At 54.4% G+C, this 57,671-nt stretch carries 51 protein-coding genes (1 of these 51 running past the window's edge); 32 read left to right on the top strand and 19 right to left on the bottom strand.

Annotation, left to right across the window (positions count from 1 at the left end):
• Together fhuD and fhuB are read left to right on the top strand one after the other, a co-directional pair.
• Positions 1-59: the 3' end of a Fe(3+)-hydroxamate ABC transporter substrate-binding protein FhuD gene (gene fhuD / locus K2184_RS17425; RefSeq protein ID WP_016808882.1), read on the top strand. It extends 832 nt beyond the left edge of the window; the window shows 59 of its 891 coding nt (coding positions 833-891); the start codon falls outside the window, past its left edge; the stop codon is at positions 57-59.
• A complete protein-coding gene (gene fhuB / locus K2184_RS17420) occupies positions 56-2,038 on the top strand; it encodes a Fe(3+)-hydroxamate ABC transporter permease FhuB (RefSeq protein WP_163524523.1) in 1,983 nt (660 codons plus the stop codon). The genes fhuD and fhuB overlap by 4 nt, the downstream gene beginning before the upstream one ends.
• Positions 2,039-2,097: 59 nt before the next feature.
• On the opposite strand, the gene K2184_RS17415 is transcribed toward fhuB, so the two are convergent.
• Together K2184_RS17415 and hemL are read right to left on the bottom strand one after the other, a co-directional pair.
• Positions 2,098-3,027 (bottom strand): Rpn family recombination-promoting nuclease/putative transposase, encoded by a 930-nt coding sequence (locus K2184_RS17415; RefSeq protein WP_064370761.1) that lies wholly within the window; start codon positions 3,025-3,027, stop codon positions 2,098-2,100.
• A gap of 211 nt (positions 3,028-3,238) precedes the next feature.
• Positions 3,239-4,519: a glutamate-1-semialdehyde 2,1-aminomutase gene (gene hemL, locus K2184_RS17410; protein WP_004107964.1), complete on the bottom strand. Its 1,281-nt coding sequence runs from the start codon at positions 4,517-4,519 to the stop codon at positions 3,239-3,241.
• 180 nt (positions 4,520-4,699) lie between these two features.
• Between hemL and clcA the strand changes: the two genes are divergently transcribed.
• Both clcA and erpA read left to right on the top strand, forming a co-directional pair.
• Entirely contained in the window at positions 4,700-6,118 is a 1,419-nt protein-coding gene (clcA, locus tag K2184_RS17405) for a H(+)/Cl(-) exchange transporter ClcA (protein WP_032692291.1), read from the top strand.
• Between the two features lie 81 nt (positions 6,119-6,199).
• The gene (gene erpA, locus K2184_RS17400) at positions 6,200-6,544 is read left to right on the top strand and encodes an iron-sulfur cluster insertion protein ErpA (RefSeq protein ID WP_004098733.1); all 345 of its coding nucleotides are present in this window, start codon (positions 6,200-6,202) and stop codon (positions 6,542-6,544) included.
• A gap of 87 nt (positions 6,545-6,631) precedes the next feature.
• Here the strand turns inward: erpA and K2184_RS17395 are convergent, their stop codons facing one another.
• From K2184_RS17395 to mtnN, 3 genes are all read right to left on the bottom strand, one after another.
• Entirely contained in the window at positions 6,632-7,255 is a 624-nt protein-coding gene (locus K2184_RS17395) for a TRIC cation channel family protein (RefSeq protein ID WP_004107962.1), read from the bottom strand.
• Between the two features lie 180 nt (positions 7,256-7,435).
• Positions 7,436-8,236 (bottom strand): vitamin B12 ABC transporter substrate-binding protein BtuF, encoded by an 801-nt coding sequence (btuF, locus tag K2184_RS17390; protein WP_049095139.1) that lies wholly within the window; start codon positions 8,234-8,236, stop codon positions 7,436-7,438.
• Complete coding sequence (gene mtnN / locus K2184_RS17385; protein WP_004107960.1) at positions 8,229-8,927, bottom strand: 5'-methylthioadenosine/S-adenosylhomocysteine nucleosidase; 699 nt, start codon at positions 8,925-8,927, stop codon at positions 8,229-8,231. The genes btuF and mtnN overlap by 8 nt, the downstream gene beginning before the upstream one ends.
• 84 nt (positions 8,928-9,011) lie before the next feature.
• Here mtnN and dgt point away from each other — a divergent pair, with 84 nt between their 5' ends.
• The 3 genes from dgt (at position 9,012) to cdaR (ending at position 13,448) form a co-directional block, all read left to right on the top strand.
• Positions 9,012-10,526: a dGTPase gene (dgt, locus tag K2184_RS17380; protein WP_163524521.1), complete on the top strand. Its 1,515-nt coding sequence runs from the start codon at positions 9,012-9,014 to the stop codon at positions 10,524-10,526.
• Between the two features lie 134 nt (positions 10,527-10,660).
• A complete protein-coding gene (gene degP, locus K2184_RS17375; RefSeq protein ID WP_004107952.1) occupies positions 10,661-12,100 on the top strand; it encodes a serine endoprotease DegP in 1,440 nt (479 codons plus the stop codon).
• A gap of 190 nt (positions 12,101-12,290) precedes the next feature.
• Positions 12,291-13,448, top strand: a complete 1,158-nt coding sequence (cdaR, locus tag K2184_RS17370; protein ID WP_004098741.1) for a DNA-binding transcriptional regulator CdaR — start codon at positions 12,291-12,293, stop codon at positions 13,446-13,448.
• Between the two features lie 37 nt (positions 13,449-13,485).
• Here the strand turns inward: cdaR and K2184_RS17365 are convergent, their stop codons facing one another.
• From K2184_RS17365 to map, 5 genes are all read right to left on the bottom strand, one after another.
• Positions 13,486-16,464 carry a putative mucin/carbohydrate-binding domain-containing protein gene (locus K2184_RS17365; protein WP_163524509.1) on the bottom strand — a complete coding sequence of 993 codons (2,979 nt, stop codon included), beginning with the start codon at positions 16,462-16,464 and terminating at the stop codon, positions 13,486-13,488.
• Between the two features lie 185 nt (positions 16,465-16,649).
• Positions 16,650-17,039, bottom strand: coding sequence for a DUF3461 family protein (locus tag K2184_RS17360; RefSeq protein ID WP_004098742.1), 390 nt, complete (start codon positions 17,037-17,039; stop codon positions 16,650-16,652).
• A gap of 107 nt (positions 17,040-17,146) precedes the next feature.
• Positions 17,147-17,971, bottom strand: coding sequence for a 2,3,4,5-tetrahydropyridine-2,6-dicarboxylate N-succinyltransferase (gene dapD, locus K2184_RS17355; protein ID WP_004107948.1), 825 nt, complete (start codon positions 17,969-17,971; stop codon positions 17,147-17,149).
• A 33-nt stretch (positions 17,972-18,004) separates the two neighbouring features.
• Positions 18,005-20,668 carry a bifunctional uridylyltransferase/uridylyl-removing protein GlnD gene (gene glnD, locus K2184_RS17350; RefSeq protein ID WP_017144947.1) on the bottom strand — a complete coding sequence of 888 codons (2,664 nt, stop codon included), beginning with the start codon at positions 20,666-20,668 and terminating at the stop codon, positions 18,005-18,007.
• 192 nt (positions 20,669-20,860) lie between these two features.
• Positions 20,861-21,655, bottom strand: a complete 795-nt coding sequence (gene map, locus K2184_RS17345) for a type I methionyl aminopeptidase (protein WP_004107944.1) — start codon at positions 21,653-21,655, stop codon at positions 20,861-20,863.
• A 323-nt stretch (positions 21,656-21,978) separates the two neighbouring features.
• Here map and rpsB point away from each other — a divergent pair, with 323 nt between their 5' ends.
• From rpsB to tilS, 21 genes are all read left to right on the top strand, one after another.
• The gene (rpsB, locus tag K2184_RS17340) at positions 21,979-22,704 is read left to right on the top strand and encodes a 30S ribosomal protein S2 (protein ID WP_003856207.1); all 726 of its coding nucleotides are present in this window, start codon (positions 21,979-21,981) and stop codon (positions 22,702-22,704) included.
• A 119-nt stretch (positions 22,705-22,823) separates the two neighbouring features.
• Complete coding sequence (tsf, locus tag K2184_RS17335; protein WP_004098746.1) at positions 22,824-23,675, top strand: translation elongation factor Ts; 852 nt, start codon at positions 22,824-22,826, stop codon at positions 23,673-23,675.
• Positions 23,676-23,821: 146 nt separating this feature from the next.
• Positions 23,822-24,547, top strand: a complete 726-nt coding sequence (pyrH, locus tag K2184_RS17330) for a UMP kinase (RefSeq protein ID WP_004098747.1) — start codon at positions 23,822-23,824, stop codon at positions 24,545-24,547.
• 206 nt (positions 24,548-24,753) lie between these two features.
• Positions 24,754-25,311, top strand: coding sequence for a ribosome recycling factor (frr, locus tag K2184_RS17325; protein ID WP_004107940.1), 558 nt, complete (start codon positions 24,754-24,756; stop codon positions 25,309-25,311).
• 225 nt (positions 25,312-25,536) lie between these two features.
• Positions 25,537-26,736: a 1-deoxy-D-xylulose-5-phosphate reductoisomerase gene (gene ispC / locus K2184_RS17320; RefSeq protein ID WP_004107937.1), complete on the top strand. Its 1,200-nt coding sequence runs from the start codon at positions 25,537-25,539 to the stop codon at positions 26,734-26,736.
• A 242-nt stretch (positions 26,737-26,978) separates the two neighbouring features.
• Entirely contained in the window at positions 26,979-27,737 is a 759-nt protein-coding gene (ispU, locus tag K2184_RS17315; protein ID WP_004107935.1) for a (2E,6E)-farnesyl-diphosphate-specific ditrans,polycis-undecaprenyl-diphosphate synthase, read from the top strand.
• 12 nt (positions 27,738-27,749) lie between these two features.
• Complete coding sequence (gene cdsA / locus K2184_RS17310) at positions 27,750-28,607, top strand: phosphatidate cytidylyltransferase (RefSeq protein ID WP_004107933.1); 858 nt, start codon at positions 27,750-27,752, stop codon at positions 28,605-28,607.
• Positions 28,608-28,618: 11 nt separating this feature from the next.
• Positions 28,619-29,971, top strand: coding sequence for a sigma E protease regulator RseP (gene rseP / locus K2184_RS17305; protein WP_004107932.1), 1,353 nt, complete (start codon positions 28,619-28,621; stop codon positions 29,969-29,971).
• A 31-nt stretch (positions 29,972-30,002) separates the two neighbouring features.
• Positions 30,003-32,441: an outer membrane protein assembly factor BamA gene (bamA, locus tag K2184_RS17300; RefSeq protein WP_004107929.1), complete on the top strand. Its 2,439-nt coding sequence runs from the start codon at positions 30,003-30,005 to the stop codon at positions 32,439-32,441.
• A gap of 130 nt (positions 32,442-32,571) precedes the next feature.
• The gene (gene skp / locus K2184_RS17295) at positions 32,572-33,057 is read left to right on the top strand and encodes a molecular chaperone Skp (RefSeq protein ID WP_004098757.1); all 486 of its coding nucleotides are present in this window, start codon (positions 32,572-32,574) and stop codon (positions 33,055-33,057) included.
• A gap of 3 nt (positions 33,058-33,060) precedes the next feature.
• Positions 33,061-34,086, top strand: coding sequence for a UDP-3-O-(3-hydroxymyristoyl)glucosamine N-acyltransferase (gene lpxD, locus K2184_RS17290; protein ID WP_004107927.1), 1,026 nt, complete (start codon positions 33,061-33,063; stop codon positions 34,084-34,086).
• A 102-nt stretch (positions 34,087-34,188) separates the two neighbouring features.
• Positions 34,189-34,644, top strand: a complete 456-nt coding sequence (gene fabZ, locus K2184_RS17285) for a 3-hydroxyacyl-ACP dehydratase FabZ (RefSeq protein WP_004098761.1) — start codon at positions 34,189-34,191, stop codon at positions 34,642-34,644.
• Between the two features lie 3 nt (positions 34,645-34,647).
• A complete protein-coding gene (gene lpxA, locus K2184_RS17280; protein ID WP_004110721.1) occupies positions 34,648-35,436 on the top strand; it encodes an acyl-ACP--UDP-N-acetylglucosamine O-acyltransferase in 789 nt (262 codons plus the stop codon).
• Entirely contained in the window at positions 35,436-36,584 is a 1,149-nt protein-coding gene (lpxB, locus tag K2184_RS17275; protein WP_004107922.1) for a lipid-A-disaccharide synthase, read from the top strand. Before lpxA ends, lpxB begins: the two co-directional genes overlap by 1 nt.
• Positions 36,581-37,177 carry a ribonuclease HII gene (gene rnhB / locus K2184_RS17270; protein ID WP_004107914.1) on the top strand — a complete coding sequence of 199 codons (597 nt, stop codon included), beginning with the start codon at positions 36,581-36,583 and terminating at the stop codon, positions 37,175-37,177. The genes lpxB and rnhB overlap by 4 nt, the downstream gene beginning before the upstream one ends.
• A gap of 38 nt (positions 37,178-37,215) precedes the next feature.
• Positions 37,216-40,698 (top strand): DNA polymerase III subunit alpha, encoded by a 3,483-nt coding sequence (gene dnaE, locus K2184_RS17265; protein ID WP_004107913.1) that lies wholly within the window; start codon positions 37,216-37,218, stop codon positions 40,696-40,698.
• Between the two features lie 12 nt (positions 40,699-40,710).
• Positions 40,711-41,670 carry an acetyl-CoA carboxylase carboxyl transferase subunit alpha gene (gene accA, locus K2184_RS17260; RefSeq protein WP_004107912.1) on the top strand — a complete coding sequence of 320 codons (960 nt, stop codon included), beginning with the start codon at positions 40,711-40,713 and terminating at the stop codon, positions 41,668-41,670.
• A 189-nt stretch (positions 41,671-41,859) separates the two neighbouring features.
• Positions 41,860-43,650, top strand: coding sequence for a chitinase (locus K2184_RS17255; RefSeq protein WP_004107911.1), 1,791 nt, complete (start codon positions 41,860-41,862; stop codon positions 43,648-43,650).
• Between the two features lie 76 nt (positions 43,651-43,726).
• Positions 43,727-45,865: a lysine decarboxylase LdcC gene (locus K2184_RS17250; RefSeq protein WP_026055832.1), complete on the top strand. Its 2,139-nt coding sequence runs from the start codon at positions 43,727-43,729 to the stop codon at positions 45,863-45,865.
• 62 nt (positions 45,866-45,927) lie between these two features.
• The gene (locus tag K2184_RS17245; RefSeq protein WP_004107908.1) at positions 45,928-46,317 is read left to right on the top strand and encodes a VOC family protein; all 390 of its coding nucleotides are present in this window, start codon (positions 45,928-45,930) and stop codon (positions 46,315-46,317) included.
• 63 nt (positions 46,318-46,380) lie between these two features.
• Positions 46,381-47,688, top strand: a complete 1,308-nt coding sequence (tilS, locus tag K2184_RS17240; RefSeq protein ID WP_004107905.1) for a tRNA lysidine(34) synthetase TilS — start codon at positions 46,381-46,383, stop codon at positions 47,686-47,688.
• 15 nt (positions 47,689-47,703) lie between these two features.
• Here the strand turns inward: tilS and rof are convergent, their stop codons facing one another.
• Complete coding sequence (gene rof, locus K2184_RS17235) at positions 47,704-47,964, bottom strand: Rho-binding antiterminator (RefSeq protein ID WP_004107903.1); 261 nt, start codon at positions 47,962-47,964, stop codon at positions 47,704-47,706.
• Complete coding sequence (locus tag K2184_RS17230; protein WP_004107902.1) at positions 47,951-48,151, bottom strand: YaeP family protein; 201 nt, start codon at positions 48,149-48,151, stop codon at positions 47,951-47,953. The genes rof and K2184_RS17230 overlap by 14 nt, the downstream gene beginning before the upstream one ends.
• A 196-nt stretch (positions 48,152-48,347) precedes the next feature.
• Here K2184_RS17230 and K2184_RS17225 point away from each other — a divergent pair, with 196 nt between their 5' ends.
• The 3 genes from K2184_RS17225 to nlpE are packed head-to-tail and all read left to right on the top strand — an operon-like array spanning position 48,348 to position 50,046.
• Positions 48,348-48,893 (top strand): YaeQ family protein, encoded by a 546-nt coding sequence (locus K2184_RS17225; protein WP_004107900.1) that lies wholly within the window; start codon positions 48,348-48,350, stop codon positions 48,891-48,893.
• Entirely contained in the window at positions 48,890-49,303 is a 414-nt protein-coding gene (arfB, locus tag K2184_RS17220) for an alternative ribosome rescue aminoacyl-tRNA hydrolase ArfB (RefSeq protein WP_004107898.1), read from the top strand. The genes K2184_RS17225 and arfB overlap by 4 nt, the downstream gene beginning before the upstream one ends.
• Before the next feature lie 41 nt (positions 49,304-49,344).
• Complete coding sequence (nlpE, locus tag K2184_RS17215) at positions 49,345-50,046, top strand: envelope stress response activation lipoprotein NlpE (RefSeq protein WP_004107896.1); 702 nt, start codon at positions 49,345-49,347, stop codon at positions 50,044-50,046.
• On the opposite strand, the gene K2184_RS17210 is transcribed toward nlpE, so the two are convergent.
• The 7 genes from K2184_RS17210 to metN all read right to left on the bottom strand — a co-directional run bounded on the left by K2184_RS17210 (position 50,047) and on the right by metN (position 56,500).
• Positions 50,047-50,868, bottom strand: coding sequence for a YaeF family permuted papain-like enzyme (locus K2184_RS17210; protein ID WP_032705188.1), 822 nt, complete (start codon positions 50,866-50,868; stop codon positions 50,047-50,049).
• A gap of 51 nt (positions 50,869-50,919) precedes the next feature.
• Entirely contained in the window at positions 50,920-52,638 is a 1,719-nt protein-coding gene (gene proS / locus K2184_RS17205; protein WP_123830170.1) for a proline--tRNA ligase, read from the bottom strand.
• Between the two features lie 110 nt (positions 52,639-52,748).
• Positions 52,749-53,456: a tRNA (N6-threonylcarbamoyladenosine(37)-N6)-methyltransferase TrmO gene (gene tsaA / locus K2184_RS17200; RefSeq protein ID WP_004107890.1), complete on the bottom strand. Its 708-nt coding sequence runs from the start codon at positions 53,454-53,456 to the stop codon at positions 52,749-52,751.
• Positions 53,453-53,860: an Rcs stress response system protein RcsF gene (rcsF, locus tag K2184_RS17195; RefSeq protein WP_004110735.1), complete on the bottom strand. Its 408-nt coding sequence runs from the start codon at positions 53,858-53,860 to the stop codon at positions 53,453-53,455. Before rcsF ends, tsaA begins: the two co-directional genes overlap by 4 nt.
• Positions 53,861-53,967: 107 nt before the next feature.
• Positions 53,968-54,783 (bottom strand): methionine ABC transporter substrate-binding lipoprotein MetQ, encoded by an 816-nt coding sequence (gene metQ / locus K2184_RS17190; protein WP_004107886.1) that lies wholly within the window; start codon positions 54,781-54,783, stop codon positions 53,968-53,970.
• Positions 54,784-54,822: 39 nt separating this feature from the next.
• Positions 54,823-55,476, bottom strand: a complete 654-nt coding sequence (locus K2184_RS17185; protein ID WP_004098792.1) for a methionine ABC transporter permease MetI — start codon at positions 55,474-55,476, stop codon at positions 54,823-54,825.
• Positions 55,469-56,500, bottom strand: coding sequence for a methionine ABC transporter ATP-binding protein MetN (gene metN / locus K2184_RS17180; RefSeq protein ID WP_064370753.1), 1,032 nt, complete (start codon positions 56,498-56,500; stop codon positions 55,469-55,471). The genes K2184_RS17185 and metN overlap by 8 nt, the downstream gene beginning before the upstream one ends.
• A 188-nt stretch (positions 56,501-56,688) precedes the next feature.
• Between metN and gmhB the strand changes: the two genes are divergently transcribed.
• Positions 56,689-57,255 (top strand): D-glycero-beta-D-manno-heptose 1,7-bisphosphate 7-phosphatase, encoded by a 567-nt coding sequence (gene gmhB, locus K2184_RS17175; protein ID WP_004107881.1) that lies wholly within the window; start codon positions 56,689-56,691, stop codon positions 57,253-57,255.
• Positions 57,256-57,671: the final 416 nt, after the last annotated feature.

Below are 57,671 nucleotides of genomic sequence, written 5' to 3'. Positions count from 1 at the left end.
CGCTATCGGCGATGCATTTTGCCCGCGTGCTGGCCGACGCTCAGGGGGGCCCGGTGTGAGATCGCGTATTTCGCCTTTGGCGACATCTCTGCTGTTAACTCTGCTTATCGTCGCTGCTGCGCTGACGCTGTTCAACCTCAACGTGGTGCTGCCGCGAAGCGAATGGGGGCAGGCGCTGTGGCAGCCTAATATCGATAATATCGCTCAGATGCTGTTCCACTACAGCCTGCTGCCGCGGCTGGTTATATCGTTGCTCGTCGGCGCCGGGCTGGGGCTGGTGGGCGTGCTGTTCCAGCAGGTGCTACGTAACCCGCTGGCGGAACCGACGACGCTCGGCGTAGCGACCGGGGCGCAGCTGGGCATGACGGTCACCACGCTGTGGGCGATCCCTGGCGTGCTGGCGTCGCAGTTCGCCGCGCTTGCCGGGGCGTGCATTGTCGGCGCGCTGGTGTTTGGTGTGTCGTGGGGCAAACGCCTCTCGCCGGTGACGTTGATTCTGGCTGGGCTGGTAGTCAGCCTGTACTGCGGCGCGCTTAATCAACTGATGGCGATCTTCCATCACGATCAGCTGCAAAGTATGTTCCTGTGGAGCACCGGAACCCTGACCCAGACCGACTGGAGCGTGGCACAGCGACTGTGGCCGCAGCTGCTGGGCGGAGCCATTTTAACGCTGCTGCTGCTGCGTCCGCTGACCTTGATGGGGCTGGACGACGGCGTGGCGCGCAACCTCGGACTGGCGCTCTCGCTGGCACGGCTGGGGGCGTTGACTCTGGCGATTGTCATCAGCGCCCTGTTGGTGAATGCGGTGGGGATTATTGGCTTTATCGGCCTGTTCGCGCCACTGCTGGCGAAGATGCTGGGCGCTCGTCGTCTGCTATCGCGCCTGCTGTTGGCGGCGCTGATTGGCGCGCTGCTGCTGTGGCTCTCCGATCAGGTTATCCTCTGGCTGGCCCGGGTGTGGATGGAAGTCTCCACCGGTTCGGTAACCGCCCTGATTGGCGCGCCGCTGCTGCTATGGCTGCTGCCGCGCCTGCGCAGCATTAGCGCGCCGGTGATGAACGGTGGCGCCAGGGTGCAGGCTGAACGGCAACATGTGCTGTGGTTCGCGCTGGGCGGGCTGGCGCTGCTGCTGCTGGCCATCGTCGCTGCGCTGGCTTTCGGCCGCGATGCGCAGGGCTGGCACTGGGCCAGCGGTACGCTACTGGATGAGCTAATGCCCTGGCGCTGGCCGCGCATTCTGGCGGCGCTGTTCGCTGGCGTAATGCTGGCGGTAGCGGGCTGCATTATCCAGCGTTTGACCGGTAATCCGATGGCCAGTCCGGAAGTGCTCGGCATCAGCTCAGGCGCGGCGTTTGGCGTGGTGGTGATGCTGTTCTTTGTGCCGGGGAATGCCTTTGGCTGGCTGCTGCCCGCCGGTAGCCTCGGAGCGGCGGCGACGCTGCTGATCATCCTGATTGCCGCCGGGCGCGGCGGGTTCTCGCCGCATCGCATGCTGCTGGCAGGGATGGCGCTGAGCACGGCGTTTACCATGCTGCTGATGATGCTGCAGGCCAGCGGCGATCCGCGAATGGCGCAAATCCTGACGTGGATTTCCGGCTCAACCTACAGCGCCACGCCGGAACTCGGGATGCGCAGCGGCGCGGTGATGCTTGTTCTGCTTACGCTGACGCCATTTTGCCGACGCTGGCTGACGATTCTGCCGCTGGGCGGCGAGGCGGCGAGGGCGGTCGGCATGGCGCTGACGCCGTCACGTATCGGGCTACTGCTGCTGGCGGCATGTTTGACCGCGGCCGCAACGCTAACGATTGGCCCCCTCAGCTTCGTGGGGTTAATGGCACCGCATATTGCGCGTATGATGGGATTCCGGCGTACGATGCCGCATATGGCGATCTCCGGCCTGATTGGCGGGGTGCTGCTGGTGTTCGCCGACTGGTGCGGCCGGATGCTGATGTTTCCGTATCAGATCCCGGCGGGATTGCTGTCGACGTTTATCGGCGCGCCGTACTTTATCTATCTGTTGAGAAAGCAGAGTCGGTAGCTTTTCATCATCGCGATGCCGGCGGGCATCGCGATGTGATAAGTCGCTTTTGTACGTATTCAGGCCGGATTTATAGCGGCGTCCTGCAGCTGTTTGATTTCGCTTTCCGTTAATTCGGTGAGCTGGATGACCAGCGACTGTTCCATTCCGTTTTCCAGCATCCGGTTAGCAATTTTTAGTCGGGCCTTTGCTTCACCTTTTTCAATGCCCCATTCAATAAAAAGCTCTTTGCCGTTTTTTTCCAGCCATTCGTTCAGCGTTTCCATTGACTCCTCCTGCGGTATATGATTTACCAGTCCATTGAAAAAAGCCTTAGGGTTTGCGGTATAACCGCGCTGCCCCATGTAGCTAAATAACACTTTTAGCTGTTCGGCGGTAGTATATCCCGTGTTCAGCAGGGCCCCCAATTGCTCCAGCAGAAGCATGAGATCCCGTTGCCGAATATGTTTCTGCAGGAGCTCCAGTATCGCAATGCGCCGGTGCTGCATAATCGCGTCGTCAGGGATCACCGTGATATCGACCAGCGGAAAAGGGCGGTTATAGATTATTTTTGCCCACTCCGGCGAGTCGAACAGGCTGTACCAGTTCATCGTGAAGGGATAGGGCGAGGTTTTGCCCTGATAAAAAAGAATGGGAACCACCAGTGGAAGATGCGTATTTCCCGCTTCCAGATGGCGCTGCATTGCGGCGACGGCATAGCGCATCAGGCGAAACGCCATCTGTTTGTCCGGCGAGCTTTGATGCTCAATAAGTACGTGGATATAGCCGGTCTTATTATTGATTTTCAAAGAGTACAGCACGTCGGAATAGTAGGCGCGCAGGTCTTCCTCAATAAAATTACCTGATTCCAGCTGTAGCGTATTGAGATCGCACTGCGCGCGCAGATCTGCCGGAAGATGGATATCGATAAAGTCTCTGGCTGTGTCGGTATGCGCCAGTAGCTGTTTGAAGATAGCATCATGCGGGGTGGGAGAAGATTGCGTTGTCATCCTGAGCGATCCCTGCGGCTAATTTTGCGCTCAGCATCGGCTTCGGGCTTCATTTTGTCCGCTGACGATTTTGACTTCTACGAGGCGTGATGATGACAATCTTTCGAAGCGATCGCGCTTGCAGATTGTTATGCGTGAACCCACGCAAATTGAGGCTTTGCGGCGAGATGACAGAGATATTGCCGGGACTGGGCAGTCCCGGCAATCAGGGTTACAGCTTCGCGAAGGCGTTACGCGCTGCGGCGACGGTATTGTCGATATCCTCTTCGCTATGAGCGATAGACATAAAGCCCGCTTCAAACGCCGACGGCGCCAGGTAGACGCCCTCTTCCAGCATCAGGTGGAAGAAGCGTTTAAACCGTTCTACATCGCACTTCACCACGTCCTGGTAGCAGGTCACGCTTGGCGCATCGGTAAAGAAAATGCCAAACATGCCGCCGACGTTATTCACCACCAGCGGAATACCGGCATCGCGAGCGGCGTCCAGCAGGCCCTGTGCCAGCTGGTTGGTGAGTTCAGTTAGGGTCTCATGTACGCCAGGCTGCGCCACTTCGCTTAAGCAGGCGAAACCTGCCGCCATGGCGATGGGGTTGCCGGAGAGGGTACCTGCCTGGTAAACCGGGCCGGTCGGAGCCAGGGCATCCATTACCTCGCGGCGACCGCCGAATGCGCCAACCGGCATACCGCCGCCGATGATCTTGCCAAGGCAGGTCAAATCCGGCACCACGCCGTAGTAATCCTGCGCGCCCGCCAGCGCCACGCGGAAGCCAGTCATGACTTCATCAATAATCAGCAGCGCGCCGAATTCGTCGCACAGCGCGCGCAGGCCCGGCAGAAACTCCGGCAGCGGTGGAATACAGTTCATATTACCGGCCACCGGCTCAACGATGATGCAGGCAATATCCTGTGGATACTGTTCGAACGCAGCACGGACCGAGGCCAGATCGTTATAGGTGCAGGTCAGGGTGTGTTTGGCGAAATCCGCCGGCACGCCCGGCGAGTTCGGCTGGCCAAGCGTCAGCGCACCTGAACCGGCTTTCACCAGCAGACAGTCGGCGTGACCGTGGTAGCAGCCTTCGAACTTGATAATTTTGTCGCGACCGGTAAAGCCACGCGCCAGGCGGATGGCGCTCATAGTGGCTTCGGTACCGGAGTTCACCATCCGGACCATATCCATGGTCGGGACCAGTTCGGTGACCAGCGCCGCCATTTTAACTTCCATCTCCGTTGGCGCGCCAAAGCTCAGGCCGCGCTCAGCAGCTTCAATAACCGCATTGCGGATTGCCGGATGGTTATGGCCCAGCACCATTGGGCCCCAGGAGCCGACATAATCGATATACGCTTTACCATCGACGTCGTAGAGATATGCGCCGTCGGCGCGCTCAATAAACAGCGGTGTGCCGCCGACGCCGGTGAAGGCGCGTACCGGAGAGTTCACGCCGCCGGGGATAAGTTCACGCGCAGCATTATACAGATTTTCAGATTTGCTCATTACCGGAGTCCTGGTTCGTGAAAAATGTTTTGTCGACTATTCTAAGTTATTCCAGGAAGGTTATGAAAGTTTTGCCCAATTGAAACAATGGGGGCGCAGCGCATTTTTTTGACGACGGAGCCTGTCCGGTTGGCTAGAATGCCCTTCTTTCTATTTGTATTACTAATCATTGATAATGGCATGAAAGCAGAAAATCCCTCTTCTTCAGCACATCAGTTCGTACGCGTTCGCCGCAGCGATGCCGTGCGTCGGTTGATTCAGCGTGATAAAACGCCGCTGGCGGTGTTATTGATGGCGGCCGTTGTCGGAACGCTGGCGGGGCTGGTTGGCGTCGCGTTTGAGAAAAGCGTCAACTGGGTGCAAAACGTGCGCATTGGCGCGCTGGTAGAGGTGGCAGACCACTGGTTTCTGGTCTGGCCGCTGGCTTTTATCCTCTCCGCTTTGCTGGCGATGGTGGGCTATTTCCTCGTCCGTCGTTTTGCGCCGGAAGCAGGCGGCTCCGGGATCCCGGAAATTGAAGGCGCGCTGGAGGAATTGCGTCCCGTTCGCTGGTGGCGCGTGCTGCCGGTGAAGTTTATCGGCGGCATGGGCACGTTGGGCGCGGGGATGGTGCTGGGGCGCGAAGGGCCGATGGTGCAGCTTGGGGGCAATCTTGGGCGCATGGTGGTGGACGTCTTCCGCATGCGCAGTCCGGAAGCGCGTCATACGCTTCTGGCGACCGGCGCCGCCGCGGGGCTCTCCGCCGCTTTTAACGCGCCGCTGGCCGGGATTCTGTTTATTATTGAAGAGATGCGCCCGCAGTTTCGCTACAACCTGATCTCCATTAAAGCCGTGTTTACCGGCGTGATTATGGCAACCATCGTTTTCCGTATCTTCAATGGCGATAAAGCGGTTATCGAGGTCGGTAAGCTCAGCAATGCGCCGGTCAACACGCTGTGGCTGTATTTGATCCTTGGGATGATTTTTGGCTGCGTGGGTCCGTTATTTAATACGCTGGTGCTGCGTACCCAGGATATGTTCCAGCGGATTCACGGCGGCAACATCAAGAAATGGGTGCTGATTGGCGGCCTGATCGGCGGTAGCTGCGGCGTGCTGGGACTGATTCAGCCGGCAGCGTCCGGCGGCGGATTTAACCTGATCCCCATCGCCGCGGCGGGCAATTTTTCCGTTGGCCTGCTGCTATTTATTTTTATCGCGAGGGTGATTACCACGCTGCTCTGCTTCTCTTCCGGCGCGCCGGGCGGAATTTTTGCCCCGATGCTGGCGCTGGGGACGCTGCTGGGTACGGCGTTTGGTATGGCAGCGACGCCGCTGTTTCCGGCGTATCATCTGGATGCGGGAACCTTTGCCATTGCCGGTATGGGGGCGCTGCTTGCCGCCTCGGTCCGGGCGCCGTTGACCGGTATCGTGCTGGTGCTGGAGATGACCGATAATTATCAGCTCATTTTGCCAATGATTATTACCTGCCTCGGCGCAACACTATTGGCACAATTCCTCGGCGGTAAGCCTTTATACTCGACTATTCTGCAGCGTACTCTCGCAAAACAAAAAGCGGAACAGGAAGCCAGGGCGCAGCCTGTCGGCGGGGAGAATACTTGAACGATTTACTCGGGTATTAGATAATGGCTCAAAAGGTCGGGTTATTCTTTAACCGGTCAGAAGTATCAATGGGAGCATAAAATGAGTGATGACGTAGCGTTGCCGCTGGAGTTTACCGAAGCCGCAGCGATTAAAGTAAAAGACCTGATTGCGGATGAAGACAATCCGAACCTGAAACTGCGCGTGTACATCACCGGCGGTGGCTGCAGCGGTTTCCAGTACGGCTTCACCTTTGACGATCAGGTTAACGAAGGCGATATGACTATCGAGAAGCAGGGCGTCGGCCTGGTGGTTGACCCAATGAGCCTGCAGTATCTGGTCGGCGGCGCCGTCGATTATACCGAGGGACTGGAAGGTTCGCGTTTTATCGTGACCAACCCGAATGCGAAAAGCACCTGCGGCTGCGGCTCCTCATTCAGCGTCTAAAGATAGTGCGATCGTGAGCCCCTTCTTCCGCAGGGAGAGGGAGCAAACATTAAAAACGGTAACGTTAAGGTTACCGTTTTGCTTTTATTACCGTCCATTCTCATCAAGTGCAAACGTTGGCAGCTTCAGGTGCCAGCGGATTGCCGCCAGCCGAATCACCAGCGTAACCACCATCCCTGACATCGCCGCGTTTTCTAACGGAACCTGGAAGGTGTAGTGCGCCGTTGCGTGTACGATACCGCCAACGATGCAGGCGGTCGCGTAGATTTCCGTACGCAGAATCATCGGGATTTCGCGCGCCAGCACGTCGCGAATAATCCCTCCACCGACGCCGGTGACGACGCCCATGCAGATGGCCACCAGCGGTCCGCTATGAGCAAGGAAGGCTTTGTTGACGCCGATCCCGACAAATACTGCCAGGCCGACGGCGTCCAGTACCGGCAACACCCATTTCGGTAACCGACGCGGCTGGCGCACCAGCAGGATAGTCAGCATGCTGGTGACCATGGCCACTACCAGATCGGTAGGATCTTTAACCCAAAATACCGGGCCGTTAGCAAGGGCCATATCACGAATGGTTCCGCCGCCCACTGCGGTCACCACGCCTAACACCAGCACGCCGAAAGGGTCCATGCGCAGCTTTCCAGCCAGCAGGACGCCAGAGATGGCAAACACGGCGGTGCCAATAATATCCAGCCAATAGACAAGCATCGTCAGTTCCCACTTATAGTCTACCCCATCAAGCTATTTCATTTGCCAGTTTGACCCTGGTCAGCGCTGACGAACCTCACGTACTGCGTGTACGCTGCGGTTGTTCCTCGCTGTGTTCCAGACTGTCTGCAACAATAGCGCCTGGTGAGATAGGTTCTGAGCACCTGGGTTATCAGGTGATTATTTTACCTGTTCGAGCGCAGTACAGAGTTGTTTTGCGGCGAGGATAATACGTGGGCTCGCGCGTTCAAACCAGTCGCCATGTAGCGCAATAAAAGAAATTTTTAGCTGATTCTGCCAATAGCGCTCAACGGCGGGAAGTTTACTGGCATCGCCGGCGATAACAATAGCCTGCGGCTGCCTTGCCAGCACCTGTTCACGGCTAACCTGCGGCCAGGGAACCCGGCTGGCGGCAAAAATGTTTTCTCCCCCGCACAGCGTCAGAACCTGATCCTGAATCGAGCCTTTGCTGGTCGTAAAGAGAGGGTTGGCGCCGAACTGTAAAAAAACGCGTTTTTTTGGCACGTTGGCATAGCGGACTTTCAGCTTCTGGTACTCACTTTGCATATTCTGCGCCGCCTGCTGCGCCTTTTCCGGCTGCGGGCTCCACTGCGCCAGCTGGCGAAGCGTCGCGATAATGTCTTCAATGGTCGACGTTTCGACCCAGATGACTTTTATCCCGAGCGAGCTTAGCTGATTGACCTGCCGCTCAGCGTTACCGCCGCGCCAGGCCAGCACCAGGTCGGGTTTGAGGGCGACGATACGTTCCAGATTCATCCCCTGCCAGCTGGAGACCTGCTCTATCTTTGCGGCTTCAGGGGGATAATCGGAATAACTGCTGACGCCAACTGGCGTAATGCCGGCGGCAAACGCCAGTTCTGTATTGGCGGGAGAGAGCGTCACCACCCGCGGCGCGGCGAAAAGCCACGCCGGGGCGAGCAGCAGCAGGGCGGCAAGCGCCGTTATAAACGACTTAGCCACGGGCCAGGTGCTGCACCAGGTTTTCCACCATCAGGGTGGATTGTTTCGCGGCAACGGCGAGAAACTCGTCGAAGCTGAGATGCGACTGCTGATCGGCAACATCGGAGATGGCGCGAACGACTACAAAAGGTACGCCATAGTTGTGGCAGACGTGCGCGATGGCCGTGGCTTCCATTTCTACCGCGACGGCCTGCGGGAAGTTGTGACGGATTTTTGCGAGACCAATGGAACCATTGATGAAAGCATCGCCGCTGACGATGAGCCCGCGTACCGCGTTAAGGTTGAGCGCTTTGATGCAGGTCTCTGCGGCGGCAATCAGCTTCTCATCGGCTTTGAAACCGGCCGGACAGCCCGGCAGCTGACCATACTCATAGCCAAACGCGGTAACGTCCGCATCGTGATAGCGCGTTTCGTCGGAAACGACGATATCGCCGACCTTCAGGGTTGATGCCAGACCGCCCGCAGAACCGGTGTTGATAATCACATCCGGCTTACAGTGTTCCATCAACAGGGTCGCGCCCATGGCGGCGGCAACTTTGCCGATACCCGATTTCAACAGAGCGACGTCAATACCCTGAAGCTGGCCGGTGTAGATTTCGCTGCCGCCGATAGTGATAGTCTGGCGGTTGTCGATTTTGTCGCGCAGAAGGGTAACTTCCTCTTCCATTGCGCCAATAATGCCGATTTTCATAGATTTACTCGCGATGTGTGGGTTTTAGCGGCATAGTCTATCATGCGCTTAGAAGGAAACGTTATTGCTCGCTCGGGGGAGATCATGGCTAAGATCGATTTTCGCAACAAGATTAACTGGCGTCGCCGCTACCGTTCACCGCAGGGCGTTGAGACGGAGCGAGAAATCCTGCGAATTTTCGAAAGCGATCGCGGGCGCATCATTAACTCGCCGGCGATCCGCCGGCTGCAGCAAAAAACTCAGGTTTTCCCGCTGGAGCGCAACGCTGCGGTGCGTACGCGGTTGACCCACTCCCTGGAAGTGCAGCAGGTGGGCCGCTATATCGCTAAAGAGGTGCTGAGCCGGCTGAAAGAGCAGAAGCTGCTCGAACGCTACGGGCTGGATGAGCTCACCGGGCCGTTTGAGAGCATTGTTGAAATGGCCTGCCTGATGCACGATATCGGCAATCCGCCATTTGGTCATTTTGGCGAGGCGGCAATTAACGATTGGTTCAGCCAGCGGCTTTTTCCCGGCGATGCGGCCACCCAGCCGTTAACCGACGATCGCTGCGTGGTTGCGGCGTTGCGCCTGCAGGAAGGCGATAGCCAACTGAATGAGCTTCGCCGTAAAGTTCGCCAGGATTTGTGCTGGTTTGAGGGAAATGCGCAGGGCATTCGGTTAGTGCATACGCTGATGCGAATGAATCTGACCTGGGCGCAGGTGGGCTGTATTTTAAAATATACCCGTCCGGCATGGTGGCGCGGGGAACCGCCGGCCAGCCACAATTATTTAATGAAGAAACCTGGTTATTATTTAGCCGAAGAAGGCTATGTTGCGAGGTTGCGTAAAGAACTGGATCTGGCTCCTTACAATCGATTCCCATTAACGTGGATTATGGAAGCCGCGGATGATATCTCATATTGCGTTGCCGACCTTGAGGATGCGGTAGAAAAACGCATCTTCAGCGTAGAGCAGCTTTATCAGCATCTCTATGAGGCCTGGGGGGTTCACGAAAAAGGCTCCTTGTTTAATCAAGTTGTCGAAAACGCCTGGGAGAAATCGCGTGCGAATTCTCTGAGTCGCAGCACTGAAGATCAGTTTTTTATGTATTTACGGGTGAATACGCTCAATAGGCTGGTACCGTACGCGGCGCGTCGGTTTATTGATAACCTGGAGAAGATTTTCAGCGGCGATTTTAATCACGCGCTGCTTGAAGACGATAGTGATTGCAGTCAGCTGCTTGAGCTATACAAAAATGTTGCGGTAAAACATGTGTTTAGCCATCCTGACGTTGAGCAGCTGGAACTGCAAGGTTATCGAGTGATTAGTGGTTTGTTAGATATATACCAGCCGTTGCTAAAATTATCGCTCGATGAGTTTAGTCTGCTGGTGGAAAAAGAGCGGGTGCGGAGTTTACCGATTGCTTCGCGTCTGTTCCAGAAACTTTCGACTCGCCATCGGCTGGCTTACGTCGAGGCCGTAAATAAGATTTCACGCAGTAATCCGGAATTTCCGGTGATGGAATATTATTATCGCTGTCGTCTCATTCAGGACTATATCAGCGGAATGACCGACTTGTATGCATGGGATGAATATCGTCGCCTGATGGCCGTAGAATAAGGCTGAGTTTTGTAAAGACGGACAATAAATTTTTACTTTTACCAAAACTTCATTCCGGAACTTCGCGCTATAAAATGACTCTGATAGTCACCTACACAGCAACTATTCGTTATCTGAAATCGAGATTGAAACATATGAAAAAAACCACGTTAGCAATGAGTGCCCTGGCTCTGAGTTTAGGTCTGGCGTTGTCCCCTCTCTCTGCGAGCGCGGCGGAAACAGCTTCTTCGGCAACTAATGCGCAGCAGATGCCAAGCCTGGCGCCGATGCTGGAAAAAGTGATGCCGTCGGTCGTGAGCATTAACGTTGAGGGGAGCACCACCGTTAATACGCCGCGGATGCCGCGAAACTTCCAGCAGTTCTTTGGCGATAATTCACCATTCTGCCAGGATGGTTCACCGTTCCAGAGCTCTCCGTTCTGTCAGGGCGGCGGACAAGGCGGCGCGCCGGGCGGTAACGGCGGACAGCAGCAGAAATTTATGGCCCTCGGTTCCGGGGTCATCATTGATGCCGCTAAAGGCTATGTCGTCACCAACAACCACGTCGTGGATAACGCGACAACCATTAAAGTTCAGCTGAGCGATGGCCGTAAGTTCGACGCGAAAGTCGTCGGCAAAGACCCGCGTTCTGATATTGCGCTGATTCAAATTCAGGATCCGAAAAACCTGAGCGCGATTAAACTGGCGGACTCTGACGCTCTGCGCGTCGGCGATTACACCGTAGCGATCGGTAACCCGTTTGGTCTGGGCGAAACCGTGACCTCGGGGATCGTCTCCGCGTTAGGTCGTAGCGGCCTGAACGTTGAAAACTATGAGAACTTTATCCAGACCGATGCGGCTATTAACCGCGGTAACTCCGGCGGCGCGTTGGTTAACCTGAACGGCGAGCTGATCGGTATCAACACCGCGATTCTGGCGCCGGACGGCGGCAACATTGGTATCGGCTTCGCTATTCCGAGCAACATGGTAAAAAACCTGACCGATCAGATGGTTAAGTTTGGCCAAGTGAAGCGCGGTGAGCTGGGTATCATGGGTACCGAGCTGAATTCCGAGCTGGCGAAAGCGATGAAAGTTGATGCGCAGCGCGGCGCGTTCGTCAGCCAGGTCATGCCAAACTCGGCCGCCGCTAAGGCGGGCATTAAAGCCGGCGATGTGATTACCACGCTGAACGGTAAATCGATCAGCAGCTTCGCCGCTCTGCGTGCCCAGGTGGGTACCATGCCGATCGGCAGCAAAGTCGAGCTTGGCCTGCTGCGCGACGGTAAGCCGGTGACGGTGACCGTTGAGCTGCAGCAGAGCAACCAGAATCAGGTTGATTCCAGCACGATCTTCAACGGTATTGAAGGTGCGGAAATGAGCAACAAAGGCCAGGACAAAGGCGTCGTGGTGAGCAACGTGAAAGCGGGCACTCCGGCGGCGCAGATTGGCCTGAAAAAAGGCGATATCATCGTTGGCGCTAACCAGCAACCGGTGAAAAATATTGCCGACCTGCGCAAAATCTTTGATGCCAAGCCATCTGTTCTGGCGCTGAACATTCAGCGCGGCGATGCGACTATTTATCTGCTGATGCAGTAATTCGTCGCCGTCTGCAAAGCCCCTTCTCTCCTTGCGGAGGGAAGGGGCTTTTTCTTTCTGCTGAGGGTTCCATTTTTGGTTCTGTGACATCTTCCACAACTCCATACTTCTCTCCCCGGCTTTGGGCAAATGCACAATGCGGCGTTTTGCCAACTCTTCTATGCTGGTAGCCTGCTCACGGGAGGGTTACATGGCTGGCTGGCATCTTGATACCAAAATGGCGCAGGATATCGTGGCGCGCACGATGCGCATCATTGATACCAATATTAACGTGATGGATGCCCGAGGGCGCATTATCGGCAGCGGTGACCGCGAGCGAATTGGTGAATTGCACGAAGGGGCGCTGCTGGTGCTTTCTCAGGGACGGGTTGTCGACATTGATGATGCCGTTGCCCGCCACCTGCACGGCGTGCGTCAGGGGATCAATCTGCCGCTGCGTCTGGAAGGAGAGATCGTCGGCGTAATCGGTCTGACCGGGGAACCGGAGTCGCTGCGCAAATACGGGGAACTGGTTTGTATGACCGCCGAGATGATGCTGGAACAATCGCGGCTGATGCATCTCCTGGCCCAGGATAGCCGTTTGCGCGAAGAGCTGGTCATGAACCTGATTCAGGCGGAAGAGAACACGCCGGCACTGACTGAGTGGGCGCAGCGTCTGGGGATCGATCTCAATCAACCGCGCGTCGTGGCGATGATTGAAGTGGATAGCGGCCAGCTGGGCGTCGATAGCGCGATGGCGGAACTGCAGCAGCTGCAAACCGCGCTGACCACGCCGGATCGTAATAATCTGGTGGCCATTGTCTCGCTGACCGAGATGGTGGTGCTGAAGCCCGCGCTGAACGCCTTTGGGCGCTGGGATGCAGAAGATCACTGCAAACGCGTTGAGCAGCTAATTAGCCGGATGAAAGAGAACGGTCAGCTGCGTTTTCGCGTGGCGCTGGGCAATTTCTTTACCGGGCCGGGCAGCATTGCTCGCTCGTACCGCACCGCCCGAACCACGATGATGGTCGGCAAGCAGCGGATGCCGGAAAGCCGTAGCTATTTCTACCAGGATTTGATGCTGCCGGTCCTGCTGGATAGCCTGCGCGGTGGCTGGCAGGCCAATGAGCTGGCGCGCCCGCTGGTTCGCCTGAAGGCGATGGATAACAACGGCCTGCTGCGCCGTACTTTACAGGCCTGGTTTCGTCATAACGTGCAGCCGTTGGCGACCTCCAAAGCGCTATTTATCCATCGTAATACGCTGGAATATCGCTTGAACCGTATTTCTGAACTGACGGGGCTGGATTTGGGAAATTTTGACGATCGTCTGCTGCTGTATATTGCGCTCCAGCTGGATGAGCAGCGTTAAAAACACTCCCGCCGCAGGCGGGAGTGGGAATGGCGGATTACAGGCGCTGCAGTCCGCGGGCCGTGACTTGCCAGGAGACGGTATTAGGCTGTGGCCAGGAATGACCATTTAACGGATTGATGATGACGGAGCGATCTCCGGCTTCGGCATGAAAGACTTCGACGATATAGCCCTCATCAAGTATTGCCGTATCTATATAATCGCCAAGCTGCGATGAGCCTTTAATGGACTGGCGATAAACCACCGAGCCGCGCGTATTGTAGACATTTACCGTGGCATAGGTCGTCGTAAATTGCTTATTCGGCACCCCAGGGCTGGCGGTAAAGGTCAGCACGCCGCCGCCAATATCCATCTCCATCGTCGCGAAACGGGTATTATTTTCGCCGAGCAGCTGCCAGGTGAAGAGATCGCCGTAAAGCTCTGTTGCCCCCTCCTCAGCATCAGGGGTTTCCTCATCCTGCTCTTCGGGTATAAGCGAACAGGTCGTCAGCCCATCCTTTACTACCCGCCAGCGGTTGTGCTGCTTCAGCGTAATGGCGCGATGAGTCGTATCGTTGCTGGCGCTGGAGCGGAATGGCTCATCATGGAAAACCTCGATGATCATATTTTCAGCGAGCGCGATAGTCTCGCTGTTTGCCAGGTTGTTGGTCGCTCCGGCATAGCTGCGGTGATAAACCACCGTTTCGTCTGCTCCGGTTACCGTAATGCTGGCATAGGTATGGGAGACATAATACGGGTGCGGCGCGCCGGTACGCGTAGCGACCGTCATTGCGTGCTGCTGATTATCGATAACGATCTGGCAAAAATCTTTATTGCCTTGCCCTCTGAGATTGAGGGTAACGCTTTTGCCCGTCAGTTCGCCCGGTTCGCTATTATCCTGGGGCAGGACGTCGGCATACTCTTTGAGCAATTTGCTGCGCTGAGGCTCTTCCATACGAGAGAGCAGCAGCCAGAGATCGTTTTTACTTACGCTCTCTTCCTGTGCTAACAGCCATGGCTTGCTACGTATCGCCAGAGCGTTGTGTTCGAAAATAGCCTGTAAGTCTTCTGCCGGATTATTGTCGAGGATAAAGTTATAAAGCCCATTACCATCAATGCGCATCAGCTGGAATTTCTCACCTGCGACCAGCGTTAAATATCCCGGAGAGGCTTTCAGTCGTCCCGGCTCGACGTGAGTAATATATAAGTGATAGTGAGGACCGAAGGGAATAATCTCCTTACCGGTGGCGCAGTTCGTGCCGTTCATTTTGCGCTCAAATACCTTTTCGCCGCTGGCGGAAAGGACGCATACGCCAGCATAGAGCGTATCGGGATAGTAGCTATGCGGCGTGGCGCTGATAACGTTTAGAATAAGTTGCTGATTTTCATAATCGATATCAAGGCGCGCAAATGGCGCATCGCCAAGACCTAAAAAGCTCATCGTTACGTTACGCACGCTGGTATCGCTTTGTCGGGTGTAGTTGACGGTAGCCGTATTGATGCCTTCTTTGACGACGATATGGCTGATGTCCGGACGATATTTTTGTGAACGGCCTTTCGGTGGATCGATCTGGTAAATGCCGATGGGAAGGTCATTCAGGGTCAAGGTGTTATCATCGACTATCAGTGAATAACGCGTACCGCAATTATCCTTAATAGTCAGCGTCCGACCATAGATTTGATCCGGCTGGTCGATATTGAGCGTCAGCGATAGCGTACCTGTTTTACCTAAAGCCGCCAGTTCGCTGTTATCCACCAGCCAGACGAAAGAGTCCAGCCCCAGCTGACGACGTGCGCTATCCCATTCATTTTGTGGTAGAAGAAGATATAGCGGATAAAGCGGTTTTGCCGCCAGCGTAGCGATATATTCCCGAGTGGCGTTTTCCAGGGGGAGACCGCCTAGCGCAATGAACGGAGTGACATCATACCCTGCGGCGGTAGCAATAGCGGTAGCCAGCATATCGGCAAGCTGGTGATCGGATGGCTGGAAGCCATTGCTATTGGCCAGTACACGATAGTTCTGGTTGAAGGCGCGGAAGGCTTTAGTTCCCGCTTTGAGCAGCATCAGCATCAGAAATTGCAGACGCGGACGCAGGCCCCAGCGGGCGACGGGCGTCTGGTCTTTAATACAGGTCATCAGCTGAACTTCCTGCACGGCCTGCTGACCATAGTCATAGAGCCAACCATCAATATAGAGATGATCGTCCTGGCTCAGCGTGAGCTGCTGGTAGAAAGAAGCGTAAATGTTGTTCCACACTTCGTTGACGGGCAGCGTTGTGTCCTGCATAAATTTGCCCTGATAGCCGTGGCCAATCTCGTGCAGGATCACCCACTGTGTGGTGACATTATCCAGCCAGCCTTCGCCAATGGTTGCGGAAGTATGCCCGCACCATCCGGTATCGTAATAAGCCGCACCGACGCCATGTTTATCGGCTCTTACAAAATAGCGGGTGGCAATATCCTGATTCAACGGCGAATCCGGCTTATCGCTTAACCCAGCCCAGTCGTTATAGCATTTAAAAAGGTGAGTGTAATAAGCGTGTAACGCGGGTAAGCCCGCTTTCAACGCATTATCGCGGTCGGCATAGGGCAGCAGCAGATTGATAACATCCAAATCAAGCAGCGCGAATGACGATCTATTTTTTTCCCAGTTAAGGAAAAATTCATCCTCAGATTGGCCCGCTTTCCAGCAGGGTAGTGGTTTAGTTGCCGCGGGTTGCTGATAGATGACGGTGAACTCGCAGGGCTGGTCGGTAAACAACGTATCGATAAAAGGGACGGTATCAACGGCTGCGCTGACCGTTTTCCAGCCGGTGGCCAGCGTACAGGTTTTTTCTGCCGCGGTATCGTCGCAGAGCAGGCGCAGCGTCGCATTACCGTTACTCATATCCGGCTGGCGGATTTGCAGCACCGTATTGGCGGGCAGAATAAAGCCCAGCGGCTGACGATCGTGCCGGCGTCCTTTTTCAAAACCGGCATTATCCAGCCAGGGCGCAGATTGCAGGGTATAACATGTTTGTTCAATTTCCAGTGTCATAGTATGACCTCCTTTTTAGGTGGAAAATGAACATACATGTCCTTATTTTATTATGTAATTCATGTGGATAGCAAAATGAGATGAAATGAGATGAGAGACGAAAATCTGAGACTCACTGAGTTTGCAGATGAGGCATGAGTGAGAGAAGAGAGGGAAACAGGGCCAGACTCTGGCCCGTATCAGGCTTATTTATTTCGCGTCAGTTTTTCCAGATCGGATTCAATTTCGCTGATCTTATTCGTGACAACGCTTTCCAGGTGACGCAGGTCGTCCAGGATCTTACGTTTCAGATCGATTTCGGTGCGATCGCGCTGACAGATTTGATCCAGCTCGTCGATGATATAGCGTAGGTTAGGGCTAATCTCCTGAACTTCTTTATAGCCCTGGCCCACGCCGTCGGCGACCACGGTTTTACGCTGACGCGGATATTTAAACTTGACGCTCTTGGCGAAGAACTCGCCTTTATCCTTCTGAAAGTAGATTTTCAGAATATCGTTATTGGCTTCCTGCCGCAGGCTATAGCGATCGATTTCATCAGGATTGGTAATACCAAGACTTTTCAGATTATCGTACATAACGGTACCTTTGATATCATCGTAATCTTTGAATAATTAACGAAAAAATCCATCTTCGCCAGCTCAATATATAAAAAAAGCGGGATGCCTCCCGCTTTTTATACTGCTTAGTCGATAGTACGCAGAAGTTCGTTGATTCCGACCTTGCCGCGGGTTTTGGCATCAACTTTCTTCACGATGACCGCGCAGTACAGGCTGTACTTGCCATCTTTCGACGGCAGGTTGCCGGAGACGACAACGGAGCCTGCCGGCACGCGGCCGTAGAACACTTCACCGGTTTCGCGATCGTAAATTTTGGTGCTCTGGCCGAGATAGACGCCCATGGAGATCACGGAACCCTCTTCAACGATCACGCCTTCAACCACTTCAGAACGCGCGCCGATAAAGCAGTTATCTTCGATAATAGTAGGGTTAGCCTGCAGCGGCTCCAGCACGCCGCCGATGCCGACGCCGCCGGACAGGTGAACGTTTTTACCGATCTGCGCGCAGGAGCCGACGGTCGCCCAGGTATCAACCATGGTACCTTCGTCAACGTATGCGCCGATGTTCACATAGGACGGCATCAGAACCGTGTTACGAGCGATAAACGCCCCCTGGCGAACGGCCGCTGGCGGAACGACGCGGAAGCCTTCTTTCTGAAAGCGCGCTTCATCATAATCCGCGAACTTCATTGGGACTTTATCGAAGTAGCGGCTCTCCGCACCATCGATAACCTGGTTATCGTTAATACGGAAAGAGAGCAGAACCGCTTTCTTCAGCCATTGATGGGTGACCCACTGGCCGTCGACTTTTTCAGCGACACGCAGCGCGCCGGAATCAAGCAGAGAAATCACCTGGTTAACCGCTTCGCGGGTTACGGTATCCACGTTTGCCGGCGTGATGTCGGCGCGACGCTCAAAGGCGGACTCAATAACGTTCTGTAATTGCTGCATTGTTTACTCTTTCCATTTACTTAAAAAAATACGTTACCCTTTATCGTTTGGATTGAGGGCCTCTGTCAACCGTTGTTGCACTTCTTGCTGTAGCTCATTATTAAGGGCACGCCGGTCTGCGGTGGCGATTATAAATAAATCTTCTACTCGCTCACCAATTGTCGTAATTCGCGCGCCGTGGAGCGAAATTCCGAGGTCGGCAAACACCTGGCCAACGCGCGCTAACAGACCCGGCTGATCGAGAGCAATCAGTTCCAGAAAAGATTTGCGGTCGGTATGCGTCGGCAGGAAATTAACCTCCGTTGGGACGGAGAAATGCCTCAGTTTTGCCGCCTGACGGCGGGGAGCCGGCGGCTGCCAGCTGCGCTGGGTGATGGTCTGTTCCAGGCCCACGCGGATCATTTCGTGCCTGTCGGCGGAAAGCGGACTTCCGTCCGGCTCAAGAACAATAAAGGTATCCATCGCCATACCGTCGCGGGTAGTAAAGATCTGCGCATCGTGAACGCTAAGATTACGTCGATCCAGCTCGCCGCAAACGGCGGCAAAGAGATAAGGGCGGTCCGGACTCCAGATAAAAATCTCGGTGCCGCCGCGCGAGGCGTGGGAACTGAGCAGGATCATCGGCTTACTGAGATCGTGCTGCAGCAGATTGCGCGCATGCCAGGCGAGCTGGTTTGGCGTATGACGCACGAAGTAGTTCGCGCGGCAGCGGTTCCATATTTGATGCAGCGCCTGTTCATTAATATTTTCCATTCGCAGCAGCGCCAGCGCCTGTAGCTGGTGATGACGCACCCGCTCGCGCATATCCGGCGTATTTTGCATTCCCCGGCGCAGCTGCTTTTCGGTGGCGAAATAGAGCTCGCGCAGCAGGCTTTGCTTCCAGCTATTCCACAGGTTTTCGTTGGTGGCGCAGATATCGGCAACGGTCAGGCAGACCAGATAGTGCAGACGATTCTCCGTCTGTACCTCTTCGGCAAACTGCTTGATCACTTCCGGATCCTGGATATCACGGCGCTGGGCGGTGACCGACATCAGCAGATGATGGCGCACCAGCCAGGCGACCAGCTGGGTTTCGCGAGAGTTAAGACCGTGGAGCTCGGCGAATTTCAACACATCCTGCGCGCCGAGAATTGAATGGTCGCCGCCGCGCCCTTTGGCGATATCGTGGAAGAGGGCGGCGATAAAGATCAGCTCCGGATGCGTCAGGCGCGGCCACAGCTCAACGCACAGCGGGTGACGGCTGCGGATCTCTTCTTTGGCGAAGCTCTCCAGCTTGAGCAGTACGCGGATCGTGTGTTCATCGACGGTATAGGCGTGAAACAGGTCAAACTGCATCTGACCAACAATATGCGACCATTGCGGCATATAGGCCCACAGCACGCTATGGCGGTGCATCGGCAGCAGTCCCCGGCTAACCGCGCCCTGATGGCGCAGCATACTGAGGAACAGGGTCCGCGCTTCGGGAATATAGCAAAGCGGTTGCGTCAGATGGCGCCGGGCGTGGCGCAGATGGCGAAGCGTGGTGGAGTAGATACCGGTGATGCTGCTGTTGCGCACCATCATAAAGAACATGCGCAGAATCGCCTGCGGTTCGCGGATAAACAGCGTGTCGTCGCGCAGATCGATAAGCGTGCCGCGCAGCTGAAAATCATCATCAATCGGCCGCGGTTTCTCATCTTCGGTGAGCGCCAGAATCGCTTCTTCAAACAGCTGGATAAGCATTTGGTTCAGCTCGCTGACCCGACGAGTGACGCGGAAGAAATCCTTCATCATATGTTCGATCGGCTGGTTGCCTTCGCCTTCATAGCGCAGGCGACGGGCGACGCTGAATTGCCTGTCGAACAGCAGGCGATTATCGTAGCGGTTGAGCTCAAGATGAAGCGCAAAACGAATCCGCCACAGCTGATGCAGGCATTCATTAAGCTCGTTGCGCTCGGCTTCTGTCAGGAAGCCGAAACCGACCATTTCATCAAGCGAGGTGGCGCCGAAATGGCGGCGCGCGATCCACTGCAGAGTATGAATATCGCGCAGGCCGCCGGGGCTGCTTTTCACATCCGGCTCCAGGTTATAGCTGGTTCCGTGATAGCGCTGATGGCGGACATTCTGTTCTTCAACTTTTGCCGCAAAGAATTTTTCCGATGGCCAGAAGCCGTCGCTGAAGATGTGTTTTTGCAGTTCAAGGAACAGCGCGACGTCGCCTATAAGCAGACGCGATTCGATCAAGTTGGTGGCGACGCTGAGGTCTGATAGCCCCTCAAGCAGGCACTCTTCGAGGGTGCGCACGCTGTGGCCGACTTCCAGTTTAATATCCCACAGCAGCGTCAGCAGCTCGCCGACCTTCTGGGCCTGCTCATCGGGCAGCTTTTTACGACTCAGGATAAGCAGATCGATATCTGACAGCGGATGGAGTTCGCCGCGACCGTAACCGCCGACGGCGACCAGCGCGATGTCGTTAATTGACCCGAAACCGTACTCAATCCACAGCCGCTGGAGCAGCTGATCGATAAATTCGGTCCGCGCCTCAATCAACTTCTCTGCGACGATGCCCTGGTCAAAAGCCTCGCCCAGCCAGCGCTGGAAAGCGTCGATATGCGTCTTGATAGCCGCGCAGTTGAAATCACTCTGCGGCCAGCGGCCCGGATTAGCGGGCTGTCCGGCCAGGGAAGGGGAGACAGTATCAGATAAAGAGTTGCTCATCGCGCCACCATAAGAAAAAACTATCGCCCATAAAAAATCGCCGGGAGCGATTTTTAACGTCGCTTGCGGCGGCCCTTAGGGTGACGGGCAAGGATGCCCGTCATAAAAAATCGCCGGGAGCGATTTTTAACGTCGCTTGCGGCGGCCCACAGGGTGCTCGTCATAAAAAAGCCGGCTGGCGCCGGCTTTTCATCAATCGTTGTGCGAGATTATCGCCGGGATGGTGTCATCCTTGCGTAACGTCAGTATTTCACAGCCGTTGTCTGTCACCACAATAGTATGCTCATACTGCGCAGACAAGCTCCGGTCTTTGGTTTTTACCGTCCAGCCGTCTTTCATGCTGCGGATCTCTTTTTTGCCGGCGTTGACCATCGGCTCAATGGTAAAGGTCATGCCTGGCTTGAGCACCACGTTGGTTTCCGGAGAATCGTAGTGCAACACCTGCGGCTCTTCATGAAAACCGCGGCCGATACCGTGTCCGCAATACTCGCGCACCACGGAGAAACCTTCGGCTTCAACGTATTTCTGAATAGCTGCGCCGATGGTGCGCAGATTGATTCCCGGTTTGACCATTTTGAGGGCCAGATAGAGGCTTTCCTGGGTAATGCGGCACAGGCGCTCGCCAAGAATAGTCGGCTTGCCGACGATAAACATCTTTGACGTATCGCCGTGGAAATCATCTTTAATGACGGTGACGTCAATGTTGACGATATCGCCATCTTTCAGCAGCTTGCCGTCGTCCGGGATCCCGTGGCACACCACTTCATTAATAGAGATGCAGACAGATTTGGGAAAACCGTGATAGCCCAGGCAGGCAGAAACGGCTTTTTGCTCGTTAACGATGTAATCGTTGCAGATGCGGTCCAGTTCGCCGGTGCTGACGCCCGGTTTCACGTAGGGCTCGATCATTTCCAGCACTTCAGCGGCCAGGCGGCCGGCAACGCGCATTTTTTCGATGTCTTCAGATGTCTTGATAGAAATAGCCATGGATTGTGTCCAGCAGTGTCGATTTTTTCGACAATAATAGATTATGTCTGAGCAATGTTAACAGTCCGGGCGTCCTGCTGCCAAATTGAGAATCATTAACAGCACGCGACGTCAACAACAGTTGGTGTCCGGTCCTGTTTTGTGATATAAAGCGCGCCGGACTTCTGTTCCATTCTCAGATACACAAGATGGACTGAAGCGACAAATCTCACTTTGTGTAACAACACACACGTATCGGCACATATTCCGGGGTGCCCTTTGGGGTCGGTAATATGGGATACGTGGAGGCATAACCCCAACTTTTATCTATAGAGGTTTTAAACATGGCAACTGTTTCCATGCGCGACATGCTCAAGGCTGGTGTTCACTTTGGTCACCAGACCCGTTACTGGAACCCGAAAATGAAGCCTTTCATCTTCGGCGCGCGTAACAAAGTTCACATCATCAACCTTGAGAAAACTGTACCGATGTTCAACGAAGCGCTGGCTGAACTGAACAAGATCTCTTCTCGTAAAGGTAAAATCCTTTTCGTTGGTACTAAGCGCGCTGCAAGCGAAGCGGTAAAAGACGCTGCTAACAGCTGCGACCAGTTCTTCGTGAACCATCGCTGGCTGGGCGGTATGCTGACTAACTGGAAAACCGTTCGTCAGTCTATCAAACGTCTGAAAGACCTGGAAACTCAGTCCCAGGACGGTACTTTCGACAAGCTGACCAAGAAAGAAGCGCTGATGCGCACTCGTGAGCTGGACAAGCTGGAAAACAGCCTGGGCGGTATCAAAGACATGGGCGGCCTGCCGGACGCGTTGTTCGTTATCGACGCTGACCACGAGCACATCGCAATCAAAGAAGCAAACAACCTGGGTATTCCGGTATTTGCTATCGTTGATACTAACTCCGATCCGGACGGCGTTGACTTCGTTATCCCGGGTAACGACGACGCAATCCGTGCAGTTAGCCTGTACCTGAGCGCTGTTGCTGCTACCGTTCGTGAAGGCCGTTCTCAGGATCTGGCTTCTCAGGCGGAAGAAAGCTTCGTAGAAGCTGAATAATAAGGCATACCCTTATTTAGTACCGTGTATAAATAGGGGCCTCTTAGCGGCCCCTTTTTCACTTTCAAATCTGTCTGGTTCCTGGAACCGGGCAGATCACATCTCCCGAGGATTAAAGAATGGCTGAAATTACCGCATCCCTGGTAAAAGAGCTGCGCGAGCGTACTGGCGCAGGCATGATGGATTGCAAAAAAGCGCTGACTGAAGCGAACGGCGACATCGAGCTGGCAATCGAAAACATGCGTAAATCCGGTGCTATTAAAGCAGCGAAAAAAGCAGGCAACGTTGCAGCTGACGGCGTCATCATTACCAAAATCGATGGCACCTACGGCATCATTCTGGAAGTTAACTGCCAGACTGACTTCGTTGCTAAAGATGGTGGCTTCCAGGCATTTGCTAACAAAGTTCTGGATGCTGCAGTTGCTGGCAAAATCACCGACGTTGAAGTTCTGAAAGCACAGTTCGAAGAAGAACGCGTTGCGCTGGTTGCTAAAATCGGTGAGAACATCAACATCCGTCGCGTGTCTTCCCTGGAAGGCGAAGTACTGGGTTCTTACCAGCACGGCGCGCGTATCGGTGTTCTGGTTGCTGCTAAAGGCGCGAGCGAAGAGCTGGTTAAACAGCTGGCTATGCACATCGCTGCAAGCAAGCCTGAATTCGTTAAGCCGGAAGACGTTTCCGCTGAAGTGGTAGAAAAAGAGTACCAGGTTCAGCTGGATATCGCCATGCAGTCTGGCAAGCCGAAAGAAATCGCAGAGAAAATGGTTGAAGGCCGCATGAAGAAATTCACCGGCGAAGTTTCTCTGACCGGTCAGCCGTTCGTTATGGATCCGAGCAAATCTGTTGCTCAACTGCTGAAAGAGCATAACGCTGACGTGACTGGCTTCATCCGCTTTGAAGTGGGCGAAGGCATTGAGAAAGTTGAGACTGACTTTGCAGCAGAAGTTGCTGCGATGTCCAAGCAGTCTTAATTTTCAAAAGGAGCCGCCTGAGGGCGGCTTCTTTTTGCGCCTAATGTGTAAATTCAGCCAACCGCTATAGTGGGCACGCTGAAAAGCGACGTACAATGTCGCCGGAATTAACTCATCTCATTCGTTGACAGTCTCAGGAAAGAAACATGGCTACCAATGCAAAACCCGTCTACAAACGTATTCTGCTTAAGTTAAGTGGCGAAGCTCTGCAAGGCTCAGAAGGCTTCGGTATTGATGCGAGCATACTTGACCGCATGGCTCAGGAAATTAAAGAACTGGTTGAGCTGGGTATTCAGGTTGGCGTAGTGATTGGTGGCGGTAACCTTTTCCGTGGTGCTGGTCTGGCGAAAGCAGGTATGAACCGCGTTGTGGGCGACCACATGGGCATGCTGGCAACGGTCATGAACGGCCTTGCAATGCGTGATGCACTTCATCGCGCCTATGTGAACGCCCGCCTGATGTCAGCGATTCCGCTGAACGGCGTGTGTGATAACTACAGCTGGGCAGAAGCAATTAGCCTGCTGCGTAACAACCGCGTAGTGATTCTTTCCGCGGGTACCGGTAACCCATTCTTTACTACCGATTCCGCTGCCTGCCTGCGCGGTATTGAAATTGAAGCCGATGTGGTGCTGAAAGCGACCAAAGTCGACGGTGTCTTTACCGCCGATCCGGCCAAGGATCCTTCTGCAACCATGTACGATCAGCTGACCTACAGCGAAGTGCTGGATAAAGAGCTGAAAGTGATGGATCTTGCTGCCTTTACCCTGGCCCGCGACCACAAATTGCCGATTCGCGTATTCAATATGAATAAGCCTGGCGCGCTGCGTCGCGTGGTGATGGGCGAAAAAGAAGGCACATTAATTACGGAGTAATTCCCGTCGGCGCCAAATACGGGTAATATTCGGCCTTACTTTTTCGGGTTTTTGACCCGATGGTTTTCAACATGCTCGGTGGACGGAATGCTGCGGCTGATTCCTCAGCCTGAAGGACGCTGAGCATAAACATGACTATACTTAGCTCACTTTTGCAGTGGGCGACCGTCTGGTCTGTCTGAGACAAGTTTTCAAGGATTCGTAACGTGATTAGCGATATCAGAAAAGATGCTGAAGTACGCATGGAGAAATGCGTCGAAGCGTTCAAAACCCAAATCAGCAAAATACGCACGGGTCGTGCTTCTCCCAGCCTGCTGGATGGCATTATCGTGGAATACTACGGCACGCCGACCCCGCTGCGCCAGCTGGCTAGCGTAACGGTAGAAGACTCCCGCACGCTGAAGATCAACGTTTTCGATCGCTCCATGAGCCCGGCCGTTGAAAAAGCGATTATGGCTTCCGACCTCGGTCTGAACCCAAGCTCCGCGGGAAGCGATATCCGCGTTCCGCTGCCGCCGCTGACCGAAGAACGTCGTAAAGATCTGACCAAAATCGTGCGTGGTGAAGCTGAACAGGCGCGCGTTGCCGTACGTAACGTTCGTCGCGATGCCAACGACAAAGTAAAAGCACTGCTGAAAGAGAAAGAGATCAGCGAAGATGACGATCGCCGTTCTCAGGAAGATGTGCAGAAAATGACTGATGCTGCTATCAAAAAAGTCGATGCGGCGCTGGCGGATAAAGAAGCGGAACTGATGCAGTTCTGATTCTCTGCCGACACGCGGGTCTGACTATCGACCTGCGTAAAATCTGAAACGCCGTACAGGAGACCGTACGCTCAATTTTCGGGATTGCGTTCAGACGGCTGGCCTTGTAGCCTTTGGCACCATGTCAAAGGCGCTGCGCCTCCGCTCTGCCATCCGATCATTGATGCACAAGGGTTTGCTGGCGGCGTTTTGCTTTTAATCCTGTCTACCTTTTCTGGACGCCTCATGAAGCAATTAACCGTTCTCGGTTCGACCGGTTCTATCGGCTGCAGCACGCTGGACGTGGTGCGCCATAATCCAGATAGTTTTTCTGTCACTGCGCTGGTCGCCGGGAAAAATGTCGACCGTATGGTTGAACAATGTCTGGAATTCTCCCCTCGTTACGCGGTAATGGATGATGCGCGCAGCGCTGAACTGCTGCGGTCAAAACTGCGCGAGCAGGGTAGCCGGACTGAGGTCATGAGCGGCCAGCAGGCTGCCGCGGAAGTGGCAGCGCTCGACGACGTTGACCAGGTCATGGCGGCGATTGTCGGCGCAGCGGGCCTGGTACCGACGCTTTCAGCTATTCGCGCGAGTAAAACGGTGTTGCTGGCGAACAAAGAGTCGCTGGTGACCTGCGGCCGTCTGTTTATGGAGGCCGTGCAGAGATACGGAGCGCGTTTGTTACCGGTAGATAGCGAGCACAATGCGATTTTTCAGAGTATGCCGGAAACAGTTCAACAGGATCTGGGGTACGCTGATTTAACCCAAAACGGCGTGTCGTCGATTCTGCTAACGGGCTCCGGTGGTCCTTTCCGCGAAACGGCGATTTCGGAACTGGCGGTGATGACCCCCGATCGGGCATGTAAGCATCCAAACTGGTCCATGGGGCGCAAGATTTCTGTCGACTCCGCCACCATGATGAACAAGGGGCTGGAGTATATCGAAGCCCGCTGGTTGTTTAATGCATCTGCGCAGCAGATGGAAGTTCTGATTCATCCGCAATCGGTGATTCATTCGATGGTGCGCTATCAGGATGGGAGCGTGCTGGCGCAGCTCGGCGAGCCGGATATGCGGACGCCGATTGCCCATACGATGGGCTGGCCAAAGCGTCTCAACTCAGGAGCAAAACCGTTGGATTTTTGTCAACTGAGCAACCTGAGCTTCTCCGCGCCGGACTATGCGCGTTATCCCTGCCTGAAGCTGGCAATGGACGCGTTTGATGTGGGGCAGGCGGCGACAACCGCGCTGAATGCGGCAAACGAAGTCTCGGTCGCGGCATTCCTCAACGGTGATATTCGCTTTACCGATATTGCGGCAATCAATCAGTCGGTCTTGGATCAACAGACGCTAAATGAACCGCAAAGTATTGATGAAGTACTGGCTATTGACGCTATGGCCCGAGCAAGCGCAGGTCGGCTGCTAGCGGCGCAGCGCAAATTCTGATACTCGTTGTGATATTTGTGGGCGCATGGCTTCGGTGATATAGTCTGCGCCATCCGATCGTTGCATTTTGGTGTGAAAGATTACGGTGGCCGTGGCAAGACACGGCTTTTTTGCGTAAAGCTTTTGGTTGTTCTCTGCGATTGGCCGTAGCTCCGGCACCGGATAAAAATGCGTATCCAGCGCTGACCGGTGGCCCGTGTTTAGTAGCTTAGCTAATCCTTATTATGGACTTAAAACGCGTTATGTTGTCTGCTAATCAAACTGTCAGCGAAATGTTGCCTGCGCATGGCTGTCGTCATGTCGCCATTATTATGGACGGCAACGGTCGCTGGGCTAAACGGCAAGGAAAAATCCGCGCCTTTGGCCATAAAGCCGGCGCGAAGTCTGTTCGTCGCGCCGTCTCATTCGCGGCTAATAATGGTATTGAAGCGTTGACGTTATACGCGTTCAGCAGTGAAAACTGGAATCGCCCGGCGCAGGAAGTCAGCGCGCTGATGGAGCTGTTTGTCTGGGCACTGGATAGCGAAGTAAAAAGTCTGCACAGGCACAATGTGCGCCTGCGTATCATCGGCGAGACCACGCGATTCAATGCGCGTTTACAGGAACGTATTCGCAAAGCGGAAGCGCTTACTGAGAACAACACCGGTTTGACTCTGAACATTGCCGCCAATTACGGCGGCCGCTGGGATATCGTTCAGGGCGTTCGTCATCTGGCCAAACAGGTACAAGACGGGTTACTCCAGCCCGAACAAATCACGGAAGAGATGCTGAGCCAGCAGGTGTGCATGCATGAACTGGCTCCCGTAGATTTAGTTATTAGGACCGGGGGAGAGCACCGCATTAGTAACTTTTTGATTTGGCAAATTGCCTATGCCGAACTTTACTTTACGGATGTTCTTTGGCCCGATTTCGCTGAACAGGACTTTGAAGGTGCACTCCATGCCTTTGTTAATCGAGAGCGTCGTTTCGGCGGCACTGAGCCGGGTGGCAGCAATGCCTGATGGGGGTCACTTTTGCTGAAGTATCGCCTGATTTCTGCTTTCGTCTTAATCCCCGTCGTTATTGCGGCGCTTTTTCTATTGCCGCCTGCGGGCTTTGCCATCGTCACGCTGGTAGTCTGTATGCTCGCCGCGTGGGAGTGGGGGCAATTTAGCGGTTTCACTTCAACGACGCAGCGAGTCTGGCTGTCGGTGCTTTGCGGTCTGCTGCTGGCGCTGATGCTATTCCTGATGCCGGAATACCATTATGACGTTCATCAACCGCTGGTTGAGGGAGCGCTGTGGGCATCATTCGGCTGGTGGATAGTCGCGCTGCTTCTGGTTCTGACTTACCCCGCTTCTGCGGCCTTCTGGCGCAATTCAAAAACGCTCCGTCTGATATTCGGCATCCTGACCATTGTCCCGTTTTTTTGGGGCATGCTGGCGCTGCGAGCGTGGCATTACGCCGACGATCATTACAGCGGTGCGCTGTGGTTACTTTACGTGATGATTCTGGTCTGGGGCGCTGATTCCGGCGCCTATATGTTCGGGAAAATGTTCGGTAAGCATAAGCTGGCGCCGAAGGTTTCTCCGGGTAAAACCTGGCAGGGTTTTTTCGGCGGGCTGTTAACGGCTGCGGTTATCTCCTGGGCTTACGGCTGGTGGGCCCATCTGGACGTGACGCCGACGGTCCTGCTGGTGTGTTCGGTTGTGGCGGCCCTGGCCTCGGTACTGGGCGATCTGACCGAAAGCATGTTTAAACGCGAAGCTGGCATCAAAGATAGCGGAAATCTGATTCCCGGACACGGCGGTATCCTCGATCGTATCGATAGCCTGACGGCTGCGGTACCTGTGTTTGCTTGTCTACTCTTGTTGGTTTTCAGGACGATTTGACGGAAGGTTTTATGCTGAGCGTTCTCTGGAATTTGGCTGCTTTTATTATTGCGTTGGGCGTGCTGATCACCGTCCATGAATTTGGCCATTTCTGGGTAGCTCGCCGCTGCGGTATCCGCGTTGAGCGTTTTTCTATTGGCTTTGGCAAAGCGCTGTGGCGCCGTTTTGATAAGCAGGGAACGGAATTTATTATCGCCCTTATCCCATTGGGCGGTTATGTCAAAATGCTCGATGAGCGCGTTGAGCCGGTGGCGCCCGAGATGCGCCACTGCGCGTTCAACAACAAAACCGTGGGTCAGCGTGCCGCGGTAATTGCCGCAGGGCCGATTGCCAACTTCCTTTTTGCCATTTTTGCCTGGTGGCTGGTCTTTATCATCGGTGTTCCCGGCGTGCGACCAGTCGTTGCCGATATCGCTCCTGACTCTATTGCCGCGCAAGCACAAATTGCAAAAGGAATGGAACTTAAAGCGATAGATGGCATCGAAACGCCTGATTGGGATGCAGTACGTATGGCGCTGGTGGCAAAGATTGGCGATCGGCAAACAATAGTTACCGTCGCCCCTTTCGGGACCAATCAACGCCAGGATAAAATCCTCGATCTGCAGCGTTGGGCGTTTGAGCCGGATAAACAAGATCCGGTTGCTTCGTTAGGCATTCAGCCCCGCAGCGCGCAGATTGATACCGTTCTGGCTGAAGTACAATCTAACTCGGCGGCGCAGAAGGCGGGTTTGCAAGCGGGCGACAGGATCGTTAAAGTCGATGGTCAACCGTTAACGCAGTGGATGACGTTTGTTAATCTGGTGCGTGATAATCCGGGTAAGGCGTTAGTTCTGGACATCGAGCGGCAGGGTAGCCCCCTGTCGGTAACCTTGACGCCGGATACGAAGTCTACCAAAGGTAAAGCTGAGGGGTTTGCAGGGGTCGTACCTAAGGTCATCCCGCTGCCTGATGAATATAAGACAGTGCGTCAGTACGGGCCGTTTGCCGCCATCGCTGAAGCCACGGATAAAACCTGGCAGCTGATGTCGTTAACGGTCAAGATGCTGGGCAAATTGATAACCGGTGATGTCAAACTGAACAACCTCAGCGGGCCGATTTCTATCGCCCAGGGGGCTGGGATGTCAGCGGAGTTTGGGCTGATTTATTATCTGATGTTTCTTGCGCTCATCAGCGTGAACCTCGGAATAATCAACCTGTTCCCGCTTCCCGTTCTTGACGGGGGACATCTGCTGTTTTTGGCGATTGAAAAGCTGAAAGGCGGACCGGTATCCGAGCGAGTTCAAGACTTTAGTTATCGCATTGGCTCAATATTGCTGGTGCTGTTAATGGGGCTTGCACTTTTCAATGATTTCTCTCGGTTGTAAGAGAGTTTGTTAGGAAGAACGCATAATAACGATGGCGATGAAAAAGTTGCTCATAGCGTCGCTGCTGTTTAGCAGCGCAACCGTATACGGTGCTGACGGGTTCGTGGTGAAGGACATTCATTTCGAAGGCCTTCAGCGTGTCGCTGTTGGTGCGGCCCTCCTCAGTATGCCAGTGCGTCCTGGCGATACCGTAACCGATGATGATATCAGTAATACCATCCGTGCCCTGTTTGCCACCGGCAACTTTGAGGACGTTCGCGTTCTGCGCGATGGTGATACCCTGCTGGTGCAGGTGAAAGAGCGTCCAACGATTGCCAGCATCACTTTCTCCGGCAACAAGTCGGTTAAAGATGACATGCTCAAGCAAAACCTTGAGGCATCCGGCGTACGCGTAGGGGAATCTCTCGATCGCACCACGCTTGCTGATATCGAAAAGGGGCTGGAGGATTTCTACTATAGCGTCGGTAAGTATAGCGCCAGCGTTAAAGCTGTCGTGACGCCGCTGCCGCGTAACCGTGTCGACCTGAAACTGGTATTCCAGGAAGGCGTCTCAGCGAAAATCCAGCAGATCAATATCGTCGGCAATCATGCATTCAGCACCGATGAACTGATTTCTACCTTCCAGCTGCGCGATGAAGTGCCGTGGTGGAACGTGGTCGGCGATCGCAAATATCAGAAACAGAAGCTGGCGGGAGATCTCGAAACGCTGCGCAGCTACTATCTGGATCGCGGCTATGCTCGTTTCAACATTGACTCCACGCAGGTTAGCCTGACGCCGGATAAAAAAGGGATCTACATCACCATCAACATTACCGAAGGCGATCAGTACAAGCTTTCTGGCGTGCAGGTGACGGGAGACCTGGCAGGGCATTCGGCAGAAATCGAAGCGCTGACTAAAGTTGAACCGGGTGAGCTGTATAACGGCACCAAAGTGACCAAAATGGAGAATGACATTAAGAAACTCCTCGGTCGCTACGGTTACGCCTATCCGCGCGTTCAGTCCCAGCCGGAAATCAACGATAGTGATAAGACCGTGAAGCTGCACGTAAACGTCGATGCGGGTAACCGCTACTACGTGCGTAAAATTCGCTTCGAAGGCAACGATACCTCGAAAGATGCCGTTCTGCGTCGCGAAATGCGTCAGATGGAAGGTGCCTGGCTGGGCAGCGACCTGGTCGACCAGGGGAAAGATCGTCTGAATCGTCTGGGCTACTTTGAAACGGTTGATACCGATACGCAGCGCGTGCCGGGCAGCCCGGATCAGGTTGACGTGGTCTATAAAGTTAAAGAACGCAATACCGGTAGCTTTAACTTTGGCGTGGGTTACGGTACGGAAAGCGGCGTAAGCTTCCAGGCCGGCGTTCAGCAGGATAACTGGCTCGGTACCGGCTATTCTGTGGGAATTAACGGCACCAAAAACGATTACCAGACCTATACTGAACTGTCGGTGACGAACCCGTACTTTACCGTGGATGGCGTCAGCCTCGGCGGTCGTGTTTTCTATAACGACTTCGATGCTAACGATGCGGATCTGTCTGACTATACCAACAAGAGCTATGGTACAGATATTACGCTGGGCTTCCCGGTCAACGAGTACAATTCGCTGCGCGCGGGTCTCGGCTATGTGCATAACAAGCTGTCCAATATGCAGCCTCAGGTTGCTATGTGGCGTTATCTGAACTCAATGGGCCAAACGCCGAATGATACGAACGACCGAAACTCGTTCAGCGCTGACGACTTCACCTTCAACTACGGCTGGACGTATAACAAGCTCGACCGGGGCTTCTTCCCGACCGAAGGTTCACGCGTCAACCTGAACGGTAAAGTGACGATTCCGGGTTCGGATAACGAATACTACAAAGCGACGCTGGATACCGCGACCTATGTACCGATCGACGACGATCATAAGTGGGTGGTATTAGGTCGAACCAGATGGGGTTATGGTGACGGTATTGGTAGTAAAGAAATGCCGTTCTATGAGAACTTCTATGCCGGTGGTTCAAGTACCGTGCGTGGCTTCCAGTCCAACACTATCGGTCCGAAGGCTGTTTATAAACCAGCCAGCAGCCGCCATGATGGTGATGATGGATACGATAACGAATGCGATTCTAACTCCGCAGGTCTATGTAAGTCTGATGATGCGGTGGGCGGTAACGCCATGGCGGTGGCCAGCCTTGAGCTGATTACTCCAACGCCGTTTATCAGCGATAAATATGCGAATTCGGTCCGTACTTCCTTCTTCTGGGATATGGGCACCGTGTGGGATACAAACTGGCAGAATACGGCGGATACGAGAGCCGCTGGTGTTCCTGACTATAGCGATCCGAACAACATTCGTATGTCTGCGGGTATCGCAGTGCAGTGGATGTCGCCGTTAGGACCGTTGGTATTCTCCTACGCTCAGCCGTTTAAAAAGTACGATGGAGACAAAGCTGAACAGTTCCAGTTTAACATCGGTAAAACATGGTAATTGTGTTGGCTACAATGGAATGTAAGTGCAGTTGCAGTATAGCGCTGACTATTGGCGATAACTGAGGTTATCGCCTGGCCACGCAAATAACGGTACCCCTGGGTACTCATGGGATGGTAAGGAGTTAATTGTGAAAAAGTGGTTATTAGCTGCAGGTCTGGGTTTAGCAATGGTAACTTCCGCTCAGGCGGCAGATAAGATTGCAATGGTTAACATGAACAGCCTGTTCCAGCAGGTTGCCCAGAAAACAGGCGTTTCTAACACGCTGGAAAACGAGTTTAAAGGCCGCGCGAGCGAGCTGCAGCGTATGGAAGGCGACCTGCAGTCTAAAATGCAGCGTCTGCAGTCCATGAAAGCGGGCTCTGACCGTACCAAACTGGAAAAAGACGTGATGGCTCAGCGCCAGACTTTCTCCCAGAAAGCGCAGTCTTTTGAACAGGATCGTGCACGTCGTTCTAACGAAGAGCGCGGCAAGCTGGTGACTCGTATCCAGAGCGCTGTGCAGAGCGTCGCTAAAGATCAGAGCATCGATCTGGTTGTTGACTCTAATGCCGTTGCATACAACAGCAGCGATGTAAAAGACATCACCGCTGATGTGCTGAAACAGGTTAAATAAGTAATGCCTTCAATTCGACTGGCTGATTTAGCCCAGCAGTTGGATGCAGAATTACACGGTGATGGCGATATCGTCATCACCGGCGTTGCGTCCATGCAGTCCGCGAAAGCGGGCCATATTACTTTCATGGTAAATCCTAAGTACCGTGAACACCTGGCCGCTTGCCAGGCATCTGCCGTCGTGATGACGCAGGATGATTTGCCTTTTGCCCACAGCGCCGCGCTGGTAGTGCGTAATCCCTACCTGACCTACGCGCGCATGGCTCAAATTCTTGATACCACGCCGCAGCCGGCGCAGGATATCGCGCCGAGCGCGGTCATCGATGCCACGGCGAAGCTGGGTACTCACGTAGCGATTGGCCCGAATGCCGTTATCGAGTCGGGTGTTATCCTCGGTGATAACGTGGTTATCGGCGCCGGTTGCTTCGTTGGGAAAAATACGAAAATAGGTGCCGGCTCGCGTTTATGGGCCAACGTCACCGTTTACCACGACATTGAGATCGGCGAGAATTGCCTGATTCAGTCCAGCACGGTGATTGGCGCAGATGGCTTCGGCTACGCGAACGATCGCGGCAACTGGGTTAAGATCCCGCAGCTGGGTCGCGTCATTATCGGCGATCGCGTGGAGATAGGCGCTTGTACGACCATCGATCGCGGTGCGCTGGACGACACCGTCATTGGTAACGGCGTGATTATTGATAACCAGTGTCAGATTGCGCACAACGTGGTAATTGGCGACAACACCGCAGTTGCTGGTGGCGTGATTATGGCGGGCAGCCTCAAGATTGGCCGCTACTGCATGATCGGCGGAGCCAGCGTGATCAACGGCCACATGGAAATCTGCGATAAAGTCACCGTCACGGGTATGGGGATGGTTATGCGACCGATCACCGAGCCAGGCGTTTACTCTTCAGGTATCCCGCTGCAGCCGAATAAGGTCTGGCGCAAGACCGCTGCGCTGGTACTGAATATTGATGATATGAGCAAGCGTCTCAAAGCCATTGAGCGCAAGGTTAATCAACAAGATTAGTGCTTCTCCAGCCACATTTAAATTTTCGGCCTGTTGCATTCATGAGATTGCCGCAGGCCGTGTTATTATTGCCTTTTAGTATATTTAGACAGGAAGAGTATTTTGACTACTGACACTCATACTCTGCACATTGAAGAGATTCTGGAACTGCTGCCTCACCGTTACCCGTTCCTGCTGGTCGATCGCGTGCTGGATTTTGAAGAAGGTCGTTTTCTACGCGCAGTAAAAAATGTTTCTGTAAATGAGCCGTTTTTCCAGGGGCACTTCCCTGGTAAGCCGATTTTACCGGGCGTACTGATTCTGGAAGCGATGGCCCAGGCTACCGGCATTCTGGCATTCAAAAGCGTTGGAAAACTGGAACCGGGCGAGCTGTATTATTTTGCCGGGATTGACGAAGCGCGTTTCAAACGTCCGGTCGTGCCTGGCGATCAGATGATTATGGAAGTCACTTTTGAGAAAACCCGTCGCGGCCTGACTCGTTTCAAAGGCGTTGCGACGGTGGACGGGAAAGTGGTTTGCGAAGCAACGATGATGTGTGCCCGTAGCCGGGAGGCCTGATACGTGATTGATAAAACCGCCTTTATTCATCCTACCGCCATTGTAGAAGAAGGCGCCGTTATTGGCGCTAACGTCCACATTGGCCCGTTTTGTATTGTTGGCGCTAACGTCGAAATCGGCGAAGGCACCGTACTGAAATCTCACGTTGTCATCAACGGTCATACCAAAATTGGCCGCGACAACGAGATCTATCAGTTCGCTTCCATCGGTGAAGTTAACCAGGATCTGAAATATGCTGGCGAACCGACCCGCGTGGAAATTGGCGATCGCAACCGCATCCGCGAAAGCGTCACCATTCATCGTGGCACAGTACAGGGCGGTGGATTAACGAAGGTGGGCAGCGATAACCTGCTGATGATCAACGCCCACGTGGCGCATGATTGTACGCTTGGCGACCGCTGTATTCTGGCTAATAACGCCACCCTCGCAGGTCATGTTTCGCTGGATGATTTTGTTATCATCGGCGGCATGACTGCCGTGCATCAGTTCTGCATTATTGGCGCGCACGTGATGGTGGGCGGCTGCTCCGGCGTAGCGCAAGACGTTCCGCCGTTCGTTATTGCTCAGGGCAACCACGCAACGCCGTTTGGCGTTAACATCGAAGGGTTGAAGCGTCGCGGCTTCAGCCGTGAGGCGATCACTGCGATTCGTAACGCCTATAAGCTACTGTACCGCAGCGGTAAAACGCTGGATGAAGCGAAAGCCGAGATCGCCGAACTGGCGACACAGTATCCTGAAGTGCAGACATTTACCGACTTCTTTGCTCGCTCCACGCGCGGCCTGATTCGTTAATGGCTGAATCACGTCCCCTGACGATTGCCCTGGTCGCCGGAGAAACCTCCGGCGATATTCTTGGTGCCGGTCTTATTCGCGCGCTCAAAGCCCGTATGCCTGATGCTCGTTTTGTAGGCGTTGCCGGGCCGTTAATGCAGGCGGAAGGCTGCGAGGCCTGGTACGAGATGGAAGAGCTGGCGGTGATGGGCATTGTTGAAGTGCTGGGACGCCTGCGTCGACTGCTGCACATTCGCGCCGATCTCACCCGACGTTTTACCGAGCTTAAACCAGACGTGTTCGTCGGTATTGATGCGCCTGACTTCAATATCACCCTCGAAGGTAATCTGAAGAAGCAGGGTATCAAAACGATCCATTACGTCAGCCCATCGGTTTGGGCATGGCGGCAAAAACGCGTTTTCAAAATTGGCAGATCCACCGATCTGGTTCTGGCATTCCTGCCTTTCGAAAAAGCGTTTTATGACAAATTTAACGTTCCCTGCCGGTTTATCGGCCACACGATGGCGGATGCGATGCCGCTGGACCCGGACAAAGACGCGGCGCGCGACCGTTTGGGGATCGCGCGTGACGTACACTGCCTGGCGCTGCTGCCGGGTAGCCGTGGGGCAGAAGTCGAGATGCTCAGCGCCGACTTCCTGAAAACGGCGCAAATCCTGCGAGAATATTATCCCGATCTGGAAGTGGTCGTTCCGCTGGTCAACGCGAAGCGGCGGGAACAGTTTGAGCGTATCAAGGCGGAAACGGCGCCGGAGCTGGCCGTTCATCTACTGGATGGGCGGGCTCGCGATGCAATGATCGCCAGCGATGCTGCGCTGCTGGCCTCCGGCACGGCTGCACTGGAGTGTATGCTGGCTAAGTGCCCGATGGTAGTTGGTTATCGGATGAAGCCCTTTACCTTCTGGCTGGCGAAACGGCTGGTGAAGACCGACTACGTGTCGTTACCGAACTTACTGGCCGGGCGTGAACTGGTTAAAGAGCTGCTGCAGGATGAATGCCGACCGCAGGCGCTGGCGGAGGCGCTGAAGCCGCTGCTGGCCGACGGTAAAACCAGCCACGATATGCATGAAACCTTCCGCGCGCTGCATCAGCAGATCCGCTGCAACGCTGATGAGCAGGCGGCGGATGCAGTTCTGGAGTTAGCAAAATGATGGAATTCGTGTATCCGCATACCCATCTGGTTGCGGGAGTCGATGAAGTCGGACGCGGTCCGCTGGTTGGCGCGGTGGTGACGGCTGCGGTGATACTCGATCCGGCCAGACCGATTGTGGGTCTTAATGACTCGAAAAAGCTCAGCGAAAAACGGCGCCTGGCGCTATTTGATGAGATCAAAGAAAAAGCGCTGTGCTGGAGCCTGGGTCGGGCGGAGCCGCATGAAATCGATGAACTGAATATTTTACACGCGACCATGCTGGCCATGCAGCGCGCCGTCGCGGGTTTGCGCGTCTCCCCGGAATTTGTTCTTATTGATGGTAACCGCTGTCCGCCGCTGCCCGTACCTTCGCTGGCGGTTGTCAAAGGCGATAGCCGGGTGGCGGAAATCAGCGCCGCGTCGATTCTGGCGAAAGTCACGCGCGATGCGGAAATGGCCGCGCTGGATCGGCAATTTCCACAGTACGGCTTTGCACAACATAAAGGTTATCCCACCGCTTTTCATCTGCAAAAGCTGCTGGAACATGGCGTTATCGAGCAATACCGGCGCAGTTTTGGCCCGGTGAAACGCGCGCTGGGCCTGGCGTCCTGAACTGACACGCAAGCACTAAAGTAACGCGGAATCTGAAGATGGCTGAACCACGTTTCGTACACCTGCGGGTGCACAGCGACTATTCCATGATCGATGGTCTGGCGAAAACCGGACCGTTAGTAAAAAAGGCGGCCGCGCTCGGCATGCCTGCGCTGGCGATCACTGATTTTACCAACCTCTGCGGGCTGGTGAAGTTCTACGGAACGGGACACGGCGCCGGAATTAAACCCATAGTCGGGGCCGATTTCCACGTCCAGAGCGATCTGCTCGGCGATGAACTGAGCCAGCTTACGGTATTGGCTGCGAATAATACTGGCTATCAAAACCTGACGCTGCTGATCTCCAAAGCCTATCAGCGCGGCTACGGCGCAGCGGGCCCGATTATCGATCGCGACTGGTTGATCGAATTAAAAGAAGGCTTAATTCTGCTCTCCGGCGGGCGTATGGGCGACGTGGGCCGTAGTCTGCTGCGCGGCAATATGGCACTGGTGGATCAGTGCGTTGATTTTTATGCGCAGCATTTCCCTGATTGCTATTTCCTTGAGCTCATTCGCACCGGCCGCCAGGATGAAGAGTCTTATCTGCATGCGGCGGTGAAGCTGGCGGAAACTCGCGGCTTACCGGTGGTGGCAACCAACGACGTTCGCTTCCTTGAGCCGGGCGACTTCGATGCTCATGAAATCCGCGTGGCCATCCACGACGGCTTTACCCTCGACGATCCAAAGCGTCCGCGCAACTACTCGCCGCAGCAGTATATGCGCAGCGAAGAAGAGATGTGCGAGCTCTTTTCCGATATACCCGAAGCGCTGGAAAACAGCGTTGAGATCGCCAAACGCTGTAACGTGACCGTGCGCCTTGGTGAATACTTCCTGCCGCAGTTCCCGACCGGGGATATGACCACCGAAGATTATCTGGTTAAGAAATCCAAAGAGGGTCTGGAAGAGCGCCTGGAATTCCTGTTCCCCGATCCGGAAGAGCGGATTAAACGCCGTCCTGAATATGATGAGCGTCTGGATGTTGAGCTGCAGGTGATTAACCAGATGGGGTTCCCTGGTTACTTCCTGATCGTGATGGAGTTTATCCAGTGGTCGAAGGATAACGGCGTGCCGGTGGGGCCAGGACGTGGTTCCGGTGCCGGGTCGCTGGTGGCTTACGCGCTGAAAATTACTGACCTCGACCCGCTGGAATTTGACCTGCTGTTCGAACGTTTCCTTAATCCGGAACGTGTCTCCATGCCCGACTTCGACGTTGACTTCTGCATGGAGAAACGCGACCAGGTGATTGAGCACGTTGCGGACATGTACGGTCGCGATGCGGTTTCGCAGATTATTACCTTTGGTACCATGGCGGCGAAGGCGGTAATCCGCGACGTTGGCCGCGTGCTTGGTCACCCGTACGGCTTCGTTGACCGTATTTCCAAGCTGGTGCCGCCAGACCCGGGGATGACGCTGGCGAAAGCGTTTGAAGCCGAACCGCAGCTGCCGGAAATTTACGAGGCGGATGAAGAGGTTAAAGCGCTGATCGACATGGCGCGTAAGCTCGAAGGGGTCACCCGTAACGCCGGTAAACACGCAGGCGGGGTGGTGATCGCGCCGACGAAAATTACCGATTTTGCCCCGCTATACTGCGATGAAGCGGGCCAGCATCCGGTTACCCAGTTTGATAAAAACGATGTCGAATATGCCGGGCTGGTAAAGTTCGACTTCCTCGGTTTGCGTACGCTCACCATCATTAACTGGGCGCTGGAGATGATCAACGCCCGCCGCGAGAAGAACGGCGAGGGGCCGCTGGATATCGCCGCTATTCCGCTCGACGATAAAAAAAGCTTCGACATGCTGCAGCGCTCGGAAACCACCGCCGTCTTCCAGCTTGAATCGCGCGGCATGAAGGATCTGATTAAGCGTCTGCAGCCCGACTGCTTCGAAGATATGATCGCCCTGGTGGCCCTGTTCCGTCCGGGGCCGCTGCAGTCGGGGATGGTGGATAACTTTATCGACCGTAAACACGGCCGTGAAGAGATATCGTATCCGGACGTACAGTGGCAGCATGAATGTCTGAAACCGGTACTGGAGCCAACCTATGGCATTATCCTGTACCAAGAACAGGTCATGCAGATCGCCCAGGAGCTTTCCGGCTATACCCTCGGCGGCGCGGATATGCTGCGTCGTGCGATGGGTAAGAAAAAACCGGAAGAGATGGCCAAGCAGCGTTCTGTCTTCGAAGAAGGCGCGAAGAAAAATGGCGTTGACGGCGAGCTGGCGATGAAGATCTTTGACCTGGTGGAGAAATTCGCCGGTTATGGCTTTAACAAATCGCACTCTGCCGCTTATGCTTTAGTGTCCTATCAGACGCTGTGGCTGAAGGCGCACTATCCGGCTGAATTTATGGCGGCGGTGATGACCGCGGATATGGATAACACCGAAAAAGTCGTCGGCCTCGTGGATGAGTGCTGGCGGATGGGGCTGAAGATTCTGCCGCCGGATATTAACTCCGGCCTGTACCATTTCCACGTTAACGACGATGGCGAAATCGTTTATGGTATCGGCGCGATTAAAGGCGTCGGCGAAGGTCCGATTGAAGCGATCATTGAAGCCCGTAATCAGGGCGGCTATTTCCGCGAACTGTTCGATCTTTGCGCGCGTACGGATATTAAAAAACTCAACCGTCGGGTGCTGGAAAAACTGATCATGTCCGGGGCCTTTGACCGCCTCGGGCCGCATCGCGCGGCGTTAATGAATTCGCTGGGCGACGCGCTGAAGGCTGCCGATCAGCACGCGAAAGCCGAAGCTATCGGTCAGGCGGACATGTTCGGCGTGCTGGCGGAAGAGCCGGAGCAAATCGAGCAGTCCTACGCCAGCTGCCAGCCGTGGCCGGAACAGGTGGTGCTGGATGGCGAAAGGGAGACCCTGGGGTTGTACCTGACCGGGCACCCGATTAACCAGTATTTGAAAGAGATCGAACGCTACGTTGGCGGCGTACGACTCAAAGACATGCATCCGACCGATCGTGGTAAAGTGACCACGGCGGCGGGGCTCGTTATTGCCGCGCGGGTCATGGTCACCAAGCGCGGCAATCGTATCGGCATCTGTACGCTGGATGACCGTTCCGGGCGTCTGGAGGTGATGCTATTCACCGACGCTCTGGATAAATACCAGCAGCTGCTGGAAAAAGACCGCATACTTATCGTCAGCGGACAGGTCAGCTTTGATGACTTCAGCGGGGGGCTTAAAATGACCGCTCGTGAAGTCATGGACATTGACGAAGCCCGGGAAAAATATGCTCGCGGGCTTGCTATCTCGCTGACGGACAGGCAAATTGATGACCAGCTTTTAAACCGACTCCGTCAGTCTCTGGAACCCCACCGTTCGGGAACTATTCCAGTACACCTCTATTATCAGAGGGCGGATGCACGCGCGCGGTTGCGTTTTGGCGCAACATGGCGCGTCTCTCCGAGCGATCGTTTACTTAACGATCTGCGTGGCCTTATCGGCTCGGAGCAGGTGGAACTGGAGTTTGACTAATACAGGAATACTATGAGTCTGAATTTCCTTGATTTTGAACAGCCGATTGCAGAGCTGGAAGCGAAAATCGATTCTCTGACTGCGGTTAGCCGTCAGGATGAGAAACTGGATATTAATATCGATGAAGAAGTGCATCGCCTGCGTGAAAAGAGCGTAGAGCTGACGCGCAAGATCTTCGCCGATCTTGGTGCATGGCAGGTTGCCCAGCTGGCCCGCCATCCACGTCGCCCATACACCCTGGATTATGTCCGCCTGGCTTTCGACGAATTCGACGAACTGGCCGGCGATCGCGCCTACGCCGATGATAAAGCTATCGTTGGCGGGATTGCGCGTCTGGACGGGCGTCCGGTGATGATTATCGGCCACCAGAAAGGGCGTGAAACCAAAGAGAAAATTCGCCGCAACTTCGGTATGCCGGCGCCGGAAGGCTATCGTAAAGCGCTGCGTCTGATGGAAATGGCCGAGCGCTTTAAAATGCCGATCATTACCTTCATCGACACCCCTGGTGCTTATCCAGGCGTCGGGGCGGAAGAACGCGGCCAGTCTGAAGCGATTGCTCGCAACCTGCGTGAAATGTCCCGTCTGAGCGTGCCGGTTATCTGCACCGTTATCGGTGAAGGCGGCTCCGGCGGCGCGCTGGCGATTGGCGTCGGTGATAAAGTGAATATGCTGCAGTACAGCACCTATTCCGTTATCTCCCCGGAAGGCTGTGCGTCCATTCTATGGAAAAGCGCTGACAAAGCGCCGTTGGCCGCTGAAGCGATGGGAATTGTTGCTCCGCGTCTGAAAGAGCTGAAGCTCATTGACTCCATCATTCCTGAACCGCTGGGCGGCGCGCATCGTAATCCGGAAGCGATGGCAGCCTCACTGAAAGAACAGCTGTTGGCCGATCTGGCTGACCTCGACGTGCTTGGCGAGGAAGAACTGCTGAACCGCCGCTACCAACGCCTGATGAGCTACGGCTACGCCTGATTATTGATCTCATTTTTCAACGCTAAGGGTCGGATTTTCCGGCCCTTTTTTATGTGTTGTTTATTGAGATGACGTGAGAAGAACAAGAGCTAATGTGATTAGCCGATGATGCCGCACTCCCTTAAAACAGTAGCGACTGCCTGGTACTGCAACCCGGCAGGCCGTTAACAAGGATAAAGGAGAAGTTCTATGGCATTGCACAAAACCGTCGCGATAAGCGCCGTGGCCGCAGGGATCATGTTAAGCCTGGGGGCCGCACAGGCTGCACCGCTGCTGGGCGCAACGGAAGCGACAACCATGAAAGCGAGCGACCTGGCCGCTAAAGAAAAAGCCTTAACCGACTTTCCGCTGATGGAGTCGGTTAAATCATCAATTCAAACCCTGCCTAACAGCGAAGTGGAGAAAATCGCACCGGGCCTGGCGAGCAACCCGGCGAACGTTAAGCGTGTGGAAAGCATCCTTTCAGAACAGGATTGGGAATATCTGTTCCCGATGCGCGCCGCAGAATATACCTACTCTAATTTTCTGAAAGCTATTGGTAAATTCCCTGCCGTGTGCGGAACCTATACCGACGGACGCGACAGCGATGCCATCTGCCGTAAATCGCTGGCAACCATGTTTGCCCACTTTGCTCAGGAGACCGGCGGCCATGAAAGCTGGCGTGATATTCCCGAATGGCGTCAGGCGCTGGTTTATCTGCGTGAGGTTGGCTGGGTTGAAGGTCAGAAGGGCGGCTATAACGGCGAATGCGATCCCTCTATCTGGCAGGGGCAGACCTGGCCATGCGGTAAAGATAAAGACGGCGACTACCTGAGCTACTTCGGCCGCGGAGCGAAACAGCTGTCCTATAACTACAACTATGGTCCGTTCTCCGATGCAATGTACGATGGCGACGTTCGTCCTCTGCTGGATAAACCGGAGCTGGTGGCGGATACCTGGATGAACCTGGCGAGCGCCGTCTTTTTCTTCGTTTATCCGCAGCCGCCGAAGCCCTCTATGCTGCACGTCATCGACGGAACCTGGGTTCCAAACGATCATGATAAAGCAAATGGCCTGGTCGAAGGCTTTGGGGTAACCATTCAGATTATCAACGGCGGCGTTGAGTGCGGCGGGGCGGAAGAGAACGCGCAGTCTCTTAACCGTATTGCTTACTACAAAGAGTTCGCAAACTACCTCAAAGTGCCGATTGCCGACGACGAAGTTCTCGGCTGTAAGAATATGAAGCAGTTCGATGAAGGCGGCGCGGGCGCATTGCCGATTTACTGGGAAGAGGATTGGGGATGGAGTCCGGACACCGCTGACGGCAAGACTAACGCCTGCCAGTTGGTGGGCTATCAGACGCCGTATACCGCTTTTAAAGAGGGCGACTATGCGAAGTGTGTGCAGAGCCACTTCAACGTCAATATCGTTGATGACAGCGGCCAGTCCGAGGATATTACGCCGGTCAAGCCTGACGATACCACACCTGCGCAGGAGACGAACGTGGCGCCGGTGGCTCGCATCGCCGGTCCGATTGGCGCAATTGAAGCTGGTGCCAGGGTTTCTCTGAGCGCGGAAGGTTCTACCGATGCGAACGGCGACAAGCTAAGCTACACCTGGATGTCTCAGGACGGCCAGACCCTTAGCGGACAGGATAAAGCCGTAATTACCTTCACCGCACCGGAAAAAGATCGCGATGCCCAGTATGTGGTTAGCCTGACGGTAAGCGACGGTTCGTTGTCCAGTACGGCAACTTACACTCTGAACGTCAAGGCCAAAGCCGCTGCTGCGGACGAAACGACGGATGGCAAAGATAGCGATACCATTAGCTATCCTTCCTGGAGCAGTACCCAGACATGGAAAGAGGGCGATATCGTCAATAACCACGGCGCGCTGTATCAGTGTAAACCGCTTCCGGAAGGAGCATGGTGCAACGTGGCGCCGACTTACTATGAGCCTGGCGCCGGCATTGCCTGGGGCGATGCGTGGAAGGCGTTGTAATAGAGATAAATCCGCCAGCGCTAAGCGCTGGCGGGGTGCTATTATGCTTTCCTTAGGTCAATTCCTGGAGGAAAGCGTGAATATTATTGCGATCATGGGTCCCCACGGCGTCTATTATAAAGACGAACCGATGAAAGAACTGGAAGCTGCCCTGCAACGGCAAGGTTTCCAGACCATCTGGCCGCAAAATAGCGCCGACCTTTTGCAGTTTATTGAGCATAATCCGCGGATCTGCGGAGTCATTTTCGATTGGGATGAGTACAGCGTGGATCTGTGCAGCGATATCAATCGCTTAAATGAGTATCTGCCGCTGTACGCCTTTATCAACGCCCATTCGACGATGGACGTCAGCAGTCAGGACCTGCGTATGACGCTATGGTTCTTTGAATATGCGCTGGGGCTTTCGGAAGAGATCGCTACCCGCATCGGTCAATACACCCGCGAATACCTCGACAACATCACCCCGCCGTTTACCCGGGCGCTGTTTAACTACGTACAGGAGGGAAAATATACCTTCTGTACGCCTGGACATATGGGCGGATCGGCCTATCAAAAAAGCCCGGTGGGTTGTCTGTTTTATGATTTCTTTGGCGGTAATACCTTAAAGGCAGACGTCTCTATTTCCGTGACGGAGCTGGGGTCGCTGCTCGATCATAGCGGCCCGCATCTGGAGGCCGAGGAGTATATTGCCCGCGCCTTCGGCGCCGAGCAGAGCTATATGGTTACCAACGGAACCTCGACGTCGAATAAAATTGTTGGTATGTATTCTGCCCCGGCGGGCAGCACCCTGCTTATCGATCGCAACTGCCATAAATCGTTGGCCCATTTACTGATGATGAGCGATGTGGTGCCGCTATGGCTGAAACCGACGCGCAACGCGCTAGGGATCCTCGGCGGCATACCCAAGCGTGAATTTACCCGCGATAGTATTCAACAAAAAGTCAACGCCACCGGCGGCGCCGGGTGGCCGGTTCATGCGGTGATCACTAACTCCACCTATGACGGGCTGCTGTATAACACGACCTGGATCAAAGAGACCCTCGACGTGCCGTCAATCCACTTTGACTCCGCCTGGGTACCCTACACTCATTTCCATCCGATCTATCAGGGGAAAAGCGGGATGAGCGGCGATCGCATCCCGGGCAAAGTGATCTTTGAAACGCAGTCGACGCACAAAATGCTGGCGGCGCTATCGCAGGCTTCGCTGATTCATATTAAAGGCAGCTACGATGAAGATACCTTCAATGAAGCCTTCATGATGCATACCTCGACCTCACCGAGCTACCCGATCGTTGCCTCTATTGAAACGGCGGCAGCCATGCTGCGGGGTAATTCCGGCAGGCGACTGATCCAGCGTTCGATTGAGCGGGCGCTGGATTTTCGTAAAGAGGTGCAGCGATTACGCGAGGAGTCTGACGGTTGGTTCTTTGATATCTGGCAGCCGGAAGAGATTGGTGAAGCGCAGTGCTGGCCGGTTTCGCCCGGTGAACAGTGGCACGGTTTTCAGGATGCCGATAGCGACCATATGTACCTCGATCCGGTGAAAGTGACGATTCTGACGCCCGGCATGGATGAGCAGGGTAATATGGATAATGAAGGTATACCGGCGGCGCTGGTGGCGAAATTCCTTGATGAGCGCGGCGTGGTCGTCGAGAAAACGGGCCCGTACAACCTGCTGTTCCTTTTTAGTATTGGTATAGATAAAACCCGAGCGATGGGACTGTTGCGCGGATTGACTGAGTTCAAACGCTCTTACGATCTCAATTTGCGAGTGAAAAATATGCTGCCGGATCTGTACGCTGAAGATCCGGATTTTTACCGCAATATGCGCATTCAGGATCTGGCGCAGGGTATTCATCGTCTGATTCGCCAGCACCAGCTCTCGCAGCTGATGCTTAGCGCCTTTGACGTCCTGCCGGAGATGAAAATGACGCCGCATCAGGCCTGGCAGCGGCAGATCAAAGGTGAAGTGGAAACTATCGAACTGGAAAATCTGGTCGGGCGTATTTCAGCGAATATGATCCTACCGTACCCGCCCGGCGTGCCGCTGTTGATGCCCGGTGAGATGATCGCCGAAGAGAGCCGCGCGGTGCTCAATTTCCTGCTCATGCTGTGCTCTATTGGTCGCCACTATCCGGGCTTCGAAACCGATATCCACGGCGCGAAACGCGATGAAGATGGGGTGTACTGGGTTCGAGTCTTAAAAAATGACTAAGCGCTTGCGCAATAATGAACTGAGCGAGTAACGTTGTTGGCTTCAACAGGAGGAGTGGTACCATGCTGGGTTTAAAACGGGTTCACCATATCGCTATCATTGCGACGGATTATGCGAAGAGTAAAGCGTTTTACTGCGACATCCTGGGGTTCACCCTGCAGGGGGAGTTTTATCGCGCAGAGCGTGATTCCTGGAAAGGCGATCTGGCGCTGAATGGTGAATATGTCATTGAACTGTTTTCATTCCCGTTTCCTCCCTCGCGTCCGAGTCGCCCCGAAGCCTGCGGGTTACGCCATCTGGCGTTTAGCGTCGATGATGTCGATGCCGCTGTGGCTCATCTTGAGGCGCACGGTGTGCCTTGTGAAGGGGTTCGTATCGACCCTTTTACCGGTAAGCGTTTCACCTTTTTTAACGATCCGGACGGGCTGCCGCTGGAGATTTATCAGCAGTAATTCTTGTCAGCGCGTGTTCTGGCGGGTAACGTGCCGAACACGCTTTCCTCAGTTAGTACTCTCATGATGATGATCCCGGACATTGCGCACACGCTTCAGCCGCACCGCCATTTTTTAGTGGCCTTTAGCGGCGGGCTGGATTCGAGCGTGCTTTTATATCGCCTGGTGCTCTGGCGCGAGCAGGATCCCACCGTTCGCCTGAGGGCGATACATATTCACCACGGGCTCAGCGCCAATGCCGACGACTGGGTGGCGCACTGCCAGCAAATGTGCCAGCAGTGGCAGGTGCCGCTTCTGGTAGAGCGGGTCGCGCTCGCCGATGAGGGGTTGGGAATTGAGGCTCATGCGCGCCAGGCGCGCTACCAGGCATTTCGTTCGGCGCTGGCGCCCGGCGAAGCGCTGGTGACCGCGCAGCATCTTGACGACCAGTGCGAAACCTTCCTGTTAGCCCTTAAGCGGGGAAGCGGCCCTACCGGGCTCTCGGCGATGGCCGGCGAGTCCGATTTTGCCGGGACGAAACTGCTGCGCCCGCTGCTTCACGAAAGCCGTGACTCCCTCCATCAGTGGGCGATGGCCCGTCAGCTCAGCTGGATTGAAGACGAAAGCAACCAGGATGACGCTTACGATCGCAACTTTCTCCGCCTGCGGATTCTCCCGCTGCTTCATGCTCGCTGGCCGCACTTTGCCGAGGCCGTGGCGCGCAGCGCCAGCCTGTGCGGCGAACAGGAACAGCTGCTGGATGAAATGCTGGCCGCCGAGCTGGCAACGCTGGTTGCTGAGGACAGTTCGTTAACTATCGCTCCGTTGACGACTATGAGCGCGCCTCGGCGGGCCGCGCTGCTGCGCCGCTGGCTGGCTGGGCTCAATGCGCCAATGCCTTCGCGCGAGGTGCCGGAGCGTATCTGGCGTGAAGTGGCGATGGCGCGCGAGGATGCGTTTCCCTGTTTGCGCCTTGGCCCGTTTACCGTTCGCCGCTACCAGCAGCGTCTGTACTGGGTGAGATATATTCCAGGCCAGAGTGAGACAATGCTGGAGTGGCGCGATACTGCCAGCCCGCTGCCGTTACCTGACGGTCTCGGCGAGCTGAGCTTACTGTCCGGCGGGCCGTTACGCGGGCCGCGCGAGGGAGAAGCCGTTACTGTTCGCTTTCGTGCCAGCGGTAATCTGCATATCGTGGGTCGCAACGGTGGTCGCAAGCTGAAAAAAATCTGGCAGGAGCTGGGCGTTGCGCCCTGGCGGCGCGATACGACTCCGCTACTGTTCTATGGCGAAACGCTTATTGCCGCCGCCGATGGTCTGTTTATTACCGTCGATGGGAAAGTTCAGGAAAGTGAAGGCTTACAGATGAGATGGAGGAAAACGGGCGGCTAGGCCACCCGTTTTGATTCAGGACTCGCTAACGACTACCGTACCGATTTGCGGATGGCTGAAGCTGGCGATTTTATCCAGGCGCAGTTCGCGGACGTTCCCGGCGAGCTCTACGACCAGATACTCGATATTTTTGCGCGAGATAAGATCGTTGGCCTTCGCTTGCAGCTGTTCGCCATCTTTGAGCTCCAGCGCCAGGACCAGATGGTGCTGACAGGCAAGTTCGAGGTTGTCATAATCATCGCAATTGATGGGTTGATAAGTATCATTCATTGACATAATCGCTCACCAGTAAGTTTGCCGCCGCATATGCGGCCTTTTCCCTGACTGACTCAGCAAGGGCCTGATCCGCCGCAACCTCATTCAATACTTTCAACACGCAACCTAGCGCATCCGGGATATACCCAAGGTCCCCGCTGGCTATTTCCGCATACCGCTTGCGTATTAACTCACAATATTTTTCCACATGCCCTCCTGTCAGCGTTCTGACTTAACCGTGGGATGTAAGTTTAAGCCTACGAAGATAAACTCTGTTTAGCAAGGTGACTATACCATAGTCATTTAAGCAATATCAGCAGGATGAGAGGCGATCCGTCGATTGCTGACAGCCTTTTGCCGTCAGTTTCGCTACAATGTACGCCATTTTTATCAGGAGTAGAGTCATGGCGCTGAAAGCGACGATTTATAAAGCGACGGTGAACGTAGCCGACCTGGACCGCAACCAGTTTCTGGATGCCAGTTTGACGCTTGCCCAGCATCCGTCGGAAACCCAGGAGCGCATGATGCTGCGCCTGCTGGCGTGGATTAAATACGCCGACGAGCGTCTGCAGTTTACCCGCGGTTTATCTTCCGACGATGAAGCGGAACTCTGGCTGCTTAACGATCATCTGGGCGTGGATCTTTGGATTGAACTGGGGCTACCGGACGAGCGGCGAATTAAAAAAGCCTGCTCGCGGGCCCAGCAGGTGGCGCTGTTCGCCTATAATAGTCGGGCGGCAGAAATCTGGTGGCAGCAAAACCAGAACAAAATGGCTCAGTTTTCGAAGCTGTCGGTGTGGTATTTGGATGATACTCAGCTGGCGCAGCTCAGCGCTTTTGCCGATCGGACCATGTCGCTGCAGGCGACCATCCAGGACGGCGCTATCTGGTTATCTGACGCTAAGAATAATCTGGAAATTCATTTAACGGCCTGGCAAACACCCGCATGATTACGATTAGCCGCAGCGTCGCGATTGCGGAGGACGAGATTTCACTTTCCGGCATACGCGCGCAGGGCGCGGGCGGTCAGCACGTGAATAAGTCCTCAACGGCTATTCATTTGCGCTTTGATATTAAAGCCTCGAGCCTGCCTGACTATTATAAGGAACGTCTGCTTACCGCCAGCCACCACTTAATTTCTGCCGAGGGTGTGGTTATCATTAAGGCTCAGGAATATCGCAGCCAGGAAATGAATCGTGAAGCGGCAATTGCGCGTCTGGTTGCCCTAATACAAGAATTAACCGCCGTGCAGAAGAGCCGCCGGGAGACGCGACCAACCAGGGCCTCAAAAGAGCGCCGACTGGCTTCAAAGGCGCAAAAATCCTCAGTTAAAGCGCTGCGTGGAAAGGTTCGCCAGTAAGAATATGGCGAACCGGTGGAATGGATGATAAGGAATTTACAGTGAAGAAAATCGTATTTTCAGTCGTGGCGGCCTGTTCGCTCTTTGCCCTGTTCGGCTGTAACCATCGTACGGAAATGGAAACGTTACAGCCGGCGCCGATGGAAGAGCTAAAACCGATGCAGCAGAGCTGGCGCGGCGTGCTGCCGTGCGCCGACTGCGAAGGGATTGAAACCTCGCTCTTTCTTGAGAAAGACGGCACCTGGGTGATGAATGAACGATATCAGGGCGTTAGCCGCGAACCTTCCTCTTTTGCTTCATATGGTACCTGGGCGCGCACGGCTGATAAGCTGGTGCTGACCGACAGCAAAGGCGAGAAGTCTTATTATCGGGCGAAGGGCGATAAGCTGGAAATGCTCGATCGCGACGGTAACCCCATCGAGTCGACGCTGAACTATACGCTTGAATCAGTCAAAGCCAGTCTGCCCATCACGCCAATGGCGATGCGCGGAATGTACTTCTATATGGCGGATGCGGCGACCTTTACCGATTGCGCGACCGGCAAGCGAGTGGCTGTCGCCAATAATGCTCAGCTCGAGCGTGATTATGCCGCTGCGCGCGGTACGGATACTCGACCGGTGCTGCTGGTGGTTGAGGGGCACTTTACGCTGGAAGCGAATCCGGATTCGGGAGCGCCGGTTAAAGTTCTGGCGGTGGATTCACCCGGCAAGTTTTATCAAAAAGAAGACTGCAATTCTCGTTAATTAATTGAGTCCTACGAGGCGGCTTGTCTTGATATAAATTCCCAATTTAAGATGCCCGATATACTGCAATTGTGTTTCGGGCTTAAAGTTTGCCACATCCCCCTCACGCATATGAAGCAAGTCTGATGGGCTAATCCAGCCCGGTTGAGCCAGGGTCAGCGGGTGTCCGGCCTTCGCGAAGGCATCGCTGACAAACTCCGAACAAAACCACATTTTTTTGTCCCCGGATGCTGCATCGCTCAGTTGGGCTTTGGCCAGACCGTTCACGCACTGCTGGCGGAAATCTTTTGAGAAGGGATTCAGGGTGCATAGCTGTTTGGTGACCATAAAGGGCACAAATTCAATAATGCCGCGATAGTTATAGGCGCTGTTTCTGTTTTTATAGGCGAAATTTTTAATGCCAGCGGCCTGTTGCGGCGTGAGGTCAGGCGCTCTTAGGGCAAACAGCTTATCGCTGTGCTGCATCGCTTGCTGGAGAGGCACAACCTGCACCCCAGCGCCGGTTGCCTCTGCAACCTGGTTATCACCGATATAGATAGCGACATGGCTAACGGAGGATGTGCTAAGAGCACGAATCCCCAGGGACGTCACGTCAATGCTGGAAGAGAAAAGGAGATCGCCGGGGAGCAGGTCTTGTGCGTTAATTTCAGTCAGCGTGTTATTAGCCACCGAGCTCTGGCGCTGAAGTTTAATCGCCCATTGCTGCGATGGTTGCTTAATAGTGGAAGCGGAAGGCTCTGACCGGCTGACGTCTACCGTGCAGGCAGAAAGTAAGAACGATACGGGAAAAAGCAGGACATGATTAGCCCGTCGTTTAGCCATGATTACAATCCTTGTAAAAAAGAGGCTCTGAAACCAGAGCCTCTTTTGGCGTTAACCTTTAATTTGTTGTACCAGGTAATTCACGATATCGCCGGTTTTAATCAGCTGTTTCTCGCCGCTGCGGCGATATTTATATTCAATATCGTCGTTGTCGAGGTTACGGTCGCCCAGCACGATGGTATGCGGAATTCCGATAAGCTCCATATCGGCGAACATCACGCCCGGACGCTCTTTACGGTCATCCATCAGCACTTCAATGCCCAGCGCGGTTAGCTCAGCATACAGCTTCTCAGCCAGCTCCTGCACGCGATAGGATTTGTGCATGTTCATCGGCAGAATCGCAACCTGGAACGGGGCGATAGCTTCCGGCCACAAGATCCCGCGCTCGTCAAAGTTCTGCTCAATGGCTGCCGCCACCACGCGAGTCACCCCGATACCGTAGCAGCCCATAGTCAGGATCTGATTACGGCCATCCTCGCCCTGTACGGAGGCTTTCATCGCTTCAGAGTACTTGGTACCCAGCTGGAAGATGTGGCCCACTTCGATACCGCGTTTAATCAACAGCGTGCCTTTACCGTCCGGGCTCGGGTCACCGGCCACTACGTTACGGATATCTGCCACTTCAGGAGTGGCGACGTCGCGATCCCAGTTGATGCCGAAGTAGTGTTTACCGTCAATGTTCGCGCCCGCGGCGAAATCGCTCATGGCGGCAACGGTACGGTCAATAATCACCGGAACAGGCATATTAACCGGGCCAAGAGAACCGGGACCCGCTTTCACCAGCGCGCGAATCTCTTCTTCGGTTGCGAAGGTCAGCGGGCTGGCGACCTGCGGCAGTTTTTCCGCTTTGACTTCGTTCAGTTCATGATCGCCGCGAACCAGCAGGGCTATCAGCGAATACTCACTGTCTTCTACTGCTTTTACAAGCAGGGTTTTCACGGTTTTTTCAATCGGCAAATTGAACTGCTCGACCAGCTCGGCGATGGTTTTAGCGTCAGGCGTATCGACCAGGGACATTTCCTGCGTGGCGGCCGCGCGCGGCTCTTTCGGCGCAACGGCTTCGGCGAACTCAATATTGGCCGCGTAGTCAGAAGAGTCAGAGAAAATGACGTCATCTTCACCGCTCTGCGCCAGTACCTGGAATTCGTGAGATGCGCTGCCGCCGATAGAACCGGTGTCAGCCTGTACCGCGCGGAAATCCAGCCCCATACGGCTGAAGATTTTGCTGTACGCGGCGTACATCGCGTCGTAGGTCTCCTGCAGCGATTCCTGAGAGGTATGGAAAGAGTAAGCATCTTTCATCAGGAATTCACGGGAACGCATTACGCCGAAACGCGGGCGAACTTCGTCACGGAATTTGGTCTGGATCTGATAGAAGTTCAGCGGCAGCTGTTTGTAAGAGCTCAGCTCATTACGAATCAGGTCGGTGATGACTTCTTCATGAGTCGGGCCGAGTACGAACGGACGTTCGCCACGGTCAGCAATACGCAGCAGTTCCGGGCCGTACTGTTCCCAACGACCACTCTCTTGCCACAGCTCAGAGGGCTGAACTACCGGCATTAACACCTCGATTGCACCAGCGTTGTTCATCTCTTCACGCACGATGTTTTCGACTTTTTTCAGGACGCGCACGCCGGTCGGCAGCCAGGTATATAACCCAGAGGCCAGCTTGCGGATCATCCCGGCGCGCAGCATCAGCTGATGGCTGATAACCTCGGCGTCGGCAGGTGTCTCCTTCAGAGTGGAGAGCAGGTATTGGCTAGTACGCATGTTGTTACGGTTCCATTTGGACGATCGATACAGGCTGGAAGCCAGCCTGACACAAAAAAGTGGTTTAGTTTACCAGTGTGGCAAAGATGCCAAAAGAGAGGAGAATAAAATTAGCGTGCTTCGAGAGAAAAGACTTCAAAACCGGACGAAATCACCCGCCAGCGCACGTTAAAATCCAGCAGCCAGACGGCGTAGGTTTTACCCGGCTCCTCTTCTTTGCGGTATGCCGGTCGCGGATCCTGCGCCAGAACTTCGCTAATAAACGACTTAAGACGAGGATAGCGTCGCTCCAGCGTTAAAATTTGCGCTTCTGTATCCGGCGTGAAACTCACCGCTACTTCCGCCCCTGGAGCCTCCTGAGCATAGCTTGCGCTGGCATCCGGCAGTGCTTCGGCAAAGGGCAGGTAAGGTTTGATATCCACGACCGGCGTTCCATCTACCAGGTCCAGGCTGCCTAACTCAAGCACGACGTGTTCTTTCTGGCAGCGAATACCTTTTAGCTCGACCAGAGACATACCGATTGGATTAGGACGAAAGGTCGAACGGGTAGCGAATACGCCCATTCGCGCGTTACCGCCGAGGCGGGGAGGGCGGACGGTAGGACGCCAGCCACCTTCCATGGTCTGATGAAACACAAACAGGACCCACAGATGGCTGAAATTTTCCAGGCCGCGTACGGCATCGGCCTGATTATAGGGAGGCAAAAGGTGTAATTCGCCGCCGCCGTTTTTAACCAGCCCGGGCTGGCGGGGAACGGCAAATTTTTCTTTATAGGGCGAGCGAATAACGCCTATCTGCGCAAACTGAAAAGCACTCATTGCGCCGTAACGTTAAGCGCTGATCCCAGGCAAACGGCCTGGCGGTAGCAGCCAGGGGTTCCGCTGGTCACTTCGCAGCGGTGCAGCAGCACAGCGTTGGCTTTCATTTTTGCCGCATTAATCTGCATACGTTTGCGAGCCGTCGGGATATTGGGCGGAGAGTCTTGATTAGAGGCCTGACATGATTCACCGGTGACTTCACCCAGTTCGCGGAAAGGTTTACCCACCAACTCTGTTGCATCGGTATAGATTCTTACCGGGGCCGGGCGCGTCGCTTTCGGTTTGGCCGGTTCCGATTTGGCTGGCTGAGTGACCGTACTTTGCACAGGTTCGACTGGCGATCTGCTTAGCATGGAACAACCGCTTAACATGAGTGCTAACAAACAGACCGGTAAAGCACGCATAGTATTTCCTCAATAAATAATAAAACAGGGCGCTATTGAATCAGGTGCTTGCATAAATGACAAGACGGGCATAAGCCCGTCCTGAATGATATTACGCTGAGAATAGATTACCAGCCTTTCACCGCGCCGCCGTTAAAGATTTTGTTGGCTGCTTCGTAAACTTCGTCACTCTGGTAAGCCTGAACAAATTTCTTAACATTTTCCGCATCTTTGTTGTCTTCGCGAGCGACAATCAGGTTCACGTACGGAGACTCTTTACCTTCGACAAAAATACCGTCTTTTGCCGGGGTCAGGCCAATCTGGCTGGCGTAGGTGGTATTAATAACCGCCAGTGCGATCTGCGCATCATCCAGAGAGCGCGGCAGCTGCGGGGCTTCCAGCTCAACAATTTTCAGGTTTTTCGGGTTTTCAATAATATCCAGTGAGGTTGGCAGCAGACCAACGCCTTCTTTCAGTTTGATCAGACCAACCTGCTGCAGCAGCAGCAGAGATCGGCCAAGGTTGGTTGGATCGTTAGGAATGGCGACCTGCGAGCCCGGCTGCAGCTCATCCAGCGATTTGATTTTTTTCGAGTAACCGGCAATGGGATAGACAAACGAGTTGCCGACGGAAACCAGCTTGTAGCCGCGGTCTTTAATCTGCTGGTCCAGATACGGTTTATGCTGGAAGGCATTAACGTCAATATCGCCTTTGCTCAGCGCTTCGTTAGGCAGCACGTAATCGTTGAAGGTAACCAGTTCAACATCGAGGCCGTATTTATCTTTTGCTACTTTCTGCGCAACCTCAGCAACCTGCTGTTCCGCGCCGACGATCACGCCGACTTTGATGTGGTTTGGATCCTTTTCGTCCTGACCGCAACCCACCAGCGCCAAAGAACCGATTAACGCGCCGACTGCCGCAAAGGTTTTGAAATTAAAGGCCATGTTATTTCCTTCCTGTAAGATTCTGTATTGTGTGTGATGTTATTTGTGAGTCACAGCCCGGACGATACGATCGCCAGAGAATTGAATTAAATAAACCAGAATAACCAGCAACACCAGCACGGTATTCATTACCGTTGCATTGTAGCCGATATAACCGTACTGATAGCCAATCTGTCCCAGGCCGCCGGCACCGACGGCACCGCCCATGGCGGAATAGCCAACCAGCGTGATAAGGGTAATCGTTGCCGCATTCACCAGACCCGGAAGCGCTTCCGGCAGAAGAACCTTACGCACGATCTGCATCGGCGTTGCGCCCATCGCGCGGGATGCTTCGATAAGGCCGGTTGGGATCTCCAGCAGGGCGTTTTCCACCATGCGGGCGATAAACGGCGCGGCGCCAACCGTCAGCGGGACAATGGCAGCCTGCAGGCCAATCGACGTGCCAACAATCACGCGAGTGAATGGGATCATCCACACCAGCAGGATAATAAAAGGAATCGAACGGAAAATGTTCACCACCGCCGAAAGCGTGCGGTAGAGCTTCGCATTAGCGACAATTTGCCCGGGACGGGTGACGTACAGCAGCACGCCGACCGGCAGGCCAAGAACAAAACCGAAGAAGCCGGAGACAAACGTCATGGCCAGCGTTTCCCATACGCCGCGAACCAGCAGCCAGATCATTGGTTCAGACATATCCCAGTACCTCTACTTTTACATGATGTTCCTGCAACCAGGCGATCGCGGCCTGGGTATCTTCCTGCGAGCCGTGCATCTCGGTCAGCATGATGCCGAACTTGACGCCGCCCGCGTAATCCATCTGCGCGCTAATAATGTTGTTATTCACATTAAAACGACGGGCAGTCTCCGAAAGCAGCGGGGCATCTACGGAATGACCGGTAAACTCCATGCGCAGCATAGGCACGCTATCGGCAAGAGCCTCAGGTTTAAGGCGGGCCTGATAATCATCCGGGATATCAAGGTGCAGCGTTGACTGGATAAACTGCTGCGCCAGAGGCGTTTTGGGATGAGAGAACACCTCGCTCACCGTATCCTGCTCAATAAGCTGGCCGTTGCTGATAACGGCAACGCAATCACAGATGCGTTTAACGACATCCATTTCGTGGGTAATCAGCAAAATCGTCAGGCCCAGGCGACGGTTGATATCCTTCAGCAGTTCCAGAATCGAACGCGTAGTGGCCGGGTCCAGCGCGCTGGTGGCTTCGTCGCAGAGCAGGACTTTTGGATTGCTCGCCAGCGCACGGGCGATGGCCACGCGCTGCTTTTGCCCGCCGGAGAGATTCGCCGGATAGCTATCGTGTTTATCTCCCAGACCGACGAGATCCAGCAGCTCGGTCACCCGACGCTTGATTTCATCTTTAGAGGTATTGTCGAGCTCCAGAGGCAACGCCACGTTACCGAACACGGTACGTGAGGCAAGCAGGTTAAAGTGCTGGAAAATCATGCCAATCTGGCGGCGAGCGCGAGTCAGCTCTTTTTCTGAAAGCGCCGTCAGCTCCTGGCCGTCGACCTGGACGCTGCCCAGCGTTGGACGTTCAAGCAGGTTAACGCAGCGGATTAACGTACTTTTACCCGCGCCGGAAGCGCCGATGACGCCATAAATTTGTCCGGCAGGAACATGCAGGCTGACATCGTTCAGCGCCTGTATGCTGCGGTTCCCCTGCTGGAACACTTTGGTGATATTCGAAAGTTTAATCATCAGTTATTTATTATCATTTAGCCGTTTGCCGTGGCATTTTCTTCTGCCGTGTCCAGGCGATGCCTGTCAATGAAATGGATGTTAAGGCATCCAGACGTCTAAATCAATCTGACTCTGTATAATGAGCACTTTCTTGCGTCCGGAAACATGCGATACTAGGCGAATTAGCCTTTATCAGGAGCAAACCGGTGGCAATGTCAGTACCCGCAATTTTTCTTGACCGTGATGGCACGATTAATGTCGATCACGGATACGTCCATGAAATCGACAATTTTGAATTTATCGATGGCGTCATTGACGCGATGCGTCAATTAAAGGAGATGGGCTATGCGCTGGTGCTGGTGACCAACCAGTCCGGTATCGCCCGCGGCAAGTTTACTGAAGAGCAGTTTGAAACGCTGACGGAGTGGATGGACTGGTCGCTGGCCGATCGCGGCGTTGACCTGGATGGCATCTATTATTGTCCTCACCATCCTCAGGGAACCGTTGAAGAGTTTCGCCAGACCTGCGACTGCCGTAAACCGCATCCGGGGATGCTCATCTCGGCGCGCGACTACCTGCACATTGATATGGCGGCCTCATATATGGTGGGCGATAAAATTGAAGATATGCAGGCGGCCTTAGCGGCGGAAGTTGGCACGAAAGTATTGGTACGCACCGGTAAACCCGTCACTCCAGAAGCGGAAAGTGCTGCCGATTGGGTGCTAAACAGCCTGGCAGACCTGCCGGATGCGATTAAAAAGCGGCAGAAATAGGCGTTATGTATAAAAGATGAGCGGTTGAAATAAAAATGCATTTTACCGCTTGTCACCGCAAAATAACTCCCTATAATGCGCTCCCACTGACACGGCAGATGTGAATCACTTCACACAAACAGCCGGTTGGTTGAAGAGAAAAAATCCTGAAAACAGGGTTGACTCTGAAAGAGGAAAGCGTAATATACGCCACCTCGCAACGATGAGCGAAAGCCACGTTGCACTGCTCTTTAACAATTTATCAGACAATCTGTGTGGGCACTCAAAGTGACATGGATTCTTAACGTCCTCGGACGAAAAATGAATACCAAGTCTCAAAGAGTGAACACGTAATTCATTACGAAGTTTAATTCTACGAGCATCAAACTTAAATTGAAGAGTTTGATCATGGCTCAGATTGAACGCTGGCGGCAGGC

Source organism: Klebsiella sp. K5-306 (genome assembly GCF_051835185.1).
Lineage (GTDB): Bacteria > Pseudomonadota > Gammaproteobacteria > Enterobacterales > Enterobacteriaceae > Klebsiella > Klebsiella oxytoca.
Note: the sequence above shows the minus strand (reverse complement) of the source record. Positions and strands in the feature narration are given on the sequence as shown.

What these genes read in the sequence shown, in the direction of transcription:
- erpA (WP_004098733.1), top strand. Translation starts at nt 6,200, where the DNA reads ATGAGTGATGACGTAGCGTTGCCGCTGGAGTTTACCGAAGCCGCAGCG.
- rpsB (WP_003856207.1), top strand. Translation starts at nt 21,979, where the DNA reads ATGGCAACTGTTTCCATGCGCGACATGCTCAAGGCTGGTGTTCACTTT.
- K2184_RS17415 (WP_064370761.1), bottom strand. Translation starts at nt 3,027, where the DNA reads ATGACAACGCAATCTTCTCCCACCCCGCATGATGCTATCTTCAAACAG.
- tilS (WP_004107905.1), top strand. Translation starts at nt 46,381, where the DNA reads ATGATGATGATCCCGGACATTGCGCACACGCTTCAGCCGCACCGCCAT.
- K2184_RS17225 (WP_004107900.1), top strand. Translation starts at nt 48,348, where the DNA reads ATGGCGCTGAAAGCGACGATTTATAAAGCGACGGTGAACGTAGCCGAC.
- bamA (WP_004107929.1), top strand. Translation starts at nt 30,003, where the DNA reads ATGGCGATGAAAAAGTTGCTCATAGCGTCGCTGCTGTTTAGCAGCGCA.
- dgt (WP_163524521.1), top strand. Translation starts at nt 9,012, where the DNA reads ATGGCTAAGATCGATTTTCGCAACAAGATTAACTGGCGTCGCCGCTAC.
- K2184_RS17360 (WP_004098742.1), bottom strand. Translation starts at nt 17,039, where the DNA reads ATGTACGATAATCTGAAAAGTCTTGGTATTACCAATCCTGATGAAATC.
- K2184_RS17365 (WP_163524509.1), bottom strand. Translation starts at nt 16,464, where the DNA reads ATGACACTGGAAATTGAACAAACATGTTATACCCTGCAATCTGCGCCC.
- metN (WP_064370753.1), bottom strand. Translation starts at nt 56,500, where the DNA reads ATGATTAAACTTTCGAATATCACCAAAGTGTTCCAGCAGGGGAACCGC.
- K2184_RS17245 (WP_004107908.1), top strand. Translation starts at nt 45,928, where the DNA reads ATGCTGGGTTTAAAACGGGTTCACCATATCGCTATCATTGCGACGGAT.
- clcA (WP_032692291.1), top strand. Translation starts at nt 4,700, where the DNA reads ATGAAAGCAGAAAATCCCTCTTCTTCAGCACATCAGTTCGTACGCGTT.
- K2184_RS17255 (WP_004107911.1), top strand. Translation starts at nt 41,860, where the DNA reads ATGGCATTGCACAAAACCGTCGCGATAAGCGCCGTGGCCGCAGGGATC.
- map (WP_004107944.1), bottom strand. Translation starts at nt 21,655, where the DNA reads ATGGCTATTTCTATCAAGACATCTGAAGACATCGAAAAAATGCGCGTT.
- proS (WP_123830170.1), bottom strand. Translation starts at nt 52,638, where the DNA reads ATGCGTACTAGCCAATACCTGCTCTCCACTCTGAAGGAGACACCTGCC.
- rcsF (WP_004110735.1), bottom strand. Translation starts at nt 53,860, where the DNA reads ATGCGTGCTTTACCGGTCTGTTTGTTAGCACTCATGTTAAGCGGTTGT.
- dapD (WP_004107948.1), bottom strand. Translation starts at nt 17,971, where the DNA reads ATGCAGCAATTACAGAACGTTATTGAGTCCGCCTTTGAGCGTCGCGCC.
- degP (WP_004107952.1), top strand. Translation starts at nt 10,661, where the DNA reads ATGAAAAAAACCACGTTAGCAATGAGTGCCCTGGCTCTGAGTTTAGGT.
- K2184_RS17210 (WP_032705188.1), bottom strand. Translation starts at nt 50,868, where the DNA reads ATGGCTAAACGACGGGCTAATCATGTCCTGCTTTTTCCCGTATCGTTC.
- pyrH (WP_004098747.1), top strand. Translation starts at nt 23,822, where the DNA reads ATGGCTACCAATGCAAAACCCGTCTACAAACGTATTCTGCTTAAGTTA.
- K2184_RS17395 (WP_004107962.1), bottom strand. Translation starts at nt 7,255, where the DNA reads ATGCTTGTCTATTGGCTGGATATTATTGGCACCGCCGTGTTTGCCATC.
- ispC (WP_004107937.1), top strand. Translation starts at nt 25,537, where the DNA reads ATGAAGCAATTAACCGTTCTCGGTTCGACCGGTTCTATCGGCTGCAGC.
- metQ (WP_004107886.1), bottom strand. Translation starts at nt 54,783, where the DNA reads ATGGCCTTTAATTTCAAAACCTTTGCGGCAGTCGGCGCGTTAATCGGT.
- tsaA (WP_004107890.1), bottom strand. Translation starts at nt 53,456, where the DNA reads ATGAGTGCTTTTCAGTTTGCGCAGATAGGCGTTATTCGCTCGCCCTAT.
- rnhB (WP_004107914.1), top strand. Translation starts at nt 36,581, where the DNA reads ATGATGGAATTCGTGTATCCGCATACCCATCTGGTTGCGGGAGTCGAT.
- ispU (WP_004107935.1), top strand. Translation starts at nt 26,979, where the DNA reads ATGTTGTCTGCTAATCAAACTGTCAGCGAAATGTTGCCTGCGCATGGC.
- tsf (WP_004098746.1), top strand. Translation starts at nt 22,824, where the DNA reads ATGGCTGAAATTACCGCATCCCTGGTAAAAGAGCTGCGCGAGCGTACT.
- hemL (WP_004107964.1), bottom strand. Translation starts at nt 4,519, where the DNA reads ATGAGCAAATCTGAAAATCTGTATAATGCTGCGCGTGAACTTATCCCC.
- rseP (WP_004107932.1), top strand. Translation starts at nt 28,619, where the DNA reads ATGCTGAGCGTTCTCTGGAATTTGGCTGCTTTTATTATTGCGTTGGGC.
- lpxD (WP_004107927.1), top strand. Translation starts at nt 33,061, where the DNA reads ATGCCTTCAATTCGACTGGCTGATTTAGCCCAGCAGTTGGATGCAGAA.
- accA (WP_004107912.1), top strand. Translation starts at nt 40,711, where the DNA reads ATGAGTCTGAATTTCCTTGATTTTGAACAGCCGATTGCAGAGCTGGAA.
- rof (WP_004107903.1), bottom strand. Translation starts at nt 47,964, where the DNA reads ATGTCAATGAATGATACTTATCAACCCATCAATTGCGATGATTATGAC.
- glnD (WP_017144947.1), bottom strand. Translation starts at nt 20,668, where the DNA reads ATGAGCAACTCTTTATCTGATACTGTCTCCCCTTCCCTGGCCGGACAG.
- mtnN (WP_004107960.1), bottom strand. Translation starts at nt 8,927, where the DNA reads ATGAAAATCGGCATTATTGGCGCAATGGAAGAGGAAGTTACCCTTCTG.
- K2184_RS17185 (WP_004098792.1), bottom strand. Translation starts at nt 55,476, where the DNA reads ATGTCTGAACCAATGATCTGGCTGCTGGTTCGCGGCGTATGGGAAACG.
- arfB (WP_004107898.1), top strand. Translation starts at nt 48,890, where the DNA reads ATGATTACGATTAGCCGCAGCGTCGCGATTGCGGAGGACGAGATTTCA.
- cdaR (WP_004098741.1), top strand. Translation starts at nt 12,291, where the DNA reads ATGGCTGGCTGGCATCTTGATACCAAAATGGCGCAGGATATCGTGGCG.
- dnaE (WP_004107913.1), top strand. Translation starts at nt 37,216, where the DNA reads ATGGCTGAACCACGTTTCGTACACCTGCGGGTGCACAGCGACTATTCC.
- lpxB (WP_004107922.1), top strand. Translation starts at nt 35,436, where the DNA reads ATGGCTGAATCACGTCCCCTGACGATTGCCCTGGTCGCCGGAGAAACC.